This is a genomic window from Streptosporangium amethystogenes, from assembly GCF_000721075.1.
Taxonomy (GTDB): domain Bacteria; phylum Actinomycetota; class Actinomycetes; order Streptosporangiales; family Streptosporangiaceae; genus Streptosporangium; species Streptosporangium amethystogenes.
Window position 1 is genome coordinate 1 of record NZ_JOEQ01000017.1, and the last position, 56,586, is coordinate 56,586.

Genomic DNA, 56,586 nt, shown 5'->3' on the forward strand with positions numbered 1-56,586 from the left:
CACCGGCGAGAACAACGTCGCGTCATAGGCGTGGGCCGCGTTCCAGTACGGATAGTTCAGCAGCACCACATCACCCGGACGCAGGTTCTCCCGCCCCACATACTCCACACCCTTGCGCAGTGAGAAGTCGTTGGCGCCGAGGAAGAAGGTGAGCCCGGTGGCCTCGGCGATCAGCCGCAGGTCGGCGTCGTACATCGACATGCCGAAGTCGTGGACCTCGTAGATGACCGGGTTGAACGACGTGCGGATCAGCGTGGCCCGCATCTCCTCCGCGGCGGCGAGCAGGTAGCTGCGCACCACCTCGGCCCTCGCCCCGTCAAGGGTCTCGCCCGGTTGCTCGGTCACGATGCCACCTCCACAATCCTGACCAGCAGGTAACCGTGCTCGTCGACCTCGACCCGCTGCCCCGAGGGGACCACGGTGGTCGAGGTGCCCTCGTCGATGAGGGCGGGCCCGTCGAACGCGTCGCCCGGCTCCAGCAGCGCGCGGTCGTAGACGGCGAACGACGCCGTGGCGCGGGTGCCGAAGTCGTAGGCGTCCCTGCGGGCGAACAGTGCCCGGCCCGCGTCGCCGTCGCCCGGCGGGCGCACCACCAGCTCCGGCCGGTCGGTACGGCCGATGCCGCGCACCCGCAGGTTGAGGATCTGCAGCCGGTTGTCCATGGCGTGGCCGTAGCGCGCCACGTGGGTCTCCTCGAACGCCCGCCTGATCTCGTCCCGGTCGAGGTCGCGGCCCGCGGTGACGATGAGCGAGTGCTCCTGCCCCAGGTAGCGCAGCTCGAACTGGCGCTCAAGGACCATGCGCTCGGCCGCGACCCGCTGCGCCTCCAGGGAGTCGACGGCCTCGGCCTCGATGCCCTTGAAGATCGTCTCCAGCTCGTCGAGGTCGGCGTCGTCCAGGGTGGCCATCACCGTACGGGAGAAGTCGTCGACGATGTCGGCGCTGAGCATGCCCCAGGCGGAGAAACCGGACGGCGCGAACGGCACGATGACCTCGCCGATGCCCATCTCCGCCGCGAGCAGCGGGGCGAGCAGCGGTCCGGCCCCGCCGAACGCGAGCAGTGAGAAGCCCCGGGGGTCGTGGCCCCGCTCGACGGTGATCTGCCGGACCGCGCCGACGGTCTTGGCCAGCAGCACGTCGAAGACGCCCGCCGCGGCGGCCTCCGTGCTCAGCCCGAGAGGCCGGGCCACCTGCTCGTCGAGCGCCGTGCGGGCGGCGTCGGCGTGCAGGTCCATGGTCCCGGCCAGGAAACGGCCCGGGTCCACGTAGCCGAGGACCACCGCCGCGTCGGTGACAGTGGGGCGGGTGCCGCCCCGGCCGTAACACACCGGGCCGGGGTCGGCACCCGCACTGTGCGGACCCACCTTGAGCAATCCCCTCTCCAACCACGCGATCGAGCCCCCTCCGGCCCCTATCGTGCGGATGTCGTAAGTGGGGATCAGCAGCGGAAAGTGCTCCAGCTGCGCCTCGTAGGCGGCCACCGGGGACCCGTGCTCGATCACGCACGCGTCCAGTGAGGTGCCGCCGATGTCGAAGGTGAGCAGGTCCCGGCGGCCGAGGGCGGCGGCGAGGTGCGCCGCGCCGACGATGCCGCCCGCCGGACCCGACAGCACCGTGTGCGTCGGGGAGGTCTTGGCCACCGACGACGTCATGGAACCGCCGCCGGACCTCATGATCAGGAACTGCCCGTCGAACCCGCGCTCGGCCAGCCCGTGCTCCAGCCTGTCGACGTACCTCTCGAAGATCGGCCGGATGTAGGCGTCGAGGACCGTGGTGCTGGTCCGCTCGTACTCGCGGTACTCCCTGACGATGTCGGTGGAGAGCGAGACCGTCACCTCCGGGTACGCCTCGCGGATGATCCGGGCGGCCTGGCGCTCGTGGGAGGGGTCGAGGAAGGAGTGCAGGAAGCAGACGGCGATCGACACCACGCCCTCCTCCTCGACCAGGACCCTGGCCGCCTCCCTGACGCCCTCGGCGTCGAGCTCCTCGACCACACGGCCCCGGTGGTCGAGCCGTCCCCGGACCCCCGCGGTGTGCCGGCGCCGCACCAGGCTCTCGGGGCGCTCGTACTGGAAGTCGTACATGTGGTCGGCGGGCACGTTGCCCCGGCCGATCAGGAAGATGTCGCGGAAGCCGTCGTTGGTGATGATCCCCGTCGGCTCGCCGCGCCGTTCCAGGACCGCGTTGAGGCCCAGGGTGGTGCCGTGGATGAACAGCTCCACCTCCGACAGGTCGGTACCGAGCGCGGTGACCGCGTCGAGCACGCCCTCCCAGGGACGGGCCGGGGTGGTCGAGGCCTTCCTGAAACGCACCTCGTGAGTACGGGTGTTCAGCTCCATCGCGTCGACGAAGGTGCCGCCGATGTCGACGGCCAGACGGATGTGCTTCGGGTCGGGCATTGCGGGTGTCACCTTTCGATCAGCGCGGGGATCTCGGCGGCGCGGCGGCAGGCGACCAGGCTCGCGCCGTACGGGCGGAGCTCCTGCTCCTGCTCTCCGCACTCGTCTGTCGCGAAGGGGCAGCGCGGTGCGAGGGCGCACCCCCCGGCCGCGTCCGCCTCCTCCAGATCCTTGGTCAACTCGACCTGCGGGCCGCCGTAACCGGCGCCGAGGCTGGGGGCACTGGACAGCAGCGCCCTGGTATAGGGGTGCCCGGGATTGCCGAAGACCTCTTCCACCGGCCCCTCCTCGACGATCCGTCCCAGGTAGAGCACCACGACGCGGTCGCAGAACCCCCGTACGGTGGCCAGGTCGTGGGAGATGAAGACCGAGCCCCGCGAGCTGTCGCCGCTCACCTCGGCGATCACCTTCAGGATCTGCGCCTGTACCGTGACGTCAAGCGCCGAGGTCGGCTCATCGAAGACGATCAGGTCGGGTTCGCCGACGAGCGCGCGGGCGATGCCGACGCGCTGCGCCTGCCCGCCGGACAGCTCGTGCGGGCGCCGCCCCAGGATCGACGGGTCCAGTTCCATCCGCTCCAGGGCGCGGGCGACGCGCGAGGCGCGCTCCGCGGCGGGCACCCCGGCGGCGCGCAGCGGCTCGCCGATCGCGTCCTGCACGGTCCGCCGGGGACTGAGCGATCCGATCGGGTCCTGGAAGACCAGCTGGGCGCGGGTACGCAGCCGGCGCAGCCGGGCGCCGCGCAGCTCGGCCAAAGCCTGACCGGCCACCTCGACCCTGCCCCGCGAGGGCTGCACCAGGCCGAGCATCACCCTGGCCAGGGTGCTCTTGCCGCAGCCGCTCTCCCCGACGACGCCCAGCCGCTCGCCCGCGGCGACGCTGAGGCTGACCCCGCGCAGCGCGTGGTGCCCCCCGCCGCCGAAGCGGCTGCGGTAGACGACGTGCGCGTCCTCGATGCGCAGCACGCTCTCCTTCACACCGGGCGAGGTGGCCGTACCGGCGGACGGGACCGTTCCCGCGGGCGGGATCTCCGCGGGGACCGGCGGCTCGGCGGAATCGTCGAGTGGGCCCGAGCGGGGGTGGAAGCAGGCGGCGCTCCAGTCCATGGCCAGGGGCCCGGCGACGGGCAGGTCCGCCGTGCACAGCTGCGTCGCGTGCGCGCAACGCGGCGCGAACGGGCAGGACGACGGCGCCTCGGTCAGCAGCGGCATCGCGCCGGGGGTCGCGGTCACCGGGCGCCCGTCGATGTCGGGCACCGAGCGCAGCAGCGCCCGCGTGTAGGGGTGGGCCGGCTCGTGGAGCACCTGCGGGCCGGGGCCGCTCTCCACCACCGTCCCCGCGTACAGCACCACGACGCGGTCGCAGACCTCCGCGATCGACGCCAGGTCGTGGGAGATCAGCAGCACACCGCGCCGCTCCGCGTTCGCGGCGAGCCGGAACCGGTTGAGGATCTCCCTGGTGAGCGTGACGTCCAGCCCGGTGGTGGGCTCGTCGGCGATCAGCAGGCCGGGCGCGCATCCGGTGGCCAGCGAGATCATGACGCGCTGCGCCATGCCGCCGGAGAGCTCGTGCGGGTAGGCGTCCAGGCGGCGCCTCGGGCTGCGGATGCCGACCGACTCGAACAGCTCGGCGGCGACCTCCCTGGCCGGAGCCGGGGCCAGCGACCGGTGGGTGACCAGCCGGTCGACGAGCTGGCGGCCGACGGTACGGGTGGGGCTGAGCGCGCCGCGCGGGTTCTGGAAGCAGATCGCGGCGCCGTGCCCGCGGAAGGCCTCCAGCTCGGCGGCGTCCATGGTCAGCACGTCGGCGCCGTCGAACATGACGCGTCCGCTCGTCCGGGAGCCGCCGGGCAGCAGGCCCACGATCGAGCGGGCCACCATGCTCTTGCCGCCGCCGCTCTCACCGACCAGGCCGACCACCTCGCCCGGCTCGACGCTCAGGTTCACCCCGCTCAGCGCGGCGACCCGGCGTCCCGGCCGCCGGATCACGACGGAGAGGTCCTCGATCGACAGGAGTGTCATCGTCTGTCACCTCCTTGTGGAGTCGGCGCGTTCCTGCAGGCCCTCACCGAGGAGGCTGAAGCCCAGGACGCAGATCAGCAGGAAGAGGCCGGGCGGGACCGAGGTCCACCACCGGCCCGCGACGACGTCACCGGAACCGAGGCTGATCATGGCGCCCCACTCCGCGGTGGGCAGCGGCACGCCGAGTCCCAGGAAGGACAGCCCGGCCAGCGTGAGCATGGCCCAGCCGCAGTTCAGCGGGGCGATGACCCGCACCGGCGTCAGGCTGTTGGGCAGTACGTGCCGCCAGAGCACCCCCCAGAAGGAGGAGCCGGAGGTGAGCGACGCCTCCACGAAGGGCAGTTCCCTGATGGAGCGCACCTCGGCGCGGACCAGCCGGGCGTAGGCGGGCGCGTTCACCAGGGCGATGACCGCGACCAGGTTCGCCGTGCCGCCGCCGAGCAGCGCGGCCACCGCCAGGGCCAGGATGAAGGTGGGGAACGCCTGGAAGACGTCGAGCACCCGCATCAGCACGTCGTCGGCCCAGCCGCCCCGGTATCCGGCGACCAGGCCGACGAGGCTGCCCGCGACCACGGCCAGGGCGACCGCGGCGACGGCGATGCCGACGTCGAGCCGGGCGGCGTGCAGGACCCGGCTCCACACGTCCATGCCGTTGAGGTCGGTACCCAGCGGGTGTGCGCCGCCGGGCGGGGCGAGGGAGGCGAGGGGGTCGATCTCCTCGGGCCCCCAGGAGCTCAGCAGCGGCGCGAACAGGACGGCCACCGCGACCACGGCCAGGATGACGGAGCCCACCGTGATCAGGGACGACGCGAAGCGGCGGTCCGCGCCCGCCTCCCGGACTCCCGATGCTTCGGCCATCAGATCCTCACTCTCGGGTCGAGGATCGCGTGGACGACGTCGGCGATGAGGAAGACCACCACGTAGAACAGCGCGATCACGAGCACCGACGCCTGAACCACCGGGTAGTCCCGGTAGAGCAGGCCGCGCAGCGCCCACTGCCCGAAGCCCTGCCAGGAGAAGACGTACTCCACCAGGACCGTCGAGCCGATGGAGAAGCCGAACACCAGGGCCGCCAGCGCGGGGAGCCGCACCAGCGTGGCCCGCACCAGGTAGCCGCGGAGCAGCAGCCGGCCCTTCAGGCCGTGCGCGGCGGCGGCCGTGTACGCCTCGGAGGCCAGTACCTCAAGCGCGGAGGCCCGGACGCTGCGCAGCAGCGGCGCGACGATGACGATGACGAGCGTGGCCACCGGCAGCGCGAGGTGCTCCAGCGCGGAGACGAACGCGGGGCCGTTGGCGGTCAGCGCCGCGTCGAGCAGGTCGGCGCCGGTGATCAGGCTCAGCTCGGTGTCGGGATCCACCCGGCCGCTGGGGGCCGGGAACCAGCCCAGCACGCTGTAGCCCACCAGGACCAGCACCAGTCCGAGCCAGAACTCCGGTACCGAGTTGCCGATGAGCGCCGCGACGCGGACCGTGTGGTCGCCGAACCGGCCCGCGTGCCTGGCCGACCAGATGCCGAGCACCACCGCCAGCACCAGCGCCACGGCCAGCGCGATCACCACGAGTTCCATGGTCGGCCCGACCCGCAGGGCCATCTCCGAGCCCACCGGGGCACCACTCTGGATGGAGGTGCCGAAGTCACCGGTGAACAGTCCCCCGACGTAGTCGAGGAACTGCTGCCACAGGGGCCGGTCCAGCCCGAACCTGGCCCGCGCCGCGGCGGCGTCCGCCTCCGTGGCGTTGGGGCCCAGGATGGTACGGATCGGGTCACCCGGCAGGACCCTGACGAGCAGGAAGGTCAGCACGACCACCCCGAGGAGCACCGGGACGAGCTGGAGGAGCCGCCTGAGGACGAACCGGAGGATACGCATGGATCAGGAGGAGCTGCTCAGGTAGCGCAGCCGGGCCAGGCCGTCCATCGGCTGGACCCATCCCGCCACCTCTTCCCGGACCGGGAGGTTGAAGTTGGGCTGGCAGATGACGACCCATGGCACGTCCTCGGCCAGGATCTCCTGCACGCGCAGCCAGAGCTTGGCGCGCTTGGCCGCGTCGACGACGGTGTGGGACTCCTCGAAGATCTTTTCGATCTCGGGGTTGACGTAGTTGGAGTAGTTGAGGCTGGCGCCCTTGGTGAAGCTGGTGCCGAGCATGTACTCCACGTCGTTGACCCAGAGCTGGCCCAGGGTGATCTGCAGGGGGATGTTCTTCTTCGCCCTGCGCTCGCCGAGCGTGGCGGGGTCGAGCGGGGTGAGCTTCAGCTCGATGCCGGCCTTCCTGGCCTCGCTCTGCACGAGCACGGCGATCTGCTGCTGCTCCTCGCTGTCGGTCTGGAAGACCAGCTCGGAGGTGATCGAGGTCTTGCCCGCCGCGGCCAGCGTCTCCTTGGCCTTGGCGACGTCGTAGGCGTAGGGGTAGCCGGTCTCGGAGTAACCGGGCATGTCCAACGGGACGACGCTCTTGGCCGCCCGCGCGTCGCCGCCGTAGACGTTGGCGATGATCTGCTCGTACGGCACCGCGTGGGCGAGCGCCCTGCGCACCGCGGGGTCGTCAAAGGGGGCGGTGGTCACCGACATCTGGATGACGAGCTGGTTGTTGCTCGGCGCGGAGATGACCTTGACGCCCTTCGTGGACTTGAGGTCCTTGATGTCGCGCTGGCCGATGCCGAAGGCGACGTCGATGTCGCCGTTCTGCAGCTGCAGGCGCTGGTTGGCGGCCGCGGGCACCACGCTCAGCCTGATCTCGGAGCTCTTGGCGCCGTCGGCGCCCGGGTAGCCGGCGTTGGCGGTGAGCACGATCTCCTGGCCCTGGACCGCCTTCTCCACGTTGAAGTAGCCGCCGGTCGGGGGGTTCTTGGCGAACCACTCCTTGGCCCAGGGGTCGGCGTCGGTGGCGTGCTTCTTCGCCTCCTCCGAGTCGAAGACGTACAGCGAGATGGCCTGGATCTGCCGGGTCAGCGCACTGGGGAAGGCCTGGGTGAACGTCACCGTGTAGTCGTCGACCACCTCGACCTGGTCGGCCTTGGTGAGCCCGATCAGCCGGTAGACGCCGGCCACGTTGGCCTTCGCGGCGAACGCGCGGTCCTTGGACCACTTGACGTCCTTGGCGGTCATCTCGTTGCCGCTGGCGAACGTGACGCCCTTGCGCAACTTGAGGGTCCAGACCTTGTTGTCGGCGTCGGGCTCGAAGGACTCGGCGAAGGTGGGGGCGATGGCCTCGGTGTCGAGGATCTGGCCGTCGCCGGCCGAGGTGACCCCGTAGTCGATCATGTAGGGGAAGACGTTCTTGTAGAGCATCAGGGCGGTCAGGTCGAACCCGACGAAGTCCTGGTCCCAGCTGCTCAGGTAGCTGCTCACCGCGATCCGCAGCTTCGAGGCGCCTGGGGCCCCGCCGGGGGCGGTGCTCGCCGCGGGCGCGGTGGATCCGCCGCCCCCCGTGGTGCCGGCGGCGCATCCGGTCGCCAGGAGGAGGGCGACTCCGCTGCCGAGCTGCAGGACCGAGCGGCGGGACAGCGCCGGGGTTCCCGGACCGTTGGGACGAGAGAAGCCGGGCACGGCAGTCCTCCAGGGGGCCACGAGGGATAGGCCGCGAGGGAGACGGTCCACCCGACCTACATGTGGCATTTGTTCTATCAGACCTGAGTTTAGTGAACAAGTGACCAATGTCTGTTCACGAACGAGGCCGGTGCTTAAAAAAGCGGCAGGACAGCATAGAGATCACAACCAACGGCCATGTTCACCGAATTTCACAAGACCGTCGCCCATATGTGACCGGCACCCCGTACCGTATCGGCAGAATCGCCTCCGCCCGGCGGCCCGGCCCGGAGCCGCGACCGGACCGCTTTCCGCCCGACACCTCGACCAGCGGAAAAGATCTTAGTGCGGTACTACCGTGTCGCCATGGCCGCGAAGGAGACCGTCAGCGTAACCGTCGATCACGATCTGCTCGATCACGCCGGGCAGCGGGTCGGCACCGGCTCACTGTCCGCCTACGTCAACGAGGCCCTCGCCCTGAAACTCCAGCGGGAGCGCCATCGCCGCGCACTCTGGAACACGAAGGCCGCTGACGCCGACCCCGATCACGTCGCCCGCATGATGGCCCACGTCGAGAGCCAGTAACCGAACCCCCTACCTCCTGGACACGAGCGTCCTGACGGAGATCGCCCGCGGCGACAGCGATCTGACGGGAACTCGCAGGAACCTGGGACCGTCGCCGTCCACGTGACCTCAGTCGTTCAGCAGGGCGTGGGCCAGCTGGTCGGCCACCCACTTCTCCCAGCGGCCCGTGCCCCACCCGCACTCCCGCTGCAGCACCAGGAACAGGTCCGGCGACAGCAGCCCCACCGTGACGTCGACCGCCCGCTCCCGATCGAGCCCCGGCCGCAACGCGCCGAGCCCCTCCAGGATGCCGACGAAGGTGTCGTGCGCGGTCCGCCGCTGCTCGGCGTTCGCCCGCCACTGCTCGGCCATCTCCGCATCCCCCGACGCCGCGTCGCGGACCACCCCCAGGATCGCCGCCACCCGGTCGAAGATGACCCCGCTCGCGTGCGCCCACCGCACGATCACCTCGCGGGGGTCGGCCGACGCGCACAGCTGGGTGAACCACGGGCGTTCCAGCAGCGGCACGGGCTCGTCGTCGCCCACCGAGGCCACGTCGACCACATGTTTGAGCAGTTGGCTCTTGCTGCCGTAGTGGAAGTAGACGGTCTGCACCGACACCCCGGCCGCGTCGGCCACCTCCTGAAAGGTGGTGCCCGCGTAGCCCCGCACGGCGAACAGTTCGTGCGCCGCCGCCACGATGCGCCGCCTGGTGGGCGCGGAGCGCCGATTCCGGGTGTTGACGTCAGTCACAAACTTAAAGTATCACTACAAAAAACAGGAGAGGGCGTTGGCCGTTCTCCATAAGCACTTCCGGAGACTATCTGGCGATGTAGAGGGTCTGCCAGGTGCCGTCGGTGCCGCAGCCGGGCCGCGCGATGGGTTTGGCGCAGACCTGTATATCCACCTGGCGGACGCGCTGTTTCTTCAGTGCGATTTTCCTGGGGGTCAGGAACGTGCAGGTAACGACGTGCTCGTAACTCGTGTAGTCCGGGTTGTGGTTGAAGCGGAAGACAGCCCAGCCGCAGGCGTTGAACCCTGTCACTTCCGGCGAGGTCAGGTCGCGAACCGCGCCGTCGATCCTCACCTCACTGGCGTAAGGGATCTCCAGCGGCCCGATGGAGGCCGGGAAGACAGTGATCGTTCCGGTGGCCTCGGCACGTCGCTTAGGTGCGTAGTACGGGCCCCAGGGACTGGAACCGGCTGGGGCGGCCGCGGAAACCGCCGTGGTGGCCGCCCGAACGGGGAGCGGGGACAGGGCAGACGCCGCGACGTTCAAAGCCAGACCGGCGGCGACTACGGCGGATAAGCGGCGGCTGTAGGCATGCGAGAGCAGGGAAGTCCGCACGGAAATGTTTTCCTTCCTGTGGCGGGGGCGGGCGCGTGACAAGGAACCATAAGTCCGCGCCGGCTGATCCCGCTGAGGTGGCCAGGCGCGGGCGATGAATGAAATTAGAGTAGCACTCTATAGTCTAACTTTAAAGTATGACTCTAAGTATCGAAGTACGCGTGGGTGCCGATGCCTGCATATGCCGCTTGAGCTGCGGCTTCACGAATCGATCAGACGACTCTGCGCACTTGTTGACCAAGGCGTTGGCGGTCGTTGTCCGTGGATCCGGGCCGCCAGGTCGGCCACGCCGCGAGGGGGCCTGACACGCGCGCTCCGGGCAGTACCAATGCTGCCGCGGCAACAAACCGCGACCCCCTGGCCGACCCCCATCGCCATCCCGTCTAACGAGCTCACCGGCATCGCAGACCCATCGGCTGACCGGGACACCCGAGCCGACTTTCCTGTCTCCGAGGTGATCGGCACGGCGCTTTCCGGCGCTCCTGTCCACTAAACAGCTCTGGCTCATTTTCGGGTTACCGATGGTCTGTTGAATCGAAATGTGGAGGTTGAAGAGGCGTTCGGCTCCGACAGCGGCGAGTGGCGACGCTGGAGTTCGGGCAGCGGGTACGAGTCGACGACGAGAACGATACTCACCTCATGCGCATTTCTTGAGCTGATTTAGATAGGTTTGTATAGGAAATAAAGCGTTTGACCGCCTAGGGCTTGACAACGAATGCACACGGGCATGACTAGGTGAGTGAAGACTGAGCCGGTCCATGGGCGGCTGGCCGATCATCTGTCGATCGGGATCCTCACCTCCGCCTTCCCCGTACCGCTCCTCGACGAGGTCGTGCTGGCCAGCGGCTGCGCCGACCAGCGGCGGCGGGCACTGCCCGCCCGCCTGACGATCTACTACGTGCTGGCCCTGTGCATGTTCCCGGACCGGAACTACGACGAGGTCATGCGCCTGCTGCTGAACGGCCTGTCGTGGCGTTCGCACTGGGCCAAGAGCTGGGAGGTGCCCAGCGTGTCGGCGATCAGCCGGGCCCGCGCGCGGCTCGGCGCGGAGCCGCTGCGGGTGCTGTTCCGCCGGGTGGCCGTGCCGCTGCCGGAGCCCGTGGCCACCGGGTCGCGGCTGGCCGGACTGCGGCCGGTGACGATGGACGGCACCGCGCTGACCGTCCCCGAGACCCGCGACAACGCGGCGTTCGGCTATCCGAACGAGAGTGCCCGCCTGCCGTGCGTGCGGGTGGTGGCCGTGGTCGACGGCGGGACGCACGCGCTGATCGACGCGACCATCGGCGGTTCGGGGGCGGACCGGCAGGCGCTCGCGCCGAGGCTGCTGCGCAGCCTGGAGCCCGGTGTGCTGCTGCTCGCCGGTCCGGGGGCGAGAGGGGCCGAGCTGTGGCGGCAGGCGGCGGGGACCGGCACGCACCTGCTGTGGCGGACCGGCAAAGCGGGCGGGTTCCCCGTGGCGCGCCGCCTCGGCGACGGGTCGTTCCTGTCCAGGCCGCCCGGCTGGGCGGATGCCCTGCTGCGGGTCATCCCGCTGTCCGGCACGGAACGGCTGATCACCACGCTGCTCGACCCGGGAAGGGCTCCGGCGCCGGACCTGGTGGCGCGGTACGCGGAGCGCTGGGTCATGGACCGCGCGCTGGCCTGGCTGCGATCCGACCGGGGTGGCGCGGTGCTCGCGCTGCGCTCCCGGACCCCCGAGACGGTGGCCCAGGAGATCTGGGCGCTGCTCTGCGTCTACCAGGCCGCACGAGCCCTGACCTGCCGGGGGGCCGGCCGCGCATGGGTGTGGCCCGCCTCCCGGGTGCGTACCGGAAGACGGGCCGAGGGTGCGGCGGGAGCGGAACCGCTCGGGATCGCCTAGGGGGTGGTGAGGTACAGCTTCTGGTCGAAGAGACCGGAGTTGGCGACGGTCTCCCCCATGAGCTGGAAGGTGGCGGTGTAGTTGGCCGTGCCGGGGCACAGGACGCTGCCGCTGTCCTTGGTGAGGGCGTAGTTGGTGGCCTTGGCCTGGGCCTGGGCGATCGCTATTTTCGGACGGCTGGCGTTGTCGGGGTTGAAGGCGTTCAGGGCGATGCTGTTACCGGTGCCGGAGCCCCGGTAGACACAGCTGATGGTGCCGAACCAGCCGGTGGACACCGAGGAGACCTTGACGCCCAGCAGGGTCACGATGCCGTCCCGCCCGGGGGTCATCTTGTCGTAGACGACGGTGCCGCCGTTCCAGTCGAGCCCTACCGGGGACACGGTGGAGGAGCCTCCGGCACTGTTCGGGCACGCCGGGCCGGGAGTGTTGCTGAAGTTGAAGACCGAGACGTTCAGCGCGGTGCCGTCCGACTGGACCGTCCCGTCGATGTTGCCCGTGTTGCAGGTGGCGGTGGCGAGGGTGGTCGAGACCGTCACCGGATCGATGAGCGTGGCCCGGATCTTGCCCGAATAGGGGAGGCCCTTGTCGGTGTCCCGGTGGATCGTGGTGCCGGCCGCCGAGGCGGGAAGCGGGGCGAGAACGAGTGCCGTCATGGCGACGGCGGCGGCGGCGAGGTTTCGGATACGTTTCATCGACCACTCCCTTGTAATGTGCTGGACATCGCGAGAGTAGATAGCCGCATATTCACCGTCAATATCAATCCCCCAAACACCGTAATCGGAGTGGAATATCACCTCCTAAGTCAATTGAAGCACTGTTGACATAAGCGCTTCGCCATTGAATGAATCGATAGGCGAGTCGGCCGGATTCCCGCCGAGGAGGGCGGCCCGACCGGCCGCCGCACTCCTTCGGCGGCGCCCGCCGCCTCTCACACCCCGACTGAGCAGCCCGGGAGCCTCCGAGCAGTGGAACCGGTGGGAATTCCGGCACCCAAGCGCTTCTCTCAACCGTTCTCCCGGCCGAGCCTGCCGCGTCGCCCGAAGACGAAATCTCGGAGAAAATGCTCCACCCCGTCGCCCGCGGTTGAATCGGACGCCCATTTGCCCGTGATCCGCCCTTGTCGCCATCCGAAAACAAACGCGACGGCCGCGCGTCTGGAAATGCGCAGTCGCCTACAGTTCTGCCGAGCGTTTTGTGTGTTCGGATGACAACACGCGTACCGGCGCCCGTGGAGTCCGCGAGTCGCGGGGTGTGTCTCCGCACGGCAGACGGGCCCCGCCGATCGGCGGGGGCCGTCTGCCGGCGGGGCCAGTCGGGGTCGAAGACCCTGAGCTCCTCACTGGTCAGCGCGGACGACAGCACCGTGTGGTGCGGGCCTCCGGCGGTGAGCCACGCCTCGGCGGAGGTGCTCAGGTTCGGGCGGGGCCGCCACACCGCGCGGGCGACGGGCAGGTTGGGCAGCGGCTCGGCCGGGGTGACCACGTCGATCTCGTTGGCCACCAGCCGGAACCGCTCTCCCATGTCCGACAGACCGATCACCACCGCCGGTCCGGGTTCGGCGTCGAAGACCAGCCGGACCGGGTCCTCCCGGCCGCCGATGCCCAGCGGGTGGATCTCGCACGAGGGCACCCCGGCGGCGATCGTCGGGCAGACCTCCAGCATGTGCGCGCCCAGGATGACCTCCTGGCCCGGGGCCAGATGGTAGGTGTAGTCCTCCATGAAGGAGGTGCCGCCCGCAAGGCCGGTCGCCATCGTCTTCAGGGTGCGCAGCAGCACCGAGGTCTTCCAGTCGCCCTCCCCGCCGAAGCCGTAGCCGTCGCCCATCAGCCGCTGCACCGCCAGCCCCGGCAACTGCCGCAGGCCCCCGAGGTCCTCGAAGTTGGTGGTGAACGCGCCGAAGCCCCCCTCGGTGAGGAAGTGGCGCAGGCCCAGCTCGATGCGGGCGGCATAGCGCAGGGACTCGTGACGCTCGCCTCCGGCCCGCAGCTCGGGGGCGACCTTGTAGGTGTCCTCGTACTCGGCGACCAGGACGTCCACCTCGGAGTCCGCCGCCGCGTCGACCACGGCGACCAGGTCGTTGACGCCGTAGGTGTTGACCGAGACGCCGAAGCGTAGCTGCGCCTCCACCTTGTCGCCCTCGGTGACCGCCACGTCGCGCATGTTGTCGCCGAAGCGGGCCAGCCGCAGCGAGCCGACCTCCGCGCGCCCGGCCGCGGCCCGCGCCCACGCCCCGATGCGCGCGGCCACCGCCGGGTCGCTCACGTGCCCGGCGACGGTCTTGCGCGCCACGCCCAGCCGGGACTGGATGTAGCCGAACTCGCGGTCGCCGTGGGCCGCCTGGTTGAGGTTCATGAAGTCCATGTCGATGGAGCTCCACGGCAGCGCCACGTTGGCCTGGGTGTGCAGGTGCAGCAGCGGCGTGCGCAGCGCGTCCAGTCCGGCGATCCACATCTTGGCCGGGGAGAAGGTGTGCATCCAGGCGATCACCCCGATGCAGGCGTCCGAGGCGTTCGCCTCCAGGCAGAGCCTGCGGATCGACGCGGCGTCGGTGAGCACCGGTTTCCACACCAGCCGGAACGCCAGCGACTCGCCGAGTCGCTCGGCGATCCGCCGGGACTGCTCGGCCACCTGGGCCAGCGTCTCCTCTCCGTACAGGCCCTGGCTTCCGGTGAGGAACCAGATCTCACGCTCGTGGAGGATCAACGCGGACTCCTTTGCCCGTAGACGTTCTGGTAGCGGTCGTACAAACTGTCGACGGCGGGCCGCGGGATCGGCAGCGGCTCACCCAGCTGGCGGGCCACGTGCACGGTGCGCGCCACGTCCTCGCACATCACCGCGGCCTTGACCGCGGCACGGGCGTCCGCGCCGATGGTGAAGACGCCGTGGTTGCGCATCAGGATCGCCGGGGAGCGGTGCCCCTCCAGGGTGGCGACGATTCCCCTGCCGATGTCGTCCCCGCCGATCAGCGCGAACGGCCCCACCGGGATCTCCCCGCCGAACTCGTCCGCCATCGCCGTCAGCACGCACGGGATCGCCTCGCCCCGCGCCGCCCAGGCGGAGGCGTACGTGGAGTGGGTGTGCACCACCCCGCCGACCTGCGGCATCGCCCGGTAGACGTACGCGTGCGCGGCGGTGTCGCTGGACGGCGACAGCCCGCCCCCGACCGGCTCGCCGTCCAGGTCGCACACCACCATCGACTCCGGGCTCAGCTCGTCGTACGACACCCCGGACGGCTTGATGACGAACAGGTCCTCACCCGGCACCCGCCCCGAGACGTTGCCCGCGGTCCAGGCGACGAGGTTGTAGCGGACCAGCTCGTCGTGGAGCCGGCAGACCGTCTCCCTCAGCTTCCCGACGACGGCGCTCATCCGGCCGCCCCCCTCACTCGTGGTAGTCCGGTCACGCGTCCTCCTTCTTCGATGTGCTCGCCTCGTTACGCAAGGCCCGCAGGCCGTGCAGCATCTCCCCGTCGGCGAAGTGGTCGTGCAGGCGGCGGTAGTCGGCGTACAGCCGGTCGTAGGCGTCGGCGCGCCCGGCGTCGGGCAGATGGACGGCCTCGGCGCGCCTGCCCATCGCGGCCGAGGCCGCGGTGATGTCCGGGTAGGCCCCGGCGGCGACCGCGGCGTGGATGGCCGACCCCAGGGCGCACCCCTGCTCCGAGCCGATCACCGAGATCGGGCGGCGCAGCACGTCGGCGTAGACCCGCATCAGGAACCGGTTCTTGATCAGGCCGCCCGCGGCGACGAACTCGGTCACCTGCACCCCGGAGTCCTCGAAGGTCTCCACGATCAGGCGGGTGCCGAACGCGGTGGCCTCGATCAGCGCCCGGTAGGTGTCCTCGGGTCTCGTCGCGAGGGTCTGGCCGACGACCACGGCCGAGAGGTCGTGGTCGACCAGCACCGAGCGGTTGCCGTTGTGCCAGTCCAGCGCCACCAGGCCGTGCTGCCCGACCCGCTGCGCGGCGGCGAGTTCGGCGAGGTACTCGTGCACGGTGAGCCCGCGCTGTTCGGCCTCCCGCTCGTAGGAGCCGGGCACCGAGGTCTCCACGAACCAGCCGAAGATGTCGCCGACACCCGACTGGCCCGCCTCGTATCCCCACAGCCCCGGCACGATCCCGTCGCGCACCACACCGCACATGCCGGGCACCTCCGCCAGCACGTCCGCGGGCATGATGTGGCAGGTGGAGGTGCCCATGATGGCGACCATCTGACCGGGCCGCACGGCGTCCGCGGCGGCGGCCGTGACGTGGGCGTCGACGTTGCCGACCGAGATCGCGATTCCCTCGGGCAGCCCGGTCCAGGCCGCGGCGCGGGCGTCCAGCCGGCCCGCGAGACCGCCGAGGGGCGACAGCCGCTGACCGAGCTTGGCGGTGAACCCGGCGAAGGCCGGGTTGAGTTCGGCCAGGAACTCCGCCGAGGGGTAGCCGCCGTCGGTGTGGATGGCCTTGTACCCGGCGGCGCACACGTTGCGGGTCTCCACGCCGGTGAGCTGCCAGACGATCCAGTCGGCGGCCTCGATCCAGCGTTCGGCGCGGCCGTAGACCTCCGGGTCCTCCTCCAGTACCTGCAGACCCTTGGCGAACGCCCACTCCGCGGAGATCTTCCCGCCGTAGCGGGACAGCCACGCCTCCTTCCTGTGGGCGGCGACGGCGTTGATCCGGTCGGCGTGCGGCTGCGCCGCGTGGTGCTTCCACAGCTTCGGCCACGCGTGCGGGCGCTCCGCGAGCCCGTCGACCTCGCAGAGCGGGGTGCCGTCCGCGGTGGCGGGCAGTACGGTGCAGGCGGTGAAGTCGGTGCCCAGGCCGATGACCCGCGACGGGGGGATCCCGGCCGCCGCCACCGCCCCGGGCACCGCCACGCGCAGCACCTGCCGCCAGTCTTCGGGCGACTGCAACGCCCAGTCGGGGCCCAGCCGCACGGCACTGCCGGGCAGCCGTTCCTCGATCACCCGGTGTGCGTACTCGTGCACGGCCGTGCCGACCTCGGCGCCGTCGCTCACCCGCACCACCACGGCGCGGCCGGACAGCGTGCCGAAGTCGACTCCGACCACATAGCGGTCATTGTTAGCGTTCACACAATCTCCAGGACCTCGACAGGGGAGAGCTCCGGCGCGGATCTCCGCGCCGGAGCCGGGGGTTCAGGTGCGTCGTGCCGCACCGAGGCGTTGCAGCAGGATGAAGGCGAAGAGCAGCAGGCCGATGAAGATCTTGGTCCACCAGGAGCTGAGAGTCCCCTCGAAGCTGATGATCGTCTGGATCAGCCCAAGGACGAGCACGCCGAGCACGGTGCCGAGCAGGTAGCCGTACCCCCCGGTCAGCAGCGTGCCGCCGATCACCACCGCGGCGATCGCGTCCAGTTCCATGCCGACCGCGTGCAGCCCGTAGCCCGACAGCATGTAGAAGGAGAGCAGCACGCCGCCCAGCGCGGAGCAGAATCCACTGATCGTGTAGACCGCGATCTTCGTCCTGGCCACCGGCAGGCCCATGAGCAGCGCCGACTGCTCGTTGCCGCCGGTCGCGTAGACGTTGCGGCCCAGCCGGGTGTAGTGCAGCACGTACGCCCCGGCGAGGATCACCACGACGGCGACGAGCACGCTCGGCGAGACGAACGCACCGCCCGGCAGGTCGATCCTGGCCTGGGCGAGGCCGGTGTACGTCGAGTCGGTGATCGAGATCGAGTCGGTGCCGATGGTGTAGCAGAGCCCCCTGGCCAGGAACATGCCGGCCAGCGTCACGATGAAGGGCTGGATGTCGAAGTAGTGGATCACGCAGCCCATGGCGAGGCCGAGCACCGCGCCGACCGCCAGCACCAGCGGGATCACCAGTGTGGGCGGCCAGCCCCCGTCCGTCACCAGGCTCGCCGAGATCATCGTGGCGAGCGCGACCACCGCCCCCACCGACAGGTCGATGCCGCCGGTGAGGATCACGAACGTCATGCCGACCGCCACGACCAGCAGGAACGCGTTGTCGATGAAGACGTTGAGCACCACCTGCCCGGAGGCGAAGCCCTCGTAGCGGATGCCGCCGGCCACGAACATCGCCAGGAACAGCCCGCCGGTCACCAGGACCGGCAGGTACTTGCGGGGGATCGGCCGGTTCGGCGAGAGCACACCCAGGCTGATCATACGGTCACCCTCACCTTCGTGTCGGCGCCGGTGGACGCGGGTGGGGCGCCGCGTCCTCGGCGGTGGAACACCTTCTCCCTGAAGGTCGGCGACTGCAGCAGGCAGACCAGGGTGACGACGAGCGCCTTGAAGAGCAGCGTCGTCTCCGGCGGCACGCCGATCGAGTAGATCGTGGTGGTCAGCGTCTGGATGATGAGCGCGCCGAGCACGGTGCCGCCGAGCGAGAACCGGCCGCCCGCGAGCGAGGTGCCGCCGATCACGACGGCGAGGATCGCGTCGAGCTCGATCCAGAGCCCGGCGTTGTTGCCGTCGGCGCTGGACACGTTGGAGCTGATCATCAGCCCCGCGATGCCGGCGCACAGGCCGCAGAACGCGTAGACCACGATGATCAGACCCCGGGAGCGGATGCCCGCCAGACGGCTGGCCTCGGCGTTCCCGCCGACCGACTCGATGAGCAGGCCGAGGGCGAGGCGCCGGGTGAGGAAGGCGGTCAGCGCGAGCACGACCAGCACGATGAGGATGCAGAACGGCACGGTGAGCCAGTAGCCGCCGCCCACCAGCTTGTACGGCACGCTGTTGACGGTGATGATCTGGCCGTCGGTGACCAGCTGGGCCAGGCCTCGCCCGGCGACCATCAGGATCAGCGTCGCGATGATCGGCTGAATGCCGATCCCGGCGACGAGGAACCCGTTCCACACCCCCAGCACCAGGGAGAGCGCCAACGCCAGGCCGATCGCCGCGAGGACGCCGCCCACCGCGTTCTGGTCGTCCAGCTCGCTGATCCGCAGGCAGGCGAGCGCCCCGGAGATGGCCACCATCGATCCCACGGACAGGTCGATGCCGCCGGTGGCGATGACCAGTGTCATGCCGATCGCCACCAGGATCAGCGGCGCGCCGAAGCGGATGATGTCGATGAGGCTGCCGTAGAGGTGGCCGTCCTTCATCTGTACCGACAGGAAGCCGTCGGTGAACGCGACGTTGGTCGCCAGTAGCAGGACGAGAATGAGCACCGGCCACAGCAGGCGGTGCCTGGCAAGACGGTTCATGGGCGGGCTCCGCTGGCGATCGTCTCCATGAGGACGTCGACCGTGAGGTCGTCGTCGTTGGGCAGCTGCGCCACCAGGTGCCGGTCGCGCAGCACGCCGACCCGGTGGCTGAGCCGGAGCACCTCCTCCAGCTCGGCGGAGATGAACAGCACGGCCATGCCCCCGTCGGACAGGGAGACGACCAGGCGCTGGATCTCGGCCTTGGCCCCGACGTCGATGCCGCGGGTCGGCTCGTCCAGGATGAGCAGCCGCGGCTCGACGATGAGCCAGCGGGCCAGCAGCACCTTCTGCTGGTTGCCGCCGCTGAGGTTGCGCACGAGTTGTTCGGGGTTGGGAGGGTTGATGCGCAGCGCGCCGATGTATTTCTCCACCAGCTCGTCCTGGCGGCGGCGCGGTATGGGCCTGGCCCAGCCCCGCGCCGCCGCCAGGGCCAGCACGATGTTCTCCCGCACGGTGAGGTCGGCGATCAGGCCCTCGGTCCGCCGGTTCTCCGGGCAGAAGGCGATTCCCCTGGCGGTCGCGGCGCGCGGGGTGCGCAGCGAGACCGGCGTACCGTCGATCACCACCTCTCCTGCTCCCGCGTGGTCCGCGCCGAAGAGCAGGCGGGCGATCTCGGTGCGGCCGGAGCCGAGCAGCCCGGCCAGGCCCACCACCTCGCCCTGGTGAATGGAGAGCGTGAACGGTTGCACGGCCCCCGCCCTGCCGAGTTCCCTCGCCTCGATGATCACGTCGCCGGTCCGTGCCAGGTCCTTGGGCTTCTCGTCGAGCCGTTCCAGGTCGGCGAGCTCATTGCCGATCATCTTGCCGACCAGCTCCACCTGGCTCAGCTCGGCGGTGAGGTGCTCACCGACCAGCCGGCCGTTGCGCAGGATCGTCATCCGGTCGGCGATCTCGTAGACCTGGTCGAGGAAGTGCGAGACGAAGAGGATGGCGATCCCCTCCTCCTTGAGCCGCCGCATCACCCGAAACAGCTGCGCGACCTCCCCCGCGTCCAGGCTGGAGGTCGGCTCGTCGAGGATGAGCACGCTCGCGGAGATGTCGACGGCCCGCGCGATCGCCACCATCTGCTGCACGGCCGGCGAGTACGAGGACAGCGGCGCCGAGACGTCCAGGTCGAGGTCGAGCCTGGCGAGCAGCTCGGCCGCGCGCCGGCGTGTCTCACCCCACCGGATGCGGCCGAAGCGGCGCGGTTCGCGCCCGATGAAGATGTTCTCGGCCACTGAGAGGTTCGCGCAGAGGTTGAGCTCCTGGTAGACGGTGCTGATCCCGGCCCGCTGCGCCTCCAGGGGGCCGGTGAAGGCGATTGGCGCGCCGGCCAGCTCGATCCGGCCCGCGTCGACGTCGTACACGCCGGTGAGCACCTTGATGAGCGTCGACTTCCCCGCGCCGTTCTCTCCCATCAGCGCGTGCACCTCCCCCGGCAGGAGTCTGAAGTCCACACCGGTCAGCGCCTTGACGCCGGGAAACTCCTTGCTGATCCCGATCATCCGCAGGATCGGGTCGGGTTCGGCCATGCGGCTCCCTTTCCTCCCAGGAGACGGGCCGCCCGCGAGGCGGCCCGCCAGGTCAGTTGCGGCGGGTGGGCGGCGCCTTTCCGGCCCGCTCCCGCGTGAGAATCGTCTTCGTACGAGCCGGCGTCCGCTGCTCCGCCGGCCGGGCGTCCGGTGTTGGTGGGGTGCGCTGGGGCCCGGCTGGACGTTAGCGCTAACATCAACGGGCGTCACGGGTGGACCGGTGCGGTGCTGGCCCTGGCCACGAACCTCGGCGGAACGACATGCCGCTCGTGGGACCATTCCGCGCCCGCCTCCATCTGCCTGAGCAGCAGTTCGATGCTCCATCTCCCGACCGCCCCGAAGTCCTGCCTGACCGTGGTGAGCGGCGGGGTGAAGAACTCCGACTCCGGGATGTCGTCGAACCCCACGATGCTGATCTGCTCGGGAACCCGCACTCCCCGCTCGGCGAAGGCACGCAGCGCACCGAGCGCCATCTGGTCGTTGGCGACGAACACCGCGGTGACACCAGGCACCGCCGCCAGGCGCAGACCCGCCTGGTAGCCGGAGCGCGGGCTCCAGTCACCGGGCAGCGGTTCGGGGATCGGACGGCCCGCCGCGACCAGCACGTCGCGCCAGCCCTCGATCCGCCCCTCGACCTCCAGCCAGTCCGGCGGGCCGCCGATGTGCCAGACGGTCTCGTGGCCGAGGTCGAGCAGGTGCCTGGTGGCCAGCCGGGCACCGTGGACCTGGTCGACGCTGACCACCGACACGTCGCCGGAGTGGCCGCCCTCGACGGCCACCACGGGGATGTCGGTGGGCACATCGGCCAGCGCCGGGGCGGCCGAGCGCTGCGGCGCGACCACCACGATGCCGTCGACGCCCTGCTCGGCCAGGTAGCCGAGCGCGTCGCGCACTCCCGCGGTGTCGATGGTCTTGAGGCTGACCATGCTGACGAAGTAACCCGCCGACCTGGCGGCCTGCTCGATGCCGTACACGGTGCTCGCCGGCCCGTACAGGGTCGTGTCGAAGCTGACCACGCCGAGGGTGCGGGTATGCCTCGTGACCAGGGCGCGGGCCACCATGTTGCGCCGGTAGCCGAGCTCGTGGATCGCCGCCAGCACCCGGGCGCGGGTCTCGGCACGGACGTTGGGGTGGTCGTTGAGCACGCGTGAGACCGTCTGGTGCGACACGCCGGCCTTCGTGGCGACATCCGCCATCACCGGCGGGCGGCGCTCGTGGCTCGGGCTCACGGTCGGCTCCTTCTGGTGGCTTGGCACAGACTGTGAGCGCTAACAACACCTCGCGTCAAGCACCCGCCACATTGCATTCTGGTTACACGGAAACCATTCGTTAACACCTACTTGACGGCACCGCCATCACGCCCTTAACTGTCCCATACCCCGTTGTTAACGCTCACATATCCTCCGGGAAGGTCTTCATGACGCGAGGACTTCTGACCGCCCGGGGGTTGACAGCCGGCCGACTCCGGCATCCGATGTCTCGTCACACAGCCGGCCGGATCCACGCGGCGTCCCGCGCCGCCGCTGTTAACGCTCACAGAATTGCTCAGGGACCTGCCCGCGGACCTGTTCACGGACCTGTTCACGGACGGTGCGGCGAGCCGGGTCACGGCCCCGAAGGAACGCACCCCGGTGGCGGCACGCACCGCCCGACCACCCGCTGCTCCCGGGAAGCGCCACCTCCCACCTCTCCCGCGGCCCTCCCCCGGCCAGGGCCCCGGACCCCCACACTGGAGGTATTCGATGAAGTTCGCGAAGCTGGTCACCTTCTCGGTGAGCCTGGCTCTCGCCATGGGAGTGACGGCCTGTGGCTCAAGCGTCAAGACCGTCGACCAGGGCGCGTCGGAGGCCGCCTCCGCGGCGCCCGCCGACACCCTGGTCGGCGTCACGATGCCGACCAAGTCCTCCGAGCGCTGGATCCACGACGGTGACAACGTCAAGAGCGCCCTGGAGAAGCTGGGCTACAAGGTCGACCTGCAGTACGCGGAGAACGACATCCCCACGCAGGTCAACCAGATCGAGAACCAGATCACCAAGGGCGCCAAGCTGCTGATCATCGCCTCGATCGACGGCACCGCCATCACCACGCAGCTCCAGCAGGCGGCCGACAAGAAGATCCCGGTGATCGCCTACGACCGCCTCATCCGCAACTCGCCGAACGTCGACTACTACGCCACCTTCGACAACTTCAAGGTGGGCGTGCAGCAGGCGACCTCGCTCCTGGTCGGTCTGAAGCTGAAGAAGGAGGACGGCTCCGAAGGCGACGCCAAGGGCCCGTTCAACATCGAGATCTTCGCCGGCTCACCGGACGACAACAACGCCACCTTCTTCTACAACGGCGCGATGGAGACCCTGAAGCCGTACATCGACTCCGGCACCCTGGTCGTCAAGAGCGGCCAGACCGACTTCAAGACCGTCGCGATCCTGCGCTGGGACCCGGCCACCGCGCAGAAGCGGATGGAGGACCTGATCACCAAGTCCTACTCCGGCAAAACCCTGGTCGACGGCGTGCTCTCCCCGTACGACGGTCTGTCCATCGGCATCCTGTCGGCGCTGAAGAGCAGCGGCTACGGCACCGCCGGCCAGCCGTACCCGATCGTGACCGGCCAGGACGGCGAGGTCGCCTCGGTCAAGTCGATCATCGCGGGCGAGCAGTACGCGACGATCTACAAGGACACCCGTGAGCTGGCCGCCGTCACCGTCGAGATGGCCGACGCGGTGCTCAAGGGCGGCAAGCCCGAGGTGAACAACACCGAGGACTACGACAACGGCAACAAGGTCGTCCCGTCCAACCTGCTGGAGCCCGTGATCGTCTACAAGGACAACTACAAGAAGGTCCTCGTCGACTCCGGCTACTACACCGAAGACCAGCTCAAGTAGGAGCACCGGCGCCACCCCCGCGAGCGTCCGCGGGGGTGGCGGGGCTCCCGGAAGACGCCGAGGAGGCGGACGGCTTGACCGACGACATACTCCGGATGCGCGGGATCACCAAGACGTTCCCGGGTGTCAAAGCCCTGCAGGACGTCAACCTGGCGGTACGCAGGGGCGAGATACACGCGATCTGCGGGGAGAACGGCGCCGGGAAGTCGACGCTGATGAAGGTCCTGTCCGGCGTGTACCCGCACGGTTCGTACGACGGCGAGATCTTCTTCGACGGCGAGCCGTGCCGCTTCTCCGACATCAGGGACAGCGAGCGGCACGGCATCGTGATCATTCACCAGGAGCTGGCGCTCAGCCCGTACCTGTCGATCGCCGAGAACATCTTCCTCGGCAACGAGCGGACCAGCCGCGGCCTGATCGACTGGAACCGGACCAACGCCGAGGCCGCCGAGCTGCTGGAACGGGTCGGGCTACGCGAGAACCCGGTGACACGCGCGATGGACGTCGGGGTCGGCAAGCAGCAGCTGGTGGAGATCGCCAAAGCGCTGTCCAAGCAGGTCAGACTGCTCATCCTCGACGAGCCGACCGCCTCGCTCAACGACGAGGACTCCGCGCACCTGCTCGACCTGCTGCGAGGGCTGCGCGAGGAGGGCATCACCTCGGTGATCATCTCGCACAAGCTGAACGAGATCCAGGCCATCGCCGACTCCACCACGATCCTGCGTGACGGCCGGACGATCGAGACCCTGGACATGAGCGGCGAGGAGGTCACCGAGGAGCGCATCATCGCCGGCATGGTGGGCCGCGACCTCGAACACCGCTTCCCGCCGCACGAGCCGAAGATCGGCGAGGAGGCGTTGCGGATCGAGGACTGGACGGTGCACAGCCCCAGCCAGCACGACCGCGTCGTCGTCTCCGGCGCCAACCTGACACTGCGCCGCGGCGAGATCGTCGGCCTGGCCGGCCTGATGGGCGCCGGCCGCACCGAGCTGGCGATGAGCGTGTTCGGCCGGAGCTACGGGGTTGGCATCTCCGGCCGCGTCTACAAGAACGGCGGGGAGATCCAGCTCCGCACGGTCGGCGAGGCGATCGGCCACGGGCTCGCGTACGCCACCGAGGACCGCAAGCGGTACGGCCTCAACCTGATCGACGACATCAAGCGGAACGTGTCGGCCGCCGCACTGGGGAAGCTGGCCAGGCGCGGCTGGGTCGACGACAACAAGGAGTACCAGGTCGCCGACGGCTTCCGGGAGAGCATGAACATCAAGGCCCCCAGCGTGCTGTCGGTCACCGGGAAGCTCAGCGGCGGCAACCAGCAGAAGGTGGTGCTGTCGAAGTGGATCTTCACCGACGCCGACGTGCTGATCCTCGACGAGCCCACCCGCGGCATCGACGTGGGCGCCAAGTACGAGATCTACTCGATCATCAACCGGCTCGCCGACCAGGGCAAGGCCATCCTGGTCATCTCCTCGGAGCTGCCCGAGTTGCTCGGCGTCTGCGACCGCGTCTATGCCATGTCCGCCGGCCGCATCACCGGTGAGGTCTCCCGGGCCGAGGCCACCCCTGAGCGGCTCATGCAGCTCATGACCAAGGAAAAGGAGTAAGGGCACGATGAAGGTCCCGACCCGTGAGACAGCGCCATCGAGCGGCGGCCTTCCGGCGGTACCCGCCAAGGCGCCCGCCGGCCGCTTCTCCGTCAACCTGCGGCAGAGCGGCATCTACATCGCCTTCGCGCTGATCATCGTGTTGTTCTCCATCCTGACCGACGGAGAGCTGCTCAGCCCGCAGAACATCTCCAACATCATGGTGCAGAACTCCTACGTGCTGATCCTGGCCATCGGCATGATCCTGATCATCATCGCCGGTCACATCGACCTCTCGGTGGGCTCGGTGGTGGGACTCACCGGCGCGATCGCGGCGGTGCTGATGGTCGACATGGACGTGGCCTGGCCGCTGGCGATCCTGGTCACGCTGGTCGCGGGCGCGCTGATCGGGGCCTGGCAGGGCTACTGGATCGCCTACTTCGGCATACCGGCGTTCATCGTCACCCTGGCCGGCATGCTGGTCTTCAGGGCACTGACCCTGACCGTGCTCGGCAACCAGGGCATCGGCCCCTTCCCCGACGAGGTGCGGACCCTCGCCAACGGCTTCGTGCCCGGTTTCCTCGGCAACATCGGCCTCGGCCCGCTCGGCGGCGCCGACCTGCTGACGCTGCTCGTCGGCCTGGCCGCGGTGGCCGGGATCGCCGGCACCCAGTGGCGGGCCCGCCAGGCACGGCTCGGCTACCGGCAGCAGGTCGACGCGCTGCCCCTGTTCCTGCTGAGGATCGGCGCCGCCGCCGCGGTGGTGATGGTGGTCATCGTGCAGCTCGCCAGGTTCAAGAACCTGCCCTGGGTGCTGGTGTTGCTGGCGATCCTGGTGCTGGGCTACACACTGCTGACCAACCGCGCGGTCTTCGGCCGCCACATCTACGCCATCGGCGGCAACCTGAACGCCGCGAGCCTGTCCGGCATCAAGGTGAAGTCCGTCACGTTCTGGATCTTCGTCAACATGGGGGTGCTCGCCGCGCTCGCCGGGATCATCTTCGCCGGGCGGCTGAACCAGGCCGGCCCAACGGCGGGCAACGGCTTCGAGCTGGACGCCATCGCGGCCGCCTTCATCGGCGGCGCCGCGGTCCAGGGCGGGGTGGGCAAGGTGGTCGGCGCCCTCACCGGCGGCCTCATCATGGCCGTGATCAACAACGGCATGTCCCTGATCGGCGCGCCCAGCGAGCGGGTCATGCTCTTCAAGGGCCTGGTGCTGCTCGCCGCCGTGGCCCTGGACGTCTGGACCAAGCGCCGGGCCGGTTCGGCTCGCTGACCCCGTGCTCCCCACCCCCGCCCGCGTCCGCCGCGCGGGACGGTGGCGTCCGGGTGTGGGCCCCCTTACCTGAGGGTAAGCGAGGGTTCTCAACCGGCTGGAGGGAACACGGATGGCGATCGATTCGATTGGCATGTGGATCGCGGTCGTCGTTCTGGTGATGGCGCTGCTCGTCCTCGACTTCATGGTGGCGGCGCGCCGGCCGCACGCCGTGGGCATGCGCGAGGCCACCGCCTGGAGCGTCTTCTACATCGGCGTGGCCATCGCCTTCGGCCTGGTCCTGTGGTGGCTGGCCGGATCGGCGCTGGCGACCGAGTACTTCGCCGGATGGCTGGTGGAGAAGAGCCTCTCCGTCGACAACCTCTTCGTCTTCGTCATCATCCTGGCGCGCTTCTCCGTGCCCCCGGAGAACCAGCAGAAGGTGCTGCTCTTCGGGATCGCCACCGCCCTCGTGCTGCGCGCCGTCCTCATCGCGGTCGGCGCGGCGGCCATCAGCCTCTTCTCCTTCACATTCCTGCTCTTCGGCCTGCTGCTGATCTGGACGGCGATCCAGCTCGTCCGGCACCGGAACGAGGAGCCCGACATCGAGAGCAACCCCCTGATCCGCTTCATCTCGAAGGCGCTCCCGGTCACCGAGAACCTGCACGACGGCAAGCTCGTCGTCCGCGAGGACGGAAAACGGATGGTCACCCCGCTGTTCGTGGTCTTCCTCGCGATCGGCAGCACCGACCTGCTGTTCGCCCTCGACTCCATTCCGGCGGTCTTCGGCGTCACCACGCACCCGCTCATCGTCTTCGCCGCCAACGCCTTCGCGCTGCTGGGGCTACGTGCCCTGTACTTCCTGATCGAGGGCCTGCTGGAGCGCCTGGTCTACCTGTCGATCGGCCTGGCGGTCATCCTCGGCTTCATCGGCCTGAAGCTCATCCTGGCCTTCCTGCACGAGGACGTCTCCAAGGCCTTCCCCGAGATCCCGACCCCGCTCTCGCTGATAGTGATCTTCCTGGTGCTGCTGGTCACCGTCGTCTTCAGCCTGCGCAGAGTGCGCGCCCACCCCGAGGAGCGCGCGCGGGCGGGCACCCTGCACCGGATGCGCCGCAAGGACAGGAACGGGGGCCAGGACGAGGGGCGACAGAGGCGGGACGACCGCTGAGACCCCGTCAGGCCAGACAGCGCAGGGCGGCCCTGAGCCTGCGGGCGAGGGGGTGGTCGACGGGGTGGTCGTCCGGCAGACGGCCGACGGTCGCCGCCACGAACGCCGGAGGCCCCAACTGCTCGCTCATGTCGTCGGCGTGCACCCAGATCCCGTCGGCGGTCAGCTCGACCTGGACCTTCGAACCCTGCTCGGCGAGCACGAACGCGCCCACCCTGGCCCGCCACCAGGTCCGCTCGTCCTCCTCGTCCTCCGTGACGGGCGCACCGACGTCGTCGGCGTGGGTGGCGTACTCCGAGTCGTAGTGGAAGGTCTGCAGTCCCACCGGGTACGGTCCCGCGAGGGTCGGCAGCAAGGCGTCGCGGCCGAGCTCGCGCATCCGCTCGCGGGTCTCCCCGTTCTCGCGCCGCCACTCCTGGAGCACCTCCTCGACCGGAACGTCACGGCGGCGCTCCACGCACCAGGCGTTGAAGGCGTTGAAACCGCCCTCCACGCCCTCGCTCCCGAGCATCGCGACGAACCCGTCGATGTCGTCGTCCAGACAGGCGTGGTTGTACAGCTCCTCCCCCGCCAGGTGCCCGAGCACGTCGCGGACCGACCAGCCCGCCGCCCGCGAGGGACGCCGCCAGCCCTCCGCGTCGAGCCTGGAGAAGAAGCGGTCGAGGCGGGCCGCCTCGGTGTCGAATATGTCGAACGGGTTGAGATCCGCCAGCGGATCCTTCGATTCTGCGGTCATACCTCAAGCAGTACCCGGGGCTCCGGGGCGCCGCACCAGTCGTCATCGCGGTCCGGAGGTTCTGCACGGGTTGCAGGATGCGGCCGCGGTTCCTGCGAGTACCCGGGCAACCGGTGAGAGAGCCTTGAGCCGGCCACTCCGTTGAGAGCGTCATTGGCGGCTGCTCGTCAGTGTCCGCCGTGTCCGTGGCCGACGAAGGTCCTGGACGGCTTGCCCGGCGGCACCAGGCCGAGTGCGATCGCGGCCGCGGCCGCGGCGATGATCGCGCACATCGTGAACCCGGAGACGAAGCCACCGATATCCGCGGCGCCGGGCGTGAAACTCGCCGCGGCGACCGTGGAGACGACGGCGACGCCGATCGACCCGCCGAGTTCGTGGAAGGTGTTGATGACGCCGGAGGCCACACCCGCCTCGGCCTGAGGAATGTTGGCCAGGGTCGTGGTGGTGGCGGTGACGAACGCCGGGCCGATGCCCAGGGCGGCGATGACGAATCCCGGCAAAAGGGTGGTGTAGGCGTTGTCCTGGAGGGAGATGCGGGTCATCAGGAGCACACCGGCGGCGGTGATCAGGAACGCGATCACGGCGACGGGCCGGCCGCCGACCTTGCCGATGAGGTGGCCGCCCAGCTGCGCGCCGACGGTGATGGCGATCGCGACCGGCAGGAACATCAGGCCCGTCTCCAGCGCGCTGAACGTGAGGACGTGCTGAAGGTAGAGGGAGCTGAGGAAGAACAGGGCGAGCATCAGCCCGGTCGCGACGAGCATCACGAATGTTCCTGAGATCACCGGGCGGCGGGCGAGTGTCTCGGCGCGCATCAAAGGTGCCCGGACGCTGCGTTCGATGAGGACGAACACCACGTAGAAGATCACCGCCCCGGCCAGGGGCAGCAGGGTTCCGGCTGCGCCCCAGCCGGTGTCACCGGCGTTGACGAGGCCGTAGATGAGCAGGGCGGTCGCGGCGGTGACGGCGAGCGCACCGGGGACGTCCACCCGCTGGCGCGCCGGACGCGGGCCGTCAGCGGGGACGACCGCGGGAAGGGTGAACAGCACCAGCAGCCCGATGGGCACGTTGACGAAGAACACCCATTCCCAGCCGGGGCCGGTGGTGAAGAGACCGCCGAGCAGTACGCCCAGTGCGGCTCCGGTGCCGCCGATCGCCGCCCACACGCCCAGGGCGCGGTTGCGCCACCGGCCGTGGAAGGTACTCATGATGATCGCCAGCGCCGACGGTGACAGCAGCGCGGCGCCGACTCCCTGGACGGCGCGGCCCACGATGAGCACGGTGCCGTTCGGGGCCAGACCGCAGGCCAGCGAGGCAAGGGTGAAGAGGGCAAGGCCCGCCAGCAGCGTGCGTCGCGCGCCGAGCGCGTCGGAGAGCCGTCCGCCGAGCACCATCAGGCCGCCGAAGCACAGCGTGTACGTCGTCACCACCCAGGTGAGTGCTTCGCGGCCGAGGGCAAGGTCACCGCCGATGGTGGGCAGGGCGACCTGAACGACGGTGATGTCGACGATCAGTATGAACTGAGCCAGGCAGAGCAGGAGCAGTGTGGTCCGCCACCGGGAATCGGGTGGTGTTTCCGCGGGTGCCGGTGGGGTGTGCACGGAGTGACCGTGATTCATAACGTGATCTCCCTGGAATTTCACAGGCTCGATGTCGAGGTTTCATAACCCGAACACTAGTGTTCGGATTATGAAACCATGCCGGGGTAGGGCATGTCGACCGCGAGGTCACGAATGAGGACCTGTGGGGCGAGGACGCGTCGCCTACGCTTCCGTCATGCCCACCACGCACAAGGACGCAGGCGCCGACTCCCCAGTACGCAACCCTTCGCCGGGGAGTCGGCGCCGGGCCGATGCCGAACGGAGCGTCACGGCCATCCTGGACGCCGCGTTGACGGCCTTCGGCGAGAACCCCGAGGTCAGCATGACCGGCATCGCTCGCGCCGCCGGTGTCGGCCGGGTCACCCTCTACAGCCACTTCCCCTCGCGGGAGGACCTCCTCGACGCGGTCATGACGCATGCCGTCCAGGAGGCCAACGCCGCACTCGGCGCCGAATCCTCACCGGAGATTCCCGTACGAGAAGCCCTGGAAATGCTGATCGGCTCGTCCTGGCGGATTCTGAGCCGGTACGGCCGCCTGCAGCCGACCGCCCTTCGAATCCTGGGCCCCGAACGCGTGCGAGAGCATCACGACCAGCCGCTGGTTCGCGTCCGCGACATCATCGTCCGAGGCCGGCGCGAGGGCGTGATTCGCGACGACCTGCCCGAGAGCTGGCTTGTCACCGTTTTCTACAGCCTGTTGCACGCGGCCGCCCTCGAAGTGGATGCGGGCCGCCTGCCGGCGGAGACCGCCGCCGACACGCTGACGACGACCCTCCTTTCCACCCTGGGCGTCTCCACTTGATCTGCCGACGCGACACCCTCACTGATCCGAACAGTATCGTTCGGATCAGTGAGGTATCGGTGGCTGGTGAGAGTTATGTGGGCACACCGTCAGTCCGGTTCCACTACTCGCGGGCCGGCAGCGGCCCGCCGGTGGTGCTCCTGCCGGGAGCGGGAGACTCCGAACGGATGACGCGCTAGTCATCGTCGTCATCGCTGCTGTGATGGAGCGGCCCGGACTGGTCACCGTCCACCTGGCCGTCCACCTGGAAGACGAGCCCCGAGGTTCGCAGGAAGTCGACGAGCGGCCCGTCCGAGGCGAGCCTGCCCTTGCGCCGCGCCTCGCTCAGCTCACGGCCGAGCTTGCCCAGTTCGTCGCGGGCCTTCCCGTTGTCGCCCTCCTGGAGTTTCCCGGCGAGTTTGGCGATCCTCTCGCGGACCTTGCGGGCCGTCTTGGGGTCGATCTTCCCCTGTAGCTCCTGCGCGGTGACCGCCTGCGCCAGGGCCGCCAGACGTGCCTGCCATCCGTCCGCCGCCGGCGCGGTCGGGCTGGGCGCGGGGGCCGGTGCCGCGGACGCGCTCGGCGAGACGGCGGGGGTCGGTGACACGGGTGCGGACGACGCCGGGGAGGGCGCCTTCGAGGGCGCCGCCGACGTGATCGCGGGTGACGCCGCCGCGGTGCCCTGTCCCGCCGGATCCGGCGAGGCCGACACCCACAGGGCCACCAGCACCGGCAGGGCCACCACGCCCAGCAGGATCGCGACGAACATGCCGGGTGAACTCTCCCGCAGGAACCTCGTCGCACGCCCCGGCCACGCCTGCGCCGGCGGGCCGCCCGTCCCGGCGGAGACCGGAGACACCGAGGGCAGCACAGAGGTCGGCGCCGGAGGCCCGGACGCGTGCGGCGCCCTGCGGGGCGTCGCGGCCAGGAGCCGGCGGACGACCTCTCCCCCGGTGGGCCGCGCGGCGGGGTCCTTCTCCAGCAGGGCCAGGACGAGCCTCTCCAGCTCCGCGGGGATGCCGGGCCGGTGGCGGCCGGGCGGGTCCGGGCGGGCGCCGACGTGCTGGGAGATCACCTCCGTGGCCGTGCCGACGAACGGGGGCCGCCCGCAGAGCAGCTCGTAGCAGACGCAGCCGAGCGCGTACAGATCGGCGGCCGCGTTTCCGGGCTCGCCGCGGATCTGCTCGGGCGACAGGTAGGCGGCCGTGCCGATGACGGTGCCCACCGAGGTCAGTCGCATCGCGGCCTCGGTCGCGACCCTGGCCGTACCGAAGTCGACGACCTTGAGCACGCCGCCCGCCCCCAGATGCAGGTTCGCCGGTTTGACGTCGCGGTGCACGACCCCGGCCTGGTGCGCGGCGTCCAGCCCGAGCGCGATCTGCCCCGCCAGGCGGCACGTCTCGGCCACGCTCAGCGGTCCGCGCTCGGCCAGCTCGGCGGCGAGATCCCGGCCGGTCAGCAACTCCATCACCAGGTACGGGCGGCCCTCGTGCTCGCCCATGTCGAGCACGGTCACCACGTTGGGGTGGATGATGCGCGCGGCGGTCCTGGCCTCCCTGGCGAACCTCTCGCGCACCGCGGCGTCGGCCACCCGCGGTGCCAGGATCTTGACTGCCACCGGCCAGCCGGGCCGCAGGTCGTAACCGCGCCAGACCTCGCCCGTGCCGCCGTGGCCGATCAGCTCGTCCAGCCGGTACCGCCCGGCGAGCACCACGGCCGCCCCTTCCCAAACCGCCATGATCTCCCGCCATCAACTCCGAGCCCGGCAATTGGCACACAACTGTAGGGTGCCTCGCCGGGACCGCGGGACAAGATCGTGTTCCGGTTTCCCGAGACCCGCCGCTTTCCCTGTCAATCCGTTCATTGATGGATTGCGAGGTAGGGGCATCACGACCAGACTGTCCGGCATGAGGAAGAGCGAGGAAGACGTCTCCGCACCCCCGGCCCGCCGCCGGGGACGCCCGCCCAGGGACAGGTCCGCGCCGGCCACCTCCGACCGCGTCCTCGCGGCGGCGACCGACCTCTTCGCCCGGCACGGGGCCGACGGCGTCTCCATGCGCGACATCGCCGCCCGGGTCGGCATCGACGTCTCCAGCGTGCACCACCACTTCCCCTCGAAGGCGTCGCTGTACGACGCCTGCTTCGCCCGCGTCTTCGAGCTGGAACGGGCGACGCTCACGCCGCCGGTGCGCGCCCTCCTCGACGCGGCGCGCTCCGGACCGGCGGCCGACGTGGTGCGCGCCATGCACGACCTGGTGGACGCGTTCGTGGACTTCCTCGACGACCACCCCCAGACCACGTTCCTGTGGCTGCGCCGGTGGCTGGACCCCAGCCTCCACCTGTCGCTGGACGAGGCGTACTCGCTGCCGATCTACGGCGAGATCGAGCGGGCCCTGCTGGCGGCGGCCACCCGCGGCCTGGTCGTCGAGCCGACGCCGCACATCACCGTGCGCGGCCTGGTCTGGGCGGCCCACGGCCACGTGACCTCCCTGGCCGCCCTGACCGCCCGGGGGGGCGATCCGGTGACCGCGGACCGCGAGCGGCGCGAGTTCCGCGCCTACGCCCACCGTTTCGTCGACCGGCTCTACGCACCCCCTGGCGCGGGGGCCGTGGACGGTTAATAATCCATCATCCGATGGATTATGGGAGGCAGCGGATGAGCTCAGCGGAACCGGGCCGGGGAGTGACCCTCGGAGGCGCCGGCGCACCGGGCCGGGGGGTGACCGCCGTCATCGGTGGCGGCGCCGCGGGCATAGCCGCGGCCAAGGCCCTCATCGAGGCCGGCCTGCCGGTGCTCGGCATCGAGCGCGCCACCTGTTTCGGCGGCCTGTGGCGGCTGGACGCCGGCACCGCGTCCTACGAGGGCCTCCGCCTCAACACGAGCAAGCCGCGCACCGAGTTCTCCGACTTCCCCATGCCCGCCGAGTGGCCCGACTACCCGACCCGCGCCCAGATGCTGGAGTACCTGCGGTCGTACGCCGAGCACTTCGGGATCGGCGAGAGTTTCCGGTTCGCCACCACGCTCGAATCGGCCCGGCGTACCGGCGACGGCTGGGAGCTGGCGCTGACCGGCCCCGACGGGCCGTACACCGAGACGGTGGAGCATCTTGTGGTGGCCAACGGCCACAACCACGAGCCCCGCCACCCCGAACCGCCGTACCCGGGGACGTTCACCGGCACCGAGTCACACGCGCACGGCTACGTCACCCCCGCCGAGCTGGCCGGGAAGCGGGTGCTCGTCGTGGGCACCGGCAACTCCGCGATGGACATCGCCGCCGAGCTCGTCGGCCACGCGTCCACCGTGCTGCTCTCGGCCAGGCGCGGTGTCTGGGTGCTGCCCAAACGGCTGCTCGGCCGCCCCTCCGACCAGCTCAACGGCGCCCTCGCCGCCCTGCTCCCCTGGCGGGTGCGCCAGGTGGTCTCCCAGGCGGTGCTCAGGGTCGCCGACCGGAAACCCGCCGGGCCGCGCCTGGCCGCCCCCCGCCGAGGCGTGCTCCAGGACCACCCGACCCTGAGCGACTCCGTTCCCGAGCTGATCGCGAGAGGAGAGATCCTCGCGCGGCAGGGCATCGCGCGCCTGGACGGCTCCCGGGTCCACTTCGCCGACGGACAGGCGGACGAGGTGGACCACATCGTGTGGTGCACCGGCTACCGGGCCGTGACCCCGTTCCTCGACACGGACACGGTGCCCGACCCGGCGAGCCTGCTGCTCTACCGCCACGTCTTCCCCATCGGCGACGACTCGATCAGCTACGTCGGGCTGATGCAGTCGACCGGCTCGGCGTTGCCCGTCGTCGAGGCGCAGGGCCGCCTGGTGGCCGCCGTACGGACCGGAACCCATCGGTTGCCCGATCCGGAGAGCGCGCGGCGGATCGCCTCGGCCGAGCTCGACGCCGCGCGGGAGCGCTGGGGACAGCGCAGGCCGCACATGCGGATCGACGTCGACCAGTACCTCCGCGTCGTGAACCGCGAGCTGCGCCCGTCCCCGGCGCGCACGCTGGCCGGGCGCCGGATCCTGGTCACCGGCGCGGCGGGCACCTTCGGCAGGGCGATGAGCGCGCGGTTCACCGCCCAGGGCGCGCGGGTGGTCGGCCTGGACGTCGTCCGTCCCACCGCCCGCCCCGACGGCTCCGACATACCGATCATCGCGTGCGACATCACCTCCCAGGAGTCCGTCGACGCCGCGGTGGCGGAGGCCTCGGCCCTGCTCGGCGGCATCGACCTGCTGATCAACAACGCCGGCCGGGGCGGGCCCGCCCCGGCCGAACTCGCCCCGGGCGACGAGGTGGAGGCGCAGCTGCGGCTGAACCTGCTCGGCGCCTGGAGGGTGACGGCGACGGTCATGCCCCACCTGGTACGTGCCAGGGGGCAGGTGGTCTTCATCGCCTCACGGATGGCGGTCCTGCCGCTGCCGCTGGCGGCGGCGTACGGCGTCTCCAAGCGCGCGCTCGCGGCCTACGCCGACGCGCTCCGCCTTGAGGTCGGCACGCACGTCGGCGTGACGACCGTCTACCCGAGCATGGTCCGCAGCCCGATCCACGACAGCACGAGACAGGCCGGGCTCTCCCTGGACGCGGTGTCCCGGCCGGAACCTGTCGAGGGCGTGGTCGACGCGATCGTCCGCGCGGTCACCGCCCGCCGTGCCCCCCGTGACGTGGCGACCACCCGCCGGGGGCGGGTCGAGATGATGGTGGGCAGGCACGCCCCCGCCCTGGCCGACCGTCTCGTCCGGCGCACCGTCGCCGCCCGGATGGCGGCCGGCGACTTCGCGGACGCCCCCCTCGCGGCGGGCATGGTGCGCCGGCACCTGCGCCGGCCGGAACCATGACCACCCGCCGCGCGGTCGCCTGAGCGCGATGTGACTCGGGCGAACCGAATGCCGGGAACGGTGGTGATCCACTCCGACGACGCGGCCGCGCGCCGTCACCGGGCGGCGGCACCGGTCCGCAGTCGCCCGCCCGTGCGTCGCCAGCGGGTGAGCCCGCCGTCCAGCGGACGGGCCCGGAAGCCGTGGTCTCGGAGGAGGAGCACGGCTTCGGAGGAGACCACGCAGTAGGGGCCGCCGCAGTAGGCCACGATCTCGGCGTCCCCGGGCAGTTCGTCGAGTCGGTCCCGCAGCTCGGCCAGCGGAACCGACACCGCCCCCGGCACATGGCCGCGGGCGTGGTCGGCGGCCGGGCGGACGTCGACGATCACGATGCCGGGGTCGTCGAGACGCGCGGCGAGCTCGTCGGCGGTCACCGCCTCCAGGACCGCCACCTCGCCGAGGTGCTCGGACACCGCCTCCCGCAGATCGGCGAGCCTTTCCGCGGCGAAGTCCTGCAGCTCGCCCAGGAAGCGCGAGACCCGCTCGTCGGCCAGCCGGTAGTAGACCCGGGTACCCGCCTTGCGGCTCGTCACCAGGTGAGCCGCGCGGAGCTGCTGCAGCTGGGCCGAGGTGTTCTTCAGCGGGATGTCCGCCTCCTCGGACAGCTGCTCGACGGTGCGCTCCCCCTGGTCGAGCACATCGAGCAGCCTCAGCCGCACCGGACTGGCCAGCGTCCTGCCGATCCGGGCCAGCTGCCGGTAGATGGGCTCCTCGGGAAACTCCGCCATGACCCGTCAGACCATGTACTGGTCGTGGCGGAGGTAGACGTCCGCCCACTCCTCGTCGCTGAGCCGGCGCCCACCTGCCGCGATCTCGGCGAGCTCCTCGAAGTAGCCCTCGCGAGGTGCCCCCGGCGCGAAGAGCAGCAGCAGCGAGGCCGGTTCGCCGGACTCGTTGCGGAAACTGTGCACCCCGCCCTCCGGGACGTACAGGAAGTCTCCCGCCGTCGCGTCGGTCCAGGTCCTCCCGTTGAACAGCCGCACGGTCCCGGAGAGCACGAAGAAGGACTCGGAGATCGTCCGGTGGAAGTGCGGGTCCGGGCCGGACGGCTTCGCGCCCATGTCCCAGCGGTACAGACCGAACTGCCCGTTCGTCGAGGCGCCGGTGCCCAGATAGTGCACCTGTGTCCCGCCTTCGCCTATCACCAGGTCCGGCCCCGCACTCGCCGGCCGGAAGAACCCGCTGCTCTCGCCCGTCTCACCCAGGTAACGAGGCTCCGGATATGACATCGCGCCCTCCCGCTGATCCGCTGTAGCTAATATTCCAAAGAATCATAGAACAGGGGAGGGCTCAGGGACACCCTCGCCGCGACCTCCACGGTGAACGGTCAGCGGAGCAGGATGTTGAGCAGGACCGTCAGGAGGACGGAGAGCAGCACGGAGACAAGGATCATGGTCAGGCATCCGGCCCAGCCGCCCAGTACCCTGATCTCCGTCTTTCCGATGCGCATGCCATCGTGCTACCCGACGACGACCGGGGAAATCCGGCCCACCGGTGAGCGCGAAGCCGGAAACATTTCCCCGGGACGGGGGCTCAATGTCGATTCGGCCCGACGCCGTTCGTGTAGTGGGTGGGACGCCGACGGTGGCGTCTCGCACTCGCCCAGGAGGACCCGATGAAGCAGTACCTGCTCAGCATCTACCAGCCCGACGGGGAGGCTCCCCCGCCCGAGACGCTGGAGCCGATCATGCGGGACGTCGACGCCCTGGACCGGGAGATGAGGGCCGCCGACGCCTGGGTCTTCTCCGCCGGCCTGCACCCGGCGAGCACGGCGACCGTGCTGCGGGTCAAGGACGACGAGGTGCTGATGACCGACGGCCCCTTCGCGGAGGGCAAGGAGCACCTCGGCGGGCTCACCGTCGTCAGGGCGCCCGACCTCGACTCCGCGCTCGAATGGGGCCGGAAACTCGCCCGCGCGACCACCCTGCCGGTCGAGGTACGTCCGTTCCAGGGAGAGGTGGCAGGCTGATGCCGGGCACCGGCCGAGAACCCGAAGCCGTCTGGGGCCGGCCTCGTCTTCCCCGGCCGGTGTGGATCCGCGCTTCCCACGGAAAGCCGCGCGGGGCGAGGTGACGGTCTGATGCCACCCCCGGCCGAGAACCCGAGGCCGCCTGGGGCCGGCCTCGGCTCCCGTGACGGGGAGACGGGCAGCCTCACACCGATGTCCGGCGGGCCGCGCCTTCCTCCCTCGGAGATCGCACGAGTGTTCGCCGAGGAGTACGGCCGCGCGGTGGCGGTCCTGGTCCGCGTCTTCGGTGACATCGACGTCGCCGAGGAGGCGGTCCAGGACGCCTTCACCATCGCGGTGCGACGCTGGCCGTCGGCCGGACCGCCACCGAGCCCGGCGGGATGGATCATCACCACCGCACGGAACCGAGCCGTCGACCGGCTGCGCCGCGAGGCCTCCCGCGAGGACCGGCACGCCCAGGCCGCCCTGCTGCACGCCCGCGACGAACAACAGGAGGAGGGACCCGTGCGCGACGACCGGCTACGCCTGATCTTCACCTGCTGCCACCCCGCGCTCGCCCCCGCCGCCCGGGTCGCGCTGACCCTGCGACTCCTGGGCGGGCTCAGCACCGCGGAGATCGCACGTGCCTTCCTGGTGCCCGAGACGACCATGGCCCAGCGGCTGGTCCGGGCCAAGGGCAAGATCCGCGACGCGCGGATCCCCTACCGGGTCCCTCGCGACGCCGACCTCCCCGACCGGCTCCGGGCCGTACTGGCGGTCGTCTACCTCATCTTCAACGAGGGCTATACGGCGAGTGCGGGCGAGCGTCTGGTCCGCGAGGACCTCTGCGCCGAGGCCATCCGGCTCGGACGGCTGCTGGCCGACCTGATGCCCGACGAACCGGAGGTCATGGGACTGCTCGCGCTCATGCTGCTCGTCGAGTCGCGCCGGGGCGGCCGCACCGGCCCCGGCGGCGAGCCGGTGCTCCTGGCCGACCAGGACCGTGGCCGGTGGGATCGCGCCCTCATCGCCGAAGGCCAGGCCATCGTCCGGCGCTGCCTGCGGCGCGACCAGCCGGGCCCCTACCAGATCCAGGCGGCGATCAACGCGGTGCACAGCGACGCGCCGGTCCCGGCCGCCACGGACTGGTGGCAGATCCTGCGGCTGTACGACCAGTTGCTGGCGCTCGCCCCGAGCCCGGTCGTGGCGCTCAACCGCGCGGTCGCGGTGGCCGAGGTCGAGGGTCCCGACGCGGCGCTCACCCTCGTCGACGACCTCGACCTGGACGGCTACCACCTGCTCCACGCCGTCCGTGCCGACCTGCTCCGCCGCCTGGGACGCACCGCCGAGGCGGCGTCGGCCTACGAGGCGGCGATCGCCCGCACCGAGAACGCGGCCGTGCGCGATTTCCTGCGCCGCAACCATCGGACGCTCACCGGAGACGGATGACGGATGGCTGCTGCTGGGTTCCACATGCGGACAAGGTGCTTTCATCCGCCCTTGTGGGAGCGGTATCATCAGGCGCGCCCAGGATGATCCACAAATGTCTTCCGCGTCGCCGGGAAAGCGACCCACCTCCGTACGGCTGTTTCGACCACGAATCCGTTCCACCGGAGAAGGAGAGAAACCGATGAGCCAGCCGGTCACCCTGCCCGCCTTTCCCGCGCCGCTGCGCTGGTTGAACCAGCCGGTCGGGTGGAGCGTCGACGGGGACGACGCGCTGGCCATCGAGGCGGGCCCGAACACCGACCTGTTCACCGACCCCGGTGGCCCCGACCGCTTCGCCAACGCCCCCGCCCTGGTCGGGCGGCTGGACGGCGACTTCACGCTGAGCGCCCGGATCAGGGTCGACCTGCTGACCACCTATGACGCCGGGGTCCTGGTGCTGTACGGCGACGAGCACAACTGGGCGAAGTTCTGCCTGGAGATGTCCCCGCAGGGCAGGCCCACGATCGTCTCGGTGGTGACCCGCGGGGTGTCCGACGACTGCAACTCCTTCACCGCCGAGGGCGACGACCTGCGGCTGCGAATCTCCCGGATCGGCTCCGCCTTCGCCTTCCATGTCTCCACCGGTACCGACTTCTGGCATCTCACCAGGTACTTCGCGCTCGACAAGGACCCCGAGGTCGGCTTCCTCGCCCAGTCACCGACCGGCCAGGGCTGCACCGTCCGTTTCGAGGACATCCGCTACTCGGCGAAACGCCTCTCCGACCTGCGCAACGGTGAGTGAGCCCGCATCCCGAACAGGAACCGGGTCACCCGCGTGCGGCGTACCAGCAGGTCGTAGGCGGCCACGGTCAGGGCGAGCGAGGCCGCGACGATCACGAGGTACTTGACCACGATCGGCGCGTGCCAGCCGACCACGCCGTACGCGACCGCGACGACGATCGGCTGGTGCAGGACGTAGAGCGGCAACGCGGCGGTGGCCAGATAGCCGTACAGCCGCCGGCCCCGGCCGTCCGGTGTGTCCCGCGCGGCGGCCGGTGTCCCGCGACGACGGTCGAGAAGTCCCAGGATCGCGACCAGCCAGCACCACCCCGCCATGCCGTACAGCGTGCGGACGCCGATCGCGAGCACGGTCAGGTCCGTGAAGGGATCGGCGCCGGGAGTGTCGCCCGCGACCAGGAAACCCGGCATGCCGATCAGGAACAGGACCAGGCCGAGCACGGCGGCCCGCTGACATGCGTGCCGGTCAGGGTGCGCGGGGTCAAGACCACCACTCAAGACCACCGCTGTGGAGGACATCGTGACCCTTGCCTTCGGAGGCGGGTGGTGAGGGCGAACGGATGCGCAACCGGTTCGCCTCCCTCGGCGAGCCATGTCTCCGGGGCGGGGTCAGGAAGAGGTGGTGCAGGTGTAGCCCGAGGGCCACTGGGGAACGCCGGGTGGGCGGACGGCCTGGAAGCCGAAGCTCACACCGGCCCCGGGCGCGAGTGAACCGTTGTAGCTCAGGTTGCGAGCGGTGACGGTCTGCCCGTTGGTGGTCACGGTCGCGCCCCAGGAACCGATGAGGCTGTGCCCGGCCGGCAGGGTGACGGTGACGGTCCAGTCGTTGATCGTGGTGAGACCGGTGTTGGTGACGCTGATCGGATTGACCGTGTAGATGTTGTTCCCCCCGTACGACAGGGTGCCGGTGGCCGAGCAGCTTCCACCGCTGATGATGCCGTAGGAGAAGTTGTTCACCGCCAGGCCGGTCTGGCCGACCCACGGCTCGAAGCCCGCCTGGACACTGGTGAGGTACCAGGACCGCTGGACATGGCCGCGACCGACCGCGTCGTCGACGAAGGTGCGGACGGCGAAGCCGATCGACGCGGTCGCCGAGGAGCGGACATAGGAGATCACGTTCCAGCCGACGTTGCCGTACCAGACCTCCCAGCTCGCCCCGGCGAGGCTGACCGTGCCCACTCGGGAGCCGATTGGCTGGATCGGCCCCACCCGGTTGAGCCAGACCATGATCTCCGCACCGGTGTTCTGCCCGTCCGTCCGGGGAGCCGGGTCGAGCCAGATGTCATAGGACGCGTTGTACACGCCGCCGCTCGGATAGGTCATGTGGACGCTGGTCTGGATGCCGTTGAAGCGGCTGTCGCTGATCTGCATGGGCAGGCCGCTGCCGGAGGTGCACTGGGCGCGATGACAGCCGGCGAAGATCGACGGGTAGGAGCCCGGTGCGCCGTCGACCGGCCTGTCGTGGCTCGCCTCCGTCACCGAGAAGCCGAGGCCCGTGACGTTGACGCACTGCCTGGTGTCGTCGCCCCAGTTGTTGTTCTGGACGTAGTACCTCCCGCCCTGGATGGTGGTGGCGCCGTACTTCTCGCAGATCGTCGTGTCGGCGTGCGCCGGAGCGGCGACCGCCCCGGCCGTGAGGACCAGGCCGAGGGCGGCCAGGACCGCCATGACGGCCCGCCTCACTCCACGTTCTCTCGTTCGCCTCATGCTGGCACCGCTTTCGGTCGCGGATTAGTATGGGAGCGCTCCTATAATTCGCACCATAGAGCGGTTCCTCCCCCGCGCAAGCGCACTCGGGCCCGCCGCCCCGGCCCCACGGGGCGACCAGGCCCGATTGACTCCGGTATGTTCCCGGCCATCTGAAAGTTCCACTCCGACCGGTGGACGTCAGGGTTCGAGCCCTCAGCTCGGCGGCCCGGCCGAGCCGATCCGCGTGACGTAGAAATCCCAGAACCGGTCCGGGTCCACCTCCAGCACGGTGCGGCCGTCGGTGTCCGAGACGATCTCGGGGCGGAGGAAGGCCGCCGCGGCCACGGCGTCCCAGACGAACGCCCGATGTCCCGGGTCACCGGCGAAGAGCGGCCCCTCGATCTCCTTGAAGAGCTTCCTGACCGGGCTCTCCGGGCCCGTGACCACCCGCTCGTAGGTCTTCTGGTCCAAGGTGAGCCGCTGCGCCGCCTCCAGCGTGACGACCAGCCGGCGCTTGAACGGAGCGGCGAAGGCGATCCGGGACGCCTCGGGGTCGAACCAGCGGTTGAACTCCTCGCCCTCCGTATCGGCTCCCAGATAGACGACCTCCTTGACCAGGGGGACCATCTCGGGATGCTCCCGTACGGCGCGCGCCAGGTTGGTGGCCGGGCCGAGCGCGAAGACGGTCACCTCACCGGGGTGGCGTCCCACCTGGTCGGCGATGAAGTCCGAGGCGCTGCCCGCCGCGGGCCGGGTCGTCGGGTAGCCACCGTGCGGCGGGGTGGCCAGCGCGCGGTGGGACGCCGGCCTCGGCCGGTCCAGAGCCCCGTCGTAGTCCTCCCTCGGCGCCGGCACGTTGGTCTCGCCGGTCACCACGGGGATGTCGGTCCTGCCGATGAGCTCCAGTTGGCGCAGCGCGTACGCGGTGCCCTCCTCCGGCCAGGTGTTGCCGCCCACGGTCGTGACCCCGAGCACCTCCACCCCTTCGGCGGCGGCCAGCAGGAACATGGCCTGCGCGTCGTCGTTCAGCTCGCCCATGTCCGCGTCGATGATGATTTTCCCGGTGCCCGGAGGACCGTCGAGCGGCACTCCCCGCGAACACGACGTCGCAGCGCACACCATGGACAGCGCCACCAGCGAGACCAGTATTTTCCTTCTCATGCCTCACCTGTCGGGCTCGACACCGCATTCGGTTCGTTCCACGCCATGAACCGCTGAGGCGATCGGATGCGACAGAGAGGCATGACACCGTTGAAAGGGCTCCCATGAGCGAGCACGAGAGCTGGACGGACGCTCGACTGCTCGAGGCCGTCGCCGACAGGGACCGCCGGGCCCTTGAGGTCCTTTACGCCCGGCACGCACCCTGGCTCGTCATCCGGCTCACCCGCCGGTGCGCCGACCCGGCGCTGGTGGACGAGGCGGTCCAGGACACCTTCGTGGCCGTCTGGCGGACGGCGCGCACCTGGAGGGGCAAGGGAGAGGTCGCGGCCTGGATCTGGGGCATCGGTATCCGCCGCCTGCTGGACCAGCTCCGCCGCCGCCCGGCGGTGCCACTGCCCGCCTACGACCAGGTCATGGTCTCGGCCGAGGAGCAGGTGCTGCTCGGCATCGAGTACGGCGAGCTCGGCCAGGCGATGGGCCGGCTCTCCCCGGAACTGCGCGCGGTGGTCCAGGCCACGGTGCTGGACGGGCTGACCACCCGGGAGGCCGGTCGGCTGCTCGGCATCCCCGCCGGGACCGTCAAGACCCGGATGATGCGAGCGAAGGCACTGTTGAGGGAGGAGCTGGTATGAGCACCTGGCACATGGACGACGGCCTGGCCGTCAGGTACGCCGACGGGGAGCTGAACCCGACCCTGGCCGCCTCGGTCGAGGCCCACCTGCTGGCCTGCGATCAATGCCGGAGCCTGCTCGCGCCCCGGGTACCGCGCTCCCGGCTGGACCGGGTCTGGGCGGAGGTGGCCGACGCGGTGGACACGCCCGCGCCGGGACCGTTCGAACGGCTGCTGCGGGCGATCGGCGTCCACGACCACACGGCCCGGCTGCTGGGCGCCACCCACTCGCTGCGCCTGCCGTGGATCGCGGCCAGCACCGTGGCGCTCCTGTTCGCCGCGCTGGCCTCGGGGGAGACGACCCGGTGGGGGCTGCTCTCCTATCTCACGCTGGCCCCGATCCTGCCGGTCGCCGGAGTCGCCGTGGCCTTCGGCCGGGACGGCGATCCGGCCCACGAGATCGGTCTGGCGGCTCCGTACTCGATGTTCCGGCTGATGCTGATGCGCGCCGCCGCGGTGCTGACGTCCTCGTCGGCGCTGGCCTTGGTGATGGGCCTCGGCCTGCTGGACGACGACTGGACCGTGGCCGCGTGGCTGCTGCCCTCGCTCGCGCTGACCTCGCTGACCCTCGTCCTTTCCAGCCGGTTCGACCCGCGCCACTGCGGGGCAGCCGTGGCCGCGACCTGGCTGGTCGTGGTCGTCGCCACGAACCTCCGCGAGCCGAGCCTGGCGATGTTCGGCGGCGCCGGCCAGGCGGGCTACCTGGCCATCACCTTCGTATCCGTCGTGCTTCTCTTCTTTCGCCGCAAGGAGTTCTCATGATCGAGGCAGTTGGTCTGGTGAAGACCTACGGCCGCGGCCGGGCCCTGGACGGGCTCACCTTCACCGTGGGGAAGGGGGTGACCGGTCTGCTGGGGCCGAACGGCGTTGGTAAGACCACGCTGATCCGGATGCTGGCGACCGTGCTCGCACCGGACGAGGGCGAGCTGAGGCTGCTCGGCCGGGACCCGGCCGGGGACCGGCTGGAGATCCGGCGGCGGCTGGGATACCTACCGCAGGAGCCGGGCTACCAACGAGGGTTCACCGTCTTCGAGTTCGTCGACTACGTGGCGATCCTGAAGGAGATGGTGGAGCGGCGGGCCCGGCACGACGAGGTGCGCCGGGTGATCGAGGAGGTCGGGCTGACCTCCGTGAGCGGGAAGCGGATCCGGACGCTGTCCGGCGGCATGCGGCGGCGGCTGGGCATCGCGCAGACCCTGCTCGGCGACCCCGAGCTGATCCTGCTGGACGAGCCGACCGTCGGCCTGGACCCCGAGCAGCGGCTCCGGTTCCGCGAGCTGATCTCGCACATCGGGCAGGACCGGGCCGTCGTGCTCTCCACCCACCAGACCGAGGACGTCGCCGCCCTCTGCAACCGGGTGGTCGTGCTCAAGGCGGGACGGTGCGAGTTCGAGGGCACGCCCGAGGAGATCCGGGCACTGGCCGAGGGCCGGGTCTGGTTCTCCGCGGAGAAGTCGGGAGTGCTCTCCTGGCGTACCGGCGACGGGCTGTTCCGCAACATCGGGCCCGCTCCGGAGGGTGCCCGCCTGGCCGAGCCGACCGTGGAGGACGGCTACCTGCTGCTGCTCGGCGGCACGGCCGCGGAGGCGGCGGCATGACGTACGAGCACGACGCCCTGTCCCGGGCGGCGTACACCGGCCCGCTCTCCGGAGGCACTGCCATGGCCGGGCTGTCACGGCTCGCGGACCGGTTGCCCGCGACGACGCGTCACGCGGTGCCCGCGCTGGTCCGCGCCGAAGCCCGGCTGCTGCTCCGCCACCCGCTCAACCTGCTCGGGTTCGCGCTTATGACAGCGTTGTTCCTCTCGCACACCTGGGAGTGGCCGCAGGACTCCTTCAGGATGATCACCGCTCAGATGGTCATGGAGTGGGGCGTGCTCATCTTCTTCGCCGCGAACCTCGTCGGCACCGCCGCGCGCCGGGCCGGCACCCAGGAGCTGCTGTCCACCGCGCCACTCGACCGCGCGCACCGTACGGCCGCCGCCTGCCTGGCCGCCCTCGTGCCGTTCGTCCTGGCATGCCTGTTCCAGGCGGTGCTGCTGGGCCTCTGCCTGGCCTTCGGCGTGGATCTGGGGGACACCCCCACGGTGTGGGAAATGGCCGCCGGGCCGCTGTGCGTGCTCGGGGCCGCCCTGCTGGGAACGGCGACCGCCCGCTGGGCGCCCTGGCCGGGCGTGCCGTTCGCGGTGATGCTGGTACTGGTCGGTTTCAACTACGCCGTCTACTCGACCTCCGCGCGGTTCCTCGGTTTCTTCGTGGAGTTCGTCCTGTGGACCTCGCCGATGTGGACGTTCGAGAAGGCCCCGGGGTCGGCGTTCTGGCACGCGGTCTACCTGCTGGCGCTGAGCCTGGGAGCGGCAGCGCTGGCGATGCTGCGCGACTCGGCCCGGCGCGGGTTCTGGCTCGGGATCGGCGCGACGCTGGTCCTGACCGCGGTGCTCTCCGCCGTCTGGCAGCTGCCGTGACCGCCGTCACCGATCAGGGGGACCCGCCGGCGACCGTGCTGGCCCGCGTCCGCGAGGAGGAGCGCCGCCGGCTGTGCCGGGATCTGCACGACGGGCTCGGCCACGCGCTGGCCGACATGGCGATGGCGATCAACATGGCCAGGATCAGCCTGCGCACCGCCCCCGCCTCGGCCGACCGGCTGCTGGCGGAACTGCACCACGGCATGGACGCGGTCGGCCAGGAGATCAGGGAGTTGCTGTACGGCCTGTGCCCGCCCACCCTGGACGCGCTCGGCCTGGCCGGAGCCGTACGGGCACTGGCGAACAGCGGGCCCTCGGTGACCGTCGAGACCGAGGGCGACCTGTCCGGCCTGCCCTCGGCCGTCGAGGTGGCCGCGTACCGCATCACGCAGGAGGCGCTCACCAACGTACGCCGGCACGCCGGAGCCCGCTCGGCGACGATCTCGCTCCGGCGTGACGGCTCCTTCCTCACGGTCCGGATCCGCGACGACGGGAACGGGCTGCCCCCGGCTCCCCGTTCGGGGATCGGTCTCGTCTCGATGCGTGAGCGCGCCCGCGAACTCGGCGGGACCTGTGTGGTGGGCCCGGCGCCGGGCGGCGGCACGCTCGTGGACGCCGTTCTCCCCATCACCGTCTGACGGGGACAGCGGCAGAGGTCGTTCTCCCCGTCTCCGTCCGGCGAGACCACGTGAGCACGGGAACCCCCGGCGCTCATGCCTTCCTCCATGTCCGGCGCCCCTGACGCCGCCGCCCCGTTCGCCCCTACGCCTCCCGCCGGTCGATCATCATATATCTGATATTTGACATTTGATATGAAATGGATGAGCATCTCCCCTCAAGACAGGCGCAAGTTCTGGGAGGTAAACGCGTGGGTGCTCCGACACGGCCGGATGGTGACGGGATCGTACCCGCGCCTTGGCTGCACGACGCGGTCGGCTCGGTGTTCGAGGCGGTCGGCTTCAGCCCCGGTGCCGCGCGAAGCGTGGCCGAGGCGCTGGTCGAGGCGGACATGCGCGGGGTGCCCTCACACGGCACCATGCTCGTGCCCATGTACATCGACCGGATCCGGGCCGGGTCGGTCAGCCGGCGCGAACGGGCCGAGGTCGTCGTCGACGCCGGCGCCATCGCGGTGCTCGACGCCGGACACGCGCTGGGCCAGCTCACCGGCGACCAGGCGATGGCCCTGGCCGTGGAGAAGGCCTCGGCCTTCGGAATCGGAGCGGTCACCGTCCGCCGTGCCTTCCACTTCGGCGGGGCGTTCCGCTACGTCGAGTCGGCGGTGCGGGCCGGCTGCGTCGGGGTGGCCGCCGCCAACACCCGGCCGCTGATGCCGGCGATCGGCGGCGCCAAGCCCGTGGTGGGCAACAACCCCCTCGCGGTGGGCGTACCGACCCCGCAGGGACCGCCGGTGGTGCTGGACATGGCGCTCTCCGAGGCCGCCCTGGGCAAGATCCGGCTCGCCGCGCAGGAAGGCCGGGAGATCCCGCCGACCTGGGCCTCCGACGCACAGGGCCGCCCGACCACCGACCCGCAGGCGGCCATCGCGGGAATGCTGCTGCCCGCCGCCGGCCACAAGGGCTTCGGGCTGGCCCTGGTCATCGACGTGCTCACCGGTGTTCTCTCCGGCGGCTCGTTCGGCCAGGGGGTTCGCGGGCTGTACGCCGACCTGACGGTGCCCAACGACTGCGCGCACTTCTTCCTCGCCCTCGACGTCTCGGCCTTCGGGGATCCGGACGAGTTCACCGAGCGGATGGGCCGGCTCGCCGCGGAGATCGTCGGCTCTCCGGCCGCGCCGGGCGTCGAGCGGCTGCTGCTGCCCGGCCAGCGCGAGGCCGAGAGCCACGCCGCGACAAGCGTCGACGGGGTTCCGGTCGGGGTCAGCGTGCTCGACTCGTTGCGCCGCACCGCCGCCGAGGTGGGAGCCGTCCTGCCCCCGCTCCCCGGCGTCGACACCCTCGCCGGCGCGTGAGCCGGACCGGGCGAAGGAGGCAGGGGACATGAAGCTCAGCTTTGACGCGACCGGTCAGGTCGTCCTGGTCACCGGCGGCGCCAGCGGTATCGGAGCGGCGCTCGCCCGGGCGGTCGGGGCGGCCGGCGGCACGGCGGTGGTCCTGGACGTGCGCCATGCCGAGGAACTGGACGGCGCGCCCGGCGTGGAACAGATCGTCGTCGACGTCTCGGACCGCGAGGCGGTCGTCTCGGCCGTGGAGCAGGTGCTGGTCCGGCACGGCCACATCGACGGCCTGGTGGCCGGCGCGGCGATCCAGCCGCGCACACCGGTGGCGGCCATGGGCGCCGAGGAGTGGCGGCGGGTGCTGGGGGTCAACCTCGACGGCGTCGTGTGGGCCTGCCAGGCCGTCCTGCCCTCGATGGTCGAGCGCCGTTCCGGCTCGATCGTGGTCTTCAGCTCCGGCCTGGCCCACATGGGACGGGCCGAGGCCTCGGCGTACGCCGCGAGCAAGGGCGCGCTGGTCGCCTTCGCCAAGTCGCTGGCGGCCGAGGTCGCCGAGCACCGGATCCGGGTCAACATCATCGCCCCCGGGGTCATCGACACCCCGCAGTTCCAGGCCGCCAACCCCTCCGGCGGCGAGCGGGAGCACTGGCTGCGGACGACCGGCGTCGGCACCCCCGAGGACGTCGTGGGCCCCCTGCTCTTCCTCCTGTCCGACGCCGCGACCATGACCGGCTCGCTGCTCACCCGCGACCGCGCCTACCCGAAGGAGTGAACCGATGTTGACCGAGAACGAGACGCGAGCCGAGGGCGACGGTGCCTCCGCGACGGAGGAGATCCTGCCGGTCGCGGTGATCGGTGCCGGCCCGATCGGGCTGATCACCGCGCTCGGGCTGGCCCACTACGGCGTGCCGGTGGCCGTCTTCGAGGAGGACGACCGGCTCTCGCTGGACACCAAGGCCGGCACCGTGCTCACCCGTACCCTGGAGGTGCTGCACCGCTACGGCGCCCTGCCCGAGGTGCTGCGGGCCTCGCTGCGCATCGACGAGATCGGTGAGCTCGACCGCGCCACCAACAAGCCCACGTTGAGTGTGCGGACCGGTGAGCTGTCCGAGGACACCCGATTCCCCTTCGTGATCAACATCCCGCAGCACCACCTCGAACCGGTGCTGCGCGAAAGCTTCGAGCGGCGCGCCCCCGGAGCGCTGCACATGGCGCACCGGCTGGTCGGCTTCACCCAGCACGACGACCATGTCGAGCTGAGGCTCCAGACGCCCCAGGGCGAGACCCGTGTACGGGCCCGCTACCTGCTGGCCTGCGACGGCGGACGCTCGGCGGTGCGCGAGGAGCTCGGCATCACCGTCGAGGGGCACACCCTGGACGACCGCTACATGCTGGTCGACCTGAAGGTGGACCTCGATGTCGGCAACCCGCGCGAGTACCCTTACCTGGCCTACTTCTCCGACCCCTCGGAGTGGATGATCCTGGTCCGGCAGCCGCACTGCTGGCGCTTCCTCTACCCGCTGCCCAAGGGCGCCGACGAGCCGACGCACGAGGAACTGCGCGACAAGGCGATGCGCTTCATCGGCGAGGTCGACGACATCACCGTGCTGGGCACCAACATCTACACCGTCCACCACCGGGTGGCCGAGCGGTGGCGGGACGGCCGGATCTTCCTCATGGGAGACGCCGCCCACCTGATCACACCGATGTGGGCGCTCGGGCTCAACACCGGGGTGCTGGACGCCTCCAACCTGCCCTGGCGCCTGGCCTGGGTGCTGCGCGGCTGGGCCGAGGACTCGCTGCTGGCCGGCTACGAGGTCGAGCAGGCCCCGATCGCGATCAAGGGGTCCGGTCAGATGGCCGAGGCGGCCCGGGCCTACATGAGCCATCGCGGCGAGGCGCTCGACGCGATGACCGACGGCAACTGGGGCAACGCCTTCACCCGCGGCCTGCTCGGGGTCAGCCTCGACGTCGACGGCACCGGGGACTGGTCGATGGTCAAGACCGGTTCGGAACCGCTTCCGGTACGCGTCGGCGACCGCGCCCCCGACCTGCCGATGTACGGCCCGGACGGCCCGGTGCACCTGCACGACCTCACCCAGGACGCCTTCGTCGCGCTGTACTTCACCGACACCCGGCGACGCCCGAGCATCCCGGCCCAGGACAGCCCGGCACTGCGGCGCTTCGCGGTGTCCCGCTGGGACGCCCCGCACGACTCGGGACTGCGCGACCGGGCGCTGTTCGACCCCTCCGAGCGGGTACGCCTGCGCTTCGGGGTCGAGGCCGACACGCTCGTGCTGCTCCGTCCCGACGCGCACGTGGCCGCGATCGTTCCCTATGACCCCGCCTCGGGCGAGGACGTCGCGGCGGCGCTCTACGAGCGCATCACCGGTCGCACGCCTCCCCGACAGGCGTGCGAGCAGAACCAGCCAGACAGATCTGTGGAGGAAGCATGACCACCCCTGATCCGCTGACCGGCCCCGACGGCCGGCCCGTGACCCTCGGCCCGGTCGGCCAGGAGATCGTCTTCGAGAACGACCAGGTGCGGGTCTGGGAGATCGAGCTGACCCCGGGCCAGTCCCAGCCCTGGCACCACCACGTCAACCCCTACATGGTGATCGCCCTGGAGGCCGCGGACAACCGCATCGACTCCATCAAGGGCGGCGATCCGCGCCTGGTCCACGAGGCCGTGGGCGGTGTGGTCTACCGCGAGCCCGGTGAGATCCACATGCTCACCAACCACGGGGACAGCCGCTACCGCTGCCGGCTGATCGAGCTCAAGTGTCTGGGGGAGAACCTTGTCTGAGCTGTCGCGTCCGGAAGGGATCTCGCAGGAGGAGTGGGACAACAACCTCTCCGACCCCGCGGCCTACTCCGGTGAGGCGCCCGATCGTTCCCGCGAGCAGGAGGTCACCGGTCCCGAGGGCGAGGCGCTGGCCCGCTTCAGGGAGATCCTGGTGCACACCGGCGACCTGGAGTGGGTCGACAAGACCCTCGCCGGGCTCTCGCACAAGATGCTCTGGCGCAACGACGAGACCGGCGCCTCGATCGCCCTGGTCCGTTTCGAGAAGGGCTCGGGGATCCCCTCGCGGCACTCCCACGCCTCGAACCAGTTCATGTTCTGCCTGAAGGGCCGCTACACCTACGTGCCCACCGGCCTGACGCTGACCGAGGGCTCCTTCTACTGGAACCCCAAGGGCAGCATGCACGGCCCCACCCACGCCGAAGAGGACACCGTGCTCTTCGAGGTGTACGACGGGCCGCACTATCCCACCCAGCCTGAGTGGTACAGCAGCACCGAAGACGCCCGCTGACCCCGACCCATCCGTACCCTCCGGGGATCCCCCCCGGAGGGCGCCCGAGAAAACAGGAGCATCCATGCCCAAGCAAGAGATCCGCAGCCCCGAGCTGGCCGTGCCCAACGGGCACTTCGCCCAGGCCACGGTCGCCAAGGCCGAGGGCCGGCTGGTCTTCATCTCCGGGATGACCGCCCGCAACAAGGAGGGCGGGGTCACCGGCGTCGGCGACGTCACCGCGCAGACCCACCAGGTCTGCCAGAACCTCAAGGCAGCGGTCGAGGCCGCCGGCGGCACCCTCGAGGACATCGCCCGGGTCGACGTCTACGTGCGCAACATGGAGGACTTCAAGGCGATCCACGCGGTGCGCAGCCAGTACTTCACCGGCGTCGCACCGGCCTCCACGCTCGTCGAGGTGTCGAAGTTCGTCAACAAGGACTACCTGATCGAGATCAACGCGATCGCGGTCGTCGAGGGCTGAGGACGCGACGTGAGACTGGCCAGCGTTCGATTCGACAGTGAGCTCCGTACCGCCGTCGTCAACGGAACCGAGGCCGCGGTGCTCGCGGCCTCGGCCCCCTCGGTCGACGACGTCGTCCGAGGCGGAGCGGAGGCGCTCGACGCCGTGCGCCGGGAGGCCGCGAAGGCTCCCTCGCACCCGCTCGAAGGTCTGGACCTGCGCGCTCCGCTGCGCCGCTTCAACCGCGACATCCTCTGCACCGGGTGGAACTACTGGGACCACTTCGAGGAGTCCAAGGGCAAGCGCGAGGGCCAGGACCCCAAGGAGCGACCCAAGCACCCGACCTTCTTCACCAAGGGCCCGGACACGGTGATCGGTCCGTACGACGACATCTCCTGGGACCCGGAGCTCTCCGAGCAGTGGGACTACGAGGCCGAGGTGGCCCTGGTCATCGGCCGCGACGGCAGGTCCATTCCGGAGGAGAGGGCGCTGGAGCACGTCGCGGGCTACCTGGTCGCCAACGACGTCTCGCAGCGGGATCTGCAGCGGGCGCACGGCGGCCAGTGGCTCAAGGGCAAGAGCATCGACCAGACGATGCCGCTGGGCCCGTGGCTCACCACCGCCGACGAGGTGCCCGACCCGCACGCGCTGGAGATCAGCTTCGACCTCAACGGCCGGCGGCTGCAGCAGGCGGGCACCGACCAGACCGCGTTCTCCTTCGCCCGGATCATCGCCGAACTCAGCTGGGGGATGACCCTGCGCGCCGGCGACGTCGTGCTCACCGGTACCCCGAGCGGCATCGGCAACGCGCGCGAGCCGAAGATCTTCCTCGCCGAGGGAGACGTACTCGTCACCCGGGTCGAGGGCCTGGGGGAACTACGCAACCGCGTCGTACGCACCACACTGTCCCAGGCACTCACCACCGCTTGAGGAGATCACCAACCCCATGGCCGGCATCGACCTGCACACCCACCTGGCACCCGCTCTGGGCTCCACCGAGCTCGTCGGCCTGCCCGGCCTGACCGCCGTCGACGGCCGCCTCGCCGTCGACGGCGCGCCGGTCGGCCCCGGACAGCTCTACCAGCCCGAGACGCTCGAAGCCTGGCTTGACGAGCGCTCCCTGGACGCGGCGGCGGTCTCGCCACCGCCGCCGTTCTTCCGCCAGCACCTGCCCGCGGAACAGGCCGCCCGGTGGGTCGCCGCCCTCAACGACGGGACACGCCGCGCCGTCGAGGGGCGCGCGAGGCTGCTGCCGATGGCCTACCTGCCCCTGGAGCATCCCGAGCTCGCGGCGGCGGAGTTCGACCGGCTGCGGAGCGAGCGGCACTGGGCCGGTTTCACCGCGTCCGCCGGCGGACGCTCGGTCAGCCTCGCGGACGAGGCGCTCGATCCGCTCTGGTCCCGGCTGGCCGCCGACGGCCGGCCGCTCATGCTGCACCCGGGCGCCAGCCCCGACGAGCGGCTGGGCGAGTTCTACCTGGCCAACCTGCTCGGCAATCCCTACGAGACCTCGGTGGCGGTGGCGCAGCTGCTCTTCGGCGACGTGGTCACCCGTCACCCCGGGCTGCGCTTCATCCTGGTGCACTGCGGCGGTTGCGTACCCGCGGTGCTCGGGCGCTGGCAGCGGGGCCTGGACACCCGGCGTCCCGGCCTGCCCGCGCTCGGCTCACCGCTGCGGCAGGCGATCCGCAGCTTCTGGGTCGACTGCCTGGCCCACGACGCCGCGGTCGTCGACCTCGCCGTCGAAACCTTCGGCGCGGACCGGATGGTCCTCGGGAGCGACTGGCCGTTCCCGATGGGCAGTGACGACCCGGCCGAACTCGTCGCTCACCGAGGGACCGACTTCGTCCACCGGGTCGGCGTCGAGAACGCACAGAACCTGCTCGACGTGAACGAGAAGGTCGCGGGCGGCGAGCGGGGCGCCTGACCCCACCGCGCCCCCGATCCGGCGGCTCAGCCGGCGAAAAGCTCTTTCCGAAAATTTGATATTTGATCTGGTCTTGTGAGAGGAGTGTCAACATGAAGGTCACCTGGTTGACCCGCGTCGCCGGCGTCGCCGTGCTCGCACTCGCGGCCACCGCCTGTGGCGGTGCCGAGAGCGACGGTGGTACCGGCGCGGCCGGCGTCACCGCGCCGGAAGCCGTCGAGAAGGTCGAGTACCTGACGTCGTTCAACACCTTCGGTCGCGACGCGTACGCCTACGTCGCCCAGGAGAAGGGCTACTTCAAGGACGCCGGTTTCGACGTCTCGATCAAGCCCGGCAGCGGCACCGTCGACGTCATGAAGCTGGTCGCCAGCGGGCGGGCCGACTTCGGCATCGGCGACTTCACCACCACTCTGATCACCGTGGCCAAGGAGAAGCTGCCCGTCACCGCCGTCGGCATGGTGCAGCAGAAGTCGCTGGCCGCGATCGTCAGCCTGGACGGTCACGGCATCAGGACCCCCAAAGACCTGGAGGGCAAGACGATCGGCGACCAGCCGGGCTCCACCAACCAGGTGACCTTCCCCGTCTACGCCAAGGCGGCGGGCATCGACCCGGCGAAGGTGAAGTTCATCCCCTCGGCTCCGCCGGCGCTACCGCAGCTGCTGGCCAGGGGGACGGTCGACGCGATCGGTCAGTTCGTCGTCGGCAAGCCGCTGATCGAGAAGGCCGCCCAGGGCCGGACGGCCGTCATTCTGCCCTACGGCGACGTGCTGCCCGACCTCTACGGCAACGCGCTGCTGGCCTCCACGAAGCTGGCCAAGGAGAAGCCGGAGCTGGTCAAGAAGTTCACCGCCGCCCTGATGAAGGGGCTGGAGTACTCCATCGCCAACCCGGACGAGACCGGCGAGATCCTCAAGAAGTACCAGCCCACCCAGGACCCGGCCATCGCGTCCGCCGAGGTGAAGGCGATGGCGCCATACGTCGCCGCCGACGGCGACAAGATCGGTGCCATCGACCAGGTCCGGGTGGCGGCCAACATCAAGATCCTTTCCGAGGCCGGGGCGATCCCGGCGGAATTCACGCCTGAGCAGGTCGTGGACTTCGCCGTCGCTCCGCAGGGCTAGGAGGTGCGGGCGGCGTGATCCAGCTCAAGCACGTATCGCAGGTCTTCAACGGCCGCCAGGGCCGCGTCCACGCCCTGGAAAACATCAACCTGGAAGTCGAACGCAACGAGTTCGTGACGCTGGTGGGCCGGTCCGGGTGCGGCAAGTCGACCATGCTGCGCATGGTCGCCGGCCTGCTGCAGCCGACCTCGGGCACGATCACCGTCGCGGGCGAGCCGGTCACCAAGCCCCGCCGCGATGTGAGCTTCATGTTCCAGCGGCCGGCCCTGCTTCCGTGGCGGACCGTGCTGGAGAACGTGCTCCTGCCGGTGGAGATCCTCCGGCTCGAAAAGGCACCCCACCTGCGGCGGGCCCACGAGCTGCTTGAGCTCGTCGGGCTCACCGGCTTCGAGAAGCGGCTGCCGCACGAACTCTCCGGTGGCATGCAGCAGCGGGTCTCGCTGTGCCGCTCACTGATCCAGAACCCCAACGTCCTGCTCATGGACGAACCCTTCTCCGCCCTCGACGCGCTCACCCGGGAAGAGCTCTCGGTGGAGCTCCAGCGGATCCGCATGGAGCAGGCGACGACGATCATCTTCGTCACGCACTCGATCGAGGAGGCCGTGCTGCTCGCCGACCGGGTGGTCGTGCTCAGCGCGCGTCCCGGCCGGCTGCGCAAGGTCGTCCCGGTCGACATCCCGCGCCCGCGCACGCTGGGGCACAACGCCCACGCCGACCGGGTCACCGAGGTCAGCGCCGAACTGCACGAACTGCTCATGCCCGCACCGATGGGAGATATCGCATGACCGCGGAGCCGCTGGGCCAGCACCGGCGGACTCCCGCCGGCATCCGCCTCCGGGACCGGATCACCAACTGGGGACTGCCGCTGCTGGGGATCGTCGCGATCATCGCGCTGTGGTGGCTGGCGACGGTCGTCTTCTCGATCGAGAAGTACCTCCTCCCCTCCCCCGTGGACGTCATCTACGCCTTCGCCGGGCAGGCCGGCTTCCTCATGGAGCAGTCCTGGGTGACGCTGGTGGAGACGGTTCAGGGCTTCGTGCTGTCCATCGTCGTCGGTGTGCCGATCGCGGTGCTGATCGCCAGCTCGCGGCTGATCGAGCGGACGATCAACCCCCTGCTGCTGATGGTCAACGCGGTCCCCAAGATCGCCATCGCGCCGATCCTGGTGGTCTGGATGGGCTTCGGCCAGCTGCCGAAGGTCGTCATGGTCTTCCTGCTGTGCTTCTTCCCGATCGTGATCTCTACAGCGGCCGGGCTCCGCTCCACCCCGGCTGAGCTGGTCGAACTGGTCCACTCCCTGAACGCCAGCAAAGTCCAGGCATTTTTCAAGGTCCGTTTCCCCTATGCTCTCGCGCAGGTCTTCGTGGGCCTGAAGGTGGCCATCTCACTGGCGGTCATCGGGGCGGTCATCGCCGAGTTCGTCGGCGCCGACGCCGGACTGGGCTTCGTGATCGTGCAGTCGGGCGCCAGCGCGGACACGCCGCTGGCCTTCGCCGCGATGACCCTGCTCGGCCTGATCAGCATCGTGCTCTTCTACGGTCTGGCGGCCTTGGAGAAGCGACTACTGCCCTGGGCGGAGGAACATCGGTGAGCACAACTGGCGATCGGGGCCGTAACTTCGAGCTCTCACCGGACAACATCACGGGCAGGCGTACCCTGGCGGAGACCGCGGCCGCCGAGCTGCATCGGATGATCCTGGCCGGCACCCTGCCGGCCGGATCCCCCCTGAAGCTGACCGAGCTCGCCGCGCGGCTGGACATGAGTCCCATGCCGGTGCGCGAGGCGCTGCGCCGGCTCGAGGCGCTGGGGCTCGTGGAGATCGTCCCGCACAAGGGGGCCCGGGTCCACGAGCTCAGCGAGACCGACCTGCGCGACACCTACGAGATCCGCGTCGAACTCGAGTCGCTGGCCGTGGCGCGGGCGGCGCTGACCTTCAGCGCCGCCGAGGCGGCCCGGGCCGAGCAGGCCCTCACCGAGCACGAGGCGCTGCTGGCCGCGGGGGACGTGGCCGGTGCCAGGCGCGCGCACACCGAGTTCCACTTCGCGATCTACCACGCCTCTGGATCCCGCTGGCTTCCCAGGGCGATCGAGGCGGTGTGGCAGAACAGCGAGCGGTACCGCTTCGCGTCCTTCCCCGACGGGGAGCGGCGGCGTCTCAGCCACCACGAGCACCAGGCGATCCTCGACGCGTGCGTCGCGCACGAGCCCGAACGCGCGGTCGCCGCGCTGCGCGGACACCTGGAGGGTGCGATGAACCGCATCCTGGCCGGGATGCCCCAGGTTCGCTGACCCGGCACCCCACAGCCCGGGGACGCCCCGGTCTCTACCGGGGCGTCCCCGTTCCACACCACCGCGAGAACCGGCGGGAGCACGGGGACGACCGTACGGCAGCCG

54 protein-coding genes are annotated in these 56,586 nt (G+C 70.3%); 29 read left to right on the forward strand and 25 right to left on the reverse strand.

The genetic code is table 11. The features are described from left to right. The 6 genes from IG98_RS0123765 to IG98_RS0123790 form a co-directional block, all read right to left on the reverse strand. On the reverse strand, positions 1-345 hold a 345-nt coding region (locus tag IG98_RS0123765; RefSeq protein WP_030916168.1), incomplete at its 3' end, for a hydantoinase B/oxoprolinase family protein. Then, on the reverse strand, positions 342-2,399 hold the full coding sequence (locus tag IG98_RS0123770; RefSeq protein WP_030916173.1) for a hydantoinase/oxoprolinase family protein: 2,058 nt from the start codon (positions 2,397-2,399) through the stop codon (positions 342-344). The genes IG98_RS0123765 and IG98_RS0123770, both read right to left, overlap by 4 nt. An 8-nt stretch (positions 2,400-2,407) precedes the next feature. Further along, complete coding sequence (locus IG98_RS0123775; protein ID WP_030916175.1) at positions 2,408-4,420, reverse strand: dipeptide ABC transporter ATP-binding protein; 2,013 nt, start codon at positions 4,418-4,420, stop codon at positions 2,408-2,410. Positions 4,421-4,426: 6 nt separating this feature from the next. Then, positions 4,427-5,278: an ABC transporter permease gene (locus IG98_RS0123780; RefSeq protein ID WP_030916177.1), complete on the reverse strand. Its 852-nt coding sequence runs from the start codon at positions 5,276-5,278 to the stop codon at positions 4,427-4,429. After that, the gene (locus tag IG98_RS0123785) at positions 5,278-6,288 is read right to left on the reverse strand and encodes an ABC transporter permease (RefSeq protein ID WP_051752761.1); all 1,011 of its coding nucleotides are present in this window, start codon (positions 6,286-6,288) and stop codon (positions 5,278-5,280) included. Before IG98_RS0123785 ends, IG98_RS0123780 begins: the two co-directional genes overlap by 1 nt. Positions 6,289-6,291: 3 nt before the next feature. Next, a complete protein-coding gene (locus IG98_RS0123790) occupies positions 6,292-7,968 on the reverse strand; it encodes an ABC transporter substrate-binding protein (protein ID WP_037971099.1) in 1,677 nt (558 codons plus the stop codon). Positions 7,969-8,313: 345 nt separating this feature from the next. Between IG98_RS0123790 and IG98_RS0123795 the strand changes: the two genes are divergently transcribed. Beyond that, complete coding sequence (locus tag IG98_RS0123795; protein WP_157594479.1) at positions 8,314-8,532, forward strand: type II toxin-antitoxin system CcdA family antitoxin; 219 nt, start codon at positions 8,314-8,316, stop codon at positions 8,530-8,532. 108 nt (positions 8,533-8,640) lie between these two features. On the opposite strand, the gene IG98_RS0123800 is transcribed toward IG98_RS0123795, so the two are convergent. Together IG98_RS0123800 and IG98_RS0123805 are read right to left on the reverse strand one after the other, a co-directional pair. Continuing rightward, the gene (locus tag IG98_RS0123800; protein WP_030916186.1) at positions 8,641-9,264 is read right to left on the reverse strand and encodes a TetR/AcrR family transcriptional regulator; all 624 of its coding nucleotides are present in this window, start codon (positions 9,262-9,264) and stop codon (positions 8,641-8,643) included. Between the two features lie 67 nt (positions 9,265-9,331). Further along, positions 9,332-9,859 (reverse strand): hypothetical protein, encoded by a 528-nt coding sequence (locus tag IG98_RS0123805; protein ID WP_030916188.1) that lies wholly within the window; start codon positions 9,857-9,859, stop codon positions 9,332-9,334. Positions 9,860-10,598: 739 nt separating this feature from the next. Here IG98_RS0123805 and IG98_RS0123810 point away from each other — a divergent pair. After that, entirely contained in the window at positions 10,599-11,720 is a 1,122-nt protein-coding gene (locus IG98_RS0123810) for a transposase domain-containing protein (protein ID WP_051752763.1), read from the forward strand. Here the strand turns inward: IG98_RS0123810 and IG98_RS0123815 are convergent. The 8 genes from IG98_RS0123815 to IG98_RS0123850 all read right to left on the reverse strand — a co-directional run bounded on the left by IG98_RS0123815 (position 11,717) and on the right by IG98_RS0123850 (position 21,599). Further along, a complete protein-coding gene (locus IG98_RS0123815; RefSeq protein ID WP_030916193.1) occupies positions 11,717-12,412 on the reverse strand; it encodes a hypothetical protein in 696 nt (231 codons plus the stop codon). The genes IG98_RS0123810 and IG98_RS0123815 overlap by 4 nt on opposite strands. A gap of 64 nt (positions 12,413-12,476) precedes the next feature. Beyond that, positions 12,477-14,423, reverse strand: coding sequence for an L-arabinose isomerase (gene araA, locus IG98_RS0123820; RefSeq protein WP_245651683.1), 1,947 nt, complete (start codon positions 14,421-14,423; stop codon positions 12,477-12,479). Next, positions 14,420-15,088, reverse strand: a complete 669-nt coding sequence (locus tag IG98_RS0123825; protein WP_030916198.1) for an L-ribulose-5-phosphate 4-epimerase — start codon at positions 15,086-15,088, stop codon at positions 14,420-14,422. The genes araA and IG98_RS0123825 overlap by 4 nt, the downstream gene beginning before the upstream one ends. A gap of 31 nt (positions 15,089-15,119) precedes the next feature. Continuing rightward, positions 15,120-16,793 carry a ribulokinase gene (gene araB, locus IG98_RS0123830; protein WP_030916202.1) on the reverse strand — a complete coding sequence of 558 codons (1,674 nt, stop codon included), beginning with the start codon at positions 16,791-16,793 and terminating at the stop codon, positions 15,120-15,122. 63 nt (positions 16,794-16,856) lie between these two features. Further along, positions 16,857-17,843: a galactofuranose ABC transporter, permease protein YjfF gene (gene yjfF, locus IG98_RS0123835; protein WP_037971100.1), complete on the reverse strand. Its 987-nt coding sequence runs from the start codon at positions 17,841-17,843 to the stop codon at positions 16,857-16,859. After that, positions 17,840-18,889 (reverse strand): ABC transporter permease, encoded by a 1,050-nt coding sequence (locus tag IG98_RS0123840; RefSeq protein WP_030916209.1) that lies wholly within the window; start codon positions 18,887-18,889, stop codon positions 17,840-17,842. Before IG98_RS0123840 ends, yjfF begins: the two co-directional genes overlap by 4 nt. After that, positions 18,886-20,403, reverse strand: a complete 1,518-nt coding sequence (locus IG98_RS0123845; RefSeq protein ID WP_030916211.1) for a sugar ABC transporter ATP-binding protein — start codon at positions 20,401-20,403, stop codon at positions 18,886-18,888. The genes IG98_RS0123840 and IG98_RS0123845 overlap by 4 nt, the downstream gene beginning before the upstream one ends. 206 nt (positions 20,404-20,609) lie before the next feature. Continuing rightward, entirely contained in the window at positions 20,610-21,599 is a 990-nt protein-coding gene (locus IG98_RS0123850; RefSeq protein ID WP_051752812.1) for a LacI family DNA-binding transcriptional regulator, read from the reverse strand. Positions 21,600-22,145: 546 nt separating this feature from the next. On the opposite strand from IG98_RS0123850, the gene chvE reads away from it, so the two are divergent. The 4 genes from chvE (at position 22,146) to IG98_RS0123870 (ending at position 27,291) form a co-directional block, all read left to right on the forward strand. Then, positions 22,146-23,282, forward strand: a complete 1,137-nt coding sequence (chvE, locus tag IG98_RS0123855; protein WP_030916217.1) for a multiple monosaccharide ABC transporter substrate-binding protein — start codon at positions 22,146-22,148, stop codon at positions 23,280-23,282. A gap of 95 nt (positions 23,283-23,377) precedes the next feature. Further along, complete coding sequence (mmsA, locus tag IG98_RS0123860; protein ID WP_157594489.1) at positions 23,378-24,886, forward strand: multiple monosaccharide ABC transporter ATP-binding protein; 1,509 nt, start codon at positions 23,378-23,380, stop codon at positions 24,884-24,886. 7 nt (positions 24,887-24,893) lie between these two features. Continuing rightward, the gene (gene mmsB / locus IG98_RS0123865) at positions 24,894-26,141 is read left to right on the forward strand and encodes a multiple monosaccharide ABC transporter permease (RefSeq protein WP_030916223.1); all 1,248 of its coding nucleotides are present in this window, start codon (positions 24,894-24,896) and stop codon (positions 26,139-26,141) included. A gap of 112 nt (positions 26,142-26,253) precedes the next feature. Then, complete coding sequence (locus tag IG98_RS0123870) at positions 26,254-27,291, forward strand: TerC/Alx family metal homeostasis membrane protein (protein WP_030916225.1); 1,038 nt, start codon at positions 26,254-26,256, stop codon at positions 27,289-27,291. A gap of 7 nt (positions 27,292-27,298) precedes the next feature. On the opposite strand, the gene IG98_RS0123875 is transcribed toward IG98_RS0123870, so the two are convergent. Both IG98_RS0123875 and IG98_RS0123880 read right to left on the reverse strand, forming a co-directional pair. Further along, positions 27,299-28,027 (reverse strand): maleylpyruvate isomerase family mycothiol-dependent enzyme, encoded by a 729-nt coding sequence (locus IG98_RS0123875; protein ID WP_030916228.1) that lies wholly within the window; start codon positions 28,025-28,027, stop codon positions 27,299-27,301. A 167-nt stretch (positions 28,028-28,194) separates the two neighbouring features. Then, on the reverse strand, positions 28,195-29,628 hold the full coding sequence (locus IG98_RS0123880) for an MFS transporter (protein WP_245651684.1): 1,434 nt from the start codon (positions 29,626-29,628) through the stop codon (positions 28,195-28,197). Positions 29,629-29,803: 175 nt separating this feature from the next. Here IG98_RS0123880 and IG98_RS0123885 point away from each other — a divergent pair, with 175 nt between their 5' ends. Beyond that, on the forward strand, positions 29,804-30,430 hold the full coding sequence (locus tag IG98_RS0123885; protein ID WP_030916233.1) for a TetR/AcrR family transcriptional regulator: 627 nt from the start codon (positions 29,804-29,806) through the stop codon (positions 30,428-30,430). Between the two features lie 175 nt (positions 30,431-30,605). Here IG98_RS0123885 and IG98_RS0123890 read toward each other — a convergent pair whose 3' ends face one another. Beyond that, the gene (locus IG98_RS0123890; protein WP_084195595.1) at positions 30,606-32,147 is read right to left on the reverse strand and encodes a serine/threonine-protein kinase; all 1,542 of its coding nucleotides are present in this window, start codon (positions 32,145-32,147) and stop codon (positions 30,606-30,608) included. A gap of 169 nt (positions 32,148-32,316) precedes the next feature. Here IG98_RS0123890 and IG98_RS0123895 point away from each other — a divergent pair, with 169 nt between their 5' ends. Further along, on the forward strand, positions 32,317-33,030 hold the full coding sequence (locus tag IG98_RS0123895; protein WP_030916240.1) for a TetR/AcrR family transcriptional regulator: 714 nt from the start codon (positions 32,317-32,319) through the stop codon (positions 33,028-33,030). Positions 33,031-33,065: 35 nt separating this feature from the next. Continuing rightward, the gene (locus IG98_RS0123900; RefSeq protein WP_063766271.1) at positions 33,066-35,237 is read left to right on the forward strand and encodes an SDR family NAD(P)-dependent oxidoreductase; all 2,172 of its coding nucleotides are present in this window, start codon (positions 33,066-33,068) and stop codon (positions 35,235-35,237) included. Between the two features lie 95 nt (positions 35,238-35,332). On the opposite strand, the gene IG98_RS0123905 is transcribed toward IG98_RS0123900, so the two are convergent. From IG98_RS0123905 to IG98_RS54345, 3 genes are all read right to left on the reverse strand, one after another. Continuing rightward, positions 35,333-36,004, reverse strand: coding sequence for an ArsR/SmtB family transcription factor (locus IG98_RS0123905; RefSeq protein ID WP_030916245.1), 672 nt, complete (start codon positions 36,002-36,004; stop codon positions 35,333-35,335). Positions 36,005-36,010: 6 nt separating this feature from the next. Further along, positions 36,011-36,505 carry a cupin domain-containing protein gene (locus tag IG98_RS0123910; protein ID WP_030916248.1) on the reverse strand — a complete coding sequence of 165 codons (495 nt, stop codon included), beginning with the start codon at positions 36,503-36,505 and terminating at the stop codon, positions 36,011-36,013. A 98-nt stretch (positions 36,506-36,603) separates the two neighbouring features. After that, on the reverse strand, positions 36,604-36,726 hold the full coding sequence (locus IG98_RS54345) for a hypothetical protein (protein WP_281178516.1): 123 nt from the start codon (positions 36,724-36,726) through the stop codon (positions 36,604-36,606). Between the two features lie 165 nt (positions 36,727-36,891). Here IG98_RS54345 and IG98_RS0123920 point away from each other — a divergent pair, with 165 nt between their 5' ends. From IG98_RS0123920 to IG98_RS0123930, 3 genes are all read left to right on the forward strand, one after another. Then, positions 36,892-37,245 carry a YciI family protein gene (locus IG98_RS0123920; RefSeq protein WP_030916251.1) on the forward strand — a complete coding sequence of 118 codons (354 nt, stop codon included), beginning with the start codon at positions 36,892-36,894 and terminating at the stop codon, positions 37,243-37,245. A 192-nt stretch (positions 37,246-37,437) separates the two neighbouring features. After that, complete coding sequence (locus IG98_RS0123925) at positions 37,438-38,673, forward strand: RNA polymerase sigma factor (protein ID WP_030916253.1); 1,236 nt, start codon at positions 37,438-37,440, stop codon at positions 38,671-38,673. A gap of 181 nt (positions 38,674-38,854) precedes the next feature. Continuing rightward, positions 38,855-39,454: a DUF1349 domain-containing protein gene (locus tag IG98_RS0123930; protein WP_030916258.1), complete on the forward strand. Its 600-nt coding sequence runs from the start codon at positions 38,855-38,857 to the stop codon at positions 39,452-39,454. On the opposite strand, the gene IG98_RS0123935 is transcribed toward IG98_RS0123930, so the two are convergent. The 3 genes from IG98_RS0123935 to IG98_RS47230 form a co-directional block, all read right to left on the reverse strand. Further along, entirely contained in the window at positions 39,412-39,948 is a 537-nt protein-coding gene (locus IG98_RS0123935) for a hypothetical protein (RefSeq protein WP_211264076.1), read from the reverse strand. The two genes, IG98_RS0123930 and IG98_RS0123935, sit on opposite strands and share 43 nt — an antisense overlap. A 111-nt stretch (positions 39,949-40,059) precedes the next feature. Beyond that, complete coding sequence (locus IG98_RS0123940; RefSeq protein ID WP_037971103.1) at positions 40,060-41,157, reverse strand: glycoside hydrolase family 12 protein; 1,098 nt, start codon at positions 41,155-41,157, stop codon at positions 40,060-40,062. Between the two features lie 195 nt (positions 41,158-41,352). After that, complete coding sequence (locus IG98_RS47230) at positions 41,353-42,300, reverse strand: nucleoside hydrolase (protein WP_084195596.1); 948 nt, start codon at positions 42,298-42,300, stop codon at positions 41,353-41,355. A gap of 104 nt (positions 42,301-42,404) precedes the next feature. On the opposite strand from IG98_RS47230, the gene IG98_RS0123950 reads away from it, so the two are divergent. The 17 genes from IG98_RS0123950 (at position 42,405) to IG98_RS0124030 (ending at position 56,481) form a co-directional block, all read left to right on the forward strand. Continuing rightward, positions 42,405-42,932: an RNA polymerase sigma factor gene (locus tag IG98_RS0123950; RefSeq protein ID WP_030916274.1), complete on the forward strand. Its 528-nt coding sequence runs from the start codon at positions 42,405-42,407 to the stop codon at positions 42,930-42,932. Continuing rightward, entirely contained in the window at positions 42,929-43,732 is an 804-nt protein-coding gene (locus IG98_RS45200; protein ID WP_037971105.1) for a zf-HC2 domain-containing protein, read from the forward strand. The genes IG98_RS0123950 and IG98_RS45200 overlap by 4 nt, the downstream gene beginning before the upstream one ends. After that, positions 43,729-44,568 (forward strand): ABC transporter ATP-binding protein, encoded by an 840-nt coding sequence (locus IG98_RS0123960; RefSeq protein ID WP_030916277.1) that lies wholly within the window; start codon positions 43,729-43,731, stop codon positions 44,566-44,568. The genes IG98_RS45200 and IG98_RS0123960 overlap by 4 nt, the downstream gene beginning before the upstream one ends. After that, a complete protein-coding gene (locus IG98_RS53485; RefSeq protein ID WP_037971107.1) occupies positions 44,565-45,434 on the forward strand; it encodes a hypothetical protein in 870 nt (289 codons plus the stop codon). The genes IG98_RS0123960 and IG98_RS53485 overlap by 4 nt, the downstream gene beginning before the upstream one ends. Further along, positions 45,431-46,072: a sensor histidine kinase gene (locus tag IG98_RS53490; protein WP_051752769.1), complete on the forward strand. Its 642-nt coding sequence runs from the start codon at positions 45,431-45,433 to the stop codon at positions 46,070-46,072. Before IG98_RS53485 ends, IG98_RS53490 begins: the two co-directional genes overlap by 4 nt. A 230-nt stretch (positions 46,073-46,302) precedes the next feature. Then, positions 46,303-47,403: an Ldh family oxidoreductase gene (locus IG98_RS45215; protein ID WP_051752771.1), complete on the forward strand. Its 1,101-nt coding sequence runs from the start codon at positions 46,303-46,305 to the stop codon at positions 47,401-47,403. A 28-nt stretch (positions 47,404-47,431) separates the two neighbouring features. Next, positions 47,432-48,160: an SDR family NAD(P)-dependent oxidoreductase gene (locus IG98_RS0123980; protein ID WP_030916284.1), complete on the forward strand. Its 729-nt coding sequence runs from the start codon at positions 47,432-47,434 to the stop codon at positions 48,158-48,160. 4 nt (positions 48,161-48,164) lie between these two features. Then, the gene (locus tag IG98_RS0123985; RefSeq protein ID WP_051752772.1) at positions 48,165-49,844 is read left to right on the forward strand and encodes an FAD-dependent monooxygenase; all 1,680 of its coding nucleotides are present in this window, start codon (positions 48,165-48,167) and stop codon (positions 49,842-49,844) included. Beyond that, positions 49,841-50,194, forward strand: a complete 354-nt coding sequence (locus tag IG98_RS0123990) for a cupin domain-containing protein (protein ID WP_030916290.1) — start codon at positions 49,841-49,843, stop codon at positions 50,192-50,194. Before IG98_RS0123985 ends, IG98_RS0123990 begins: the two co-directional genes overlap by 4 nt. Further along, the gene (locus IG98_RS0123995) at positions 50,187-50,702 is read left to right on the forward strand and encodes a cupin domain-containing protein (RefSeq protein WP_211264077.1); all 516 of its coding nucleotides are present in this window, start codon (positions 50,187-50,189) and stop codon (positions 50,700-50,702) included. Before IG98_RS0123990 ends, IG98_RS0123995 begins: the two co-directional genes overlap by 8 nt. 64 nt (positions 50,703-50,766) lie before the next feature. Next, entirely contained in the window at positions 50,767-51,165 is a 399-nt protein-coding gene (locus IG98_RS0124000) for a RidA family protein (protein WP_030916297.1), read from the forward strand. Positions 51,166-51,174: 9 nt separating this feature from the next. Further along, positions 51,175-52,074 carry a fumarylacetoacetate hydrolase family protein gene (locus IG98_RS0124005; RefSeq protein ID WP_030916300.1) on the forward strand — a complete coding sequence of 300 codons (900 nt, stop codon included), beginning with the start codon at positions 51,175-51,177 and terminating at the stop codon, positions 52,072-52,074. A gap of 16 nt (positions 52,075-52,090) precedes the next feature. Beyond that, positions 52,091-53,071, forward strand: a complete 981-nt coding sequence (locus IG98_RS47235) for an amidohydrolase family protein (protein WP_051752774.1) — start codon at positions 52,091-52,093, stop codon at positions 53,069-53,071. A 92-nt stretch (positions 53,072-53,163) separates the two neighbouring features. Further along, positions 53,164-54,192: an ABC transporter substrate-binding protein gene (locus IG98_RS0124015; protein WP_030916305.1), complete on the forward strand. Its 1,029-nt coding sequence runs from the start codon at positions 53,164-53,166 to the stop codon at positions 54,190-54,192. A gap of 14 nt (positions 54,193-54,206) precedes the next feature. Further along, entirely contained in the window at positions 54,207-54,977 is a 771-nt protein-coding gene (locus tag IG98_RS0124020; RefSeq protein WP_030916308.1) for an ABC transporter ATP-binding protein, read from the forward strand. Further along, a complete protein-coding gene (locus tag IG98_RS0124025) occupies positions 54,974-55,783 on the forward strand; it encodes an ABC transporter permease (RefSeq protein WP_084195598.1) in 810 nt (269 codons plus the stop codon). The genes IG98_RS0124020 and IG98_RS0124025 overlap by 4 nt, the downstream gene beginning before the upstream one ends. Beyond that, a complete protein-coding gene (locus IG98_RS0124030; RefSeq protein ID WP_051752776.1) occupies positions 55,780-56,481 on the forward strand; it encodes a GntR family transcriptional regulator in 702 nt (233 codons plus the stop codon). Before IG98_RS0124025 ends, IG98_RS0124030 begins: the two co-directional genes overlap by 4 nt. Positions 56,482-56,586 lie beyond the last annotated feature (105 nt).

Coding starts and splice junctions, on each gene's coding strand:
- IG98_RS0124015 (WP_030916305.1), top strand. CDS start 53,164: ATGAAGGTCACCTGGTTGACCCGCGTCGCCGGCGTCGCCGTGCTCGCA.
- IG98_RS47235 (WP_051752774.1), top strand. CDS start 52,091: ATGGCCGGCATCGACCTGCACACCCACCTGGCACCCGCTCTGGGCTCC.
- IG98_RS0123840 (WP_030916209.1), bottom strand. CDS start 18,889: ATGAACCGTCTTGCCAGGCACCGCCTGCTGTGGCCGGTGCTCATTCTC.
- IG98_RS0123870 (WP_030916225.1), top strand. CDS start 26,254: ATGGCGATCGATTCGATTGGCATGTGGATCGCGGTCGTCGTTCTGGTG.
- IG98_RS0123890 (WP_084195595.1), bottom strand. CDS start 32,147: ATGGCGGTTTGGGAAGGGGCGGCCGTGGTGCTCGCCGGGCGGTACCGG.
- IG98_RS45200 (WP_037971105.1), top strand. CDS start 42,929: ATGAGCACCTGGCACATGGACGACGGCCTGGCCGTCAGGTACGCCGAC.
- IG98_RS0123895 (WP_030916240.1), top strand. CDS start 32,317: ATGAGGAAGAGCGAGGAAGACGTCTCCGCACCCCCGGCCCGCCGCCGG.
- IG98_RS0123825 (WP_030916198.1), bottom strand. CDS start 15,088: ATGAGCGCCGTCGTCGGGAAGCTGAGGGAGACGGTCTGCCGGCTCCAC.
- IG98_RS0123985 (WP_051752772.1), top strand. CDS start 48,165: ATGTTGACCGAGAACGAGACGCGAGCCGAGGGCGACGGTGCCTCCGCG.
- IG98_RS0123885 (WP_030916233.1), top strand. CDS start 29,804: ATGCCCACCACGCACAAGGACGCAGGCGCCGACTCCCCAGTACGCAAC.
- IG98_RS0123845 (WP_030916211.1), bottom strand. CDS start 20,403: ATGGCCGAACCCGACCCGATCCTGCGGATGATCGGGATCAGCAAGGAG.
- chvE (WP_030916217.1), top strand. CDS start 22,146: ATGAAGTTCGCGAAGCTGGTCACCTTCTCGGTGAGCCTGGCTCTCGCC.
- IG98_RS0123940 (WP_037971103.1), bottom strand. CDS start 41,157: ATGAGGCGAACGAGAGAACGTGGAGTGAGGCGGGCCGTCATGGCGGTC.
- IG98_RS0124025 (WP_084195598.1), top strand. CDS start 54,974: ATGACCGCGGAGCCGCTGGGCCAGCACCGGCGGACTCCCGCCGGCATC.
- IG98_RS0123850 (WP_051752812.1), bottom strand. CDS start 21,599: ATGGCGGATGTCGCCACGAAGGCCGGCGTGTCGCACCAGACGGTCTCA.
- IG98_RS0123930 (WP_030916258.1), top strand. CDS start 38,855: ATGAGCCAGCCGGTCACCCTGCCCGCCTTTCCCGCGCCGCTGCGCTGG.
- IG98_RS0123785 (WP_051752761.1), bottom strand. CDS start 6,288: ATGCGTATCCTCCGGTTCGTCCTCAGGCGGCTCCTCCAGCTCGTCCCG.
- IG98_RS54345 (WP_281178516.1), bottom strand. CDS start 36,726: ATGCGCATCGGAAAGACGGAGATCAGGGTACTGGGCGGCTGGGCCGGA.
- IG98_RS0123990 (WP_030916290.1), top strand. CDS start 49,841: ATGACCACCCCTGATCCGCTGACCGGCCCCGACGGCCGGCCCGTGACC.
- IG98_RS0123900 (WP_063766271.1), top strand. CDS start 33,066: ATGAGCTCAGCGGAACCGGGCCGGGGAGTGACCCTCGGAGGCGCCGGC.
- IG98_RS0123950 (WP_030916274.1), top strand. CDS start 42,405: ATGAGCGAGCACGAGAGCTGGACGGACGCTCGACTGCTCGAGGCCGTC.
- IG98_RS0123925 (WP_030916253.1), top strand. CDS start 37,438: ATGTCCGGCGGGCCGCGCCTTCCTCCCTCGGAGATCGCACGAGTGTTC.
- mmsA (WP_157594489.1), top strand. CDS start 23,378: ATGCGCGGGATCACCAAGACGTTCCCGGGTGTCAAAGCCCTGCAGGAC.
- mmsB (WP_030916223.1), top strand. CDS start 24,894: ATGAAGGTCCCGACCCGTGAGACAGCGCCATCGAGCGGCGGCCTTCCG.
- IG98_RS53485 (WP_037971107.1), top strand. CDS start 44,565: ATGACGTACGAGCACGACGCCCTGTCCCGGGCGGCGTACACCGGCCCG.
- IG98_RS0123780 (WP_030916177.1), bottom strand. CDS start 5,278: ATGGCCGAAGCATCGGGAGTCCGGGAGGCGGGCGCGGACCGCCGCTTC.
- IG98_RS47230 (WP_084195596.1), bottom strand. CDS start 42,300: ATGAGAAGGAAAATACTGGTCTCGCTGGTGGCGCTGTCCATGGTGTGC.
- yjfF (WP_037971100.1), bottom strand. CDS start 17,843: ATGATCAGCCTGGGTGTGCTCTCGCCGAACCGGCCGATCCCCCGCAAG.
- IG98_RS0123815 (WP_030916193.1), bottom strand. CDS start 12,412: ATGAAACGTATCCGAAACCTCGCCGCCGCCGCCGTCGCCATGACGGCA.
- IG98_RS0123770 (WP_030916173.1), bottom strand. CDS start 2,399: ATGCCCGACCCGAAGCACATCCGTCTGGCCGTCGACATCGGCGGCACC.
- IG98_RS0123910 (WP_030916248.1), bottom strand. CDS start 36,505: ATGTCATATCCGGAGCCTCGTTACCTGGGTGAGACGGGCGAGAGCAGC.
- IG98_RS0123875 (WP_030916228.1), bottom strand. CDS start 28,027: ATGACCGCAGAATCGAAGGATCCGCTGGCGGATCTCAACCCGTTCGAC.
- IG98_RS0123775 (WP_030916175.1), bottom strand. CDS start 4,420: ATGACACTCCTGTCGATCGAGGACCTCTCCGTCGTGATCCGGCGGCCG.
- IG98_RS0123980 (WP_030916284.1), top strand. CDS start 47,432: ATGAAGCTCAGCTTTGACGCGACCGGTCAGGTCGTCCTGGTCACCGGC.
- IG98_RS0123960 (WP_030916277.1), top strand. CDS start 43,729: ATGATCGAGGCAGTTGGTCTGGTGAAGACCTACGGCCGCGGCCGGGCC.
- IG98_RS0123920 (WP_030916251.1), top strand. CDS start 36,892: ATGAAGCAGTACCTGCTCAGCATCTACCAGCCCGACGGGGAGGCTCCC.
- IG98_RS0123795 (WP_157594479.1), top strand. CDS start 8,314: ATGGCCGCGAAGGAGACCGTCAGCGTAACCGTCGATCACGATCTGCTC.
- IG98_RS0124000 (WP_030916297.1), top strand. CDS start 50,767: ATGCCCAAGCAAGAGATCCGCAGCCCCGAGCTGGCCGTGCCCAACGGG.
- IG98_RS0123905 (WP_030916245.1), bottom strand. CDS start 36,004: ATGGCGGAGTTTCCCGAGGAGCCCATCTACCGGCAGCTGGCCCGGATC.